This window comes from Helicobacter monodelphidis, from assembly GCF_003288845.1.
Classification (GTDB): Bacteria; Campylobacterota; Campylobacteria; order Campylobacterales; family Helicobacteraceae; genus NHYN01.
Map to the genome: position 1 here is coordinate 1 of NZ_NHYN01000011.1, position 57,671 is coordinate 57,671.

Here is a 57,671-nt window from a genome sequence, read left to right on the forward strand (position 1 = left end):
TGGAACGAAAAGACTTTTTGGATTGATGGATTTTTTGCTTGTAGTATAGGCGAAGCAAACCCTGAAACAATCAAGGCTTATATAGAGAATCAAGGATAGGTTACTCGCTTATGCTCGTTGGCATTCAGCCCAACCGCTAAAGCAGTTGGGATTTCTGCTAGAGATTGGTTAAAAGCCACATAGCGTGTAAAGATTAAATCTAAACCTCTTTATAAGTTAATGCAATACAGATTCTAACAATGTCGCAATACGTTTTGGGCTAGCAATATTCCCAATACGTTTTGCAACAATATTGATAATTTGATTCATATTCTCCTTTGAACTACTGCCAATCTCTAAAATAACTTCCAGAATAGCAGCTTGAATCTCTTCATCGCTTAATTCATGAGGAATATAAGAGAGAAGTATCCTCATTGCCTCTTCTTCTTTTTTGCATAAATCATCTAAACCAGCAGTTTTATATTGCTTTATAGATTCTTCTTTCTGATAGTAATTATTTTTTAAAATATTTATAATATCATCGTTATCTAATTCAGATTGTTTTTGGGCTTCAAGTTTCATAATTTCCTCATTTACAAGCGTTAAAAGATAAGATTTTAAAAAGTTTTCATTTTGTTCCGCAATTTTTATATCTTCAAGAATCTTTGCTTGAATTAGATTCATATCATCTCCTTAAAAAGGTTGTTTTTGATTATGGAATAGCCTTTGCTTAAAATTATAGCAAAACTCCAATAACAAAAGGATAGAAAAATGTGCAAAGGAAAGAATATGAGTTTTCAATTTGCTTCACCGATGGAAGGTGGCTCTCATAAAGTTTTAAGAAAAAAGTTGGTTAATTCAGCTTTGCTTACTTCTAGTCTTGCAATGATATTTTCTTTGAGTGGTTGTCTTGCAACAGCTGACCCTAATATGTCCTTTAAGCCACCACAATATGTTGAAGAAATTCCAGCAAGAGAAGTTGAAGAGAATTTTGGAAATGCTGGAAGTCTCTTTGGGCAGGGTGATAATCCTATCTTTGCGGACCGCAGAGCGATGAAACTCAATGATTTGGTTACAGTTGTTATCAATGAGAATGTTACAGCATCTAGCACAGGAAACAAGGCTATTACAGACAATTCTAACTTTACACTTTCTAGCCCATCCGTTGCTTATGGTGGAACAAGTGGTTCAATTGGTGGTTTAGTGAATAGCTTTAACAATATGACAAGCTTTGGTGTAACATCTGGAAATAACACTTCCACATTTAATGGAACAGGAAACCAAAATCGTCAAGATAGCTTTGTTACAACAATTTCGGCAAGAATCATTAAGGTAATGGAAAATGGTAATTACTTCATTGAGGGTGGACGTGAGATTATGGTAAATGGAGAGAAACAAATTATTCGCCTAACCGGAGTTATTCGCCCTTATGATATCGGTAGAAATAATACAATCAATTCACAATATATTGCTGATGCAAAAATTATGTACGATACAGAAGGCGAGATTCGTCGTAGTATGGAACGAGGTTGGGGAACAAAGCTCATCACAGCACTATGGCCATTTTAATTAATGATCAGTTTTTTAGATTCTAAGGATTAAAAATGCAAAATATCGCCCTGCTTCCCGCAAGAGGTGGAAGTAAAAGAATTCCTAAAAAGAATATAAAAAATTTTCTAGGAAAACCTATCATCCATTATCCCATTGCTATGCTACAATCAGCGAATATTTTTCATCAGATTGTTGTTAGCAGTGATGATGATGAGATTATAGAAATTGCAAAACAAGCTGGAGCAATTGCCCCTTTCAAGCGTCCTGATTCTATTAGTGATGATTATGCGACAACAAGAGATGTCATATCCCATGCTATTGAAGCCTTGCAACTAAAGATTGATGATTGTCTTTGCTGTATCTATCCCACTGCCGTCCTCATTCAGAAAGAATCAGTTATTCAAGGACGCAAAATGCTTAATAATGGGTTTAAATTTGCACTCAGCATTACAGAATTTGACTATTCAATATGGCGGGGATTCCGAGCTTTAAAAAACGGGGCATTAGAGATGCTTTACCCCCAATTTCTTAATACACGTTCTCAAGATTTAGACACAATCTACCATGACGCAGGGGGTTTTTATTGGGGGAGTGTTGAAGCATGGAAAAGCAATCAACCCTTATTTGGAGATCATTCCTATGGTGTCTTGCTACCCTCATCACAAACCCAAGATATTGATACCCCGCAAGATTGGGAATTAGCGGAATTAAAATATCATCTTCTGCATTCAACACATAAATAATCTAATGAATGCAGTCATTTTTACAGAAGCATCAGAATCCATCGGAATGGGACACTTGAGACGTTGTGAGGCATTAGCAGAAATCTTAAAAGAAAAGGGAGTTTGTGTTGAGATTTTACTAAACACTTCTCCTCATTCAAGGAATATTCAATCTGCAGATATTGTAGTCATTGACTCTTATCTCCTCCCTTTAGAATCTTATTGTTTTGTTGCAGATTCTGTATCAGAATCTTTATATTTTGACGATACAATGCGACTACAATACCCGCGTGGAATAATTTTAAATCCAGCACTAGGGGCACTCAAGCTTCCCTATAAAGAATCTAAAAATCATCGGCTGTTTATCGGCGTTCAATACGCCCTACTAAGAAAAGAATTTCGTTATCTTTTTAATACTCCCCCTATAAAAATATTCCGCAATGAAATTCAAAAAATTATCATTAGTGGTGGTGGTGGTAAAATAGGAGAAAAATATTCTCAAAAAATAAAAGCCTTAATCAATAAACATTTTTCACATATTCAAGTTGATTATTTAAACCCACAAAAAGGTCTAAATGCACAAGAGATTAAAGAACTTTTTTTAAATTCTGATTTAGCAATCTCAGCAGCAGGAGGAACATTAAATGAACTTGCAATTTGTGGAACTCCGAGTATTATTTTTTGTCTTGTTGAAAATCAAATTTATAATTTTAGGGCATGGACTGAAACAAATTATATGATACCTTTCGAAAGCGATTCACAATGTCTTGTAAACCAAAAAAATGATTTAATATGGGAACAGAATTTATTGCAGAATATAGAAAGAATGCAAAGCAAGAGTTTAAGAGAAGAATTAAGCCAAAACTTGAGGACAACAATGATGAGAAACTATTGGAATGCCCTCCCTTTCATTAAAGATATTCCAAAAAATGGAACTCTATTTGCTTAGTGTATAGATACACCTTGAGTGCAAGGTTTGCTAAGGAAATTGGGAGAAAAAAATGGTAAACACGAAAGAGATTGAAAGCAATCTAGGTAACTTAATGAGTCGTGATTCTTTGAGTAAAGAATTATTGTTAGAACATTTGGAGAATCTCAAAAACATAGAGAATCAAGCCGATAAAGCAACAACACACGGTGGATTAGATTCTATATTGAGTGAATCTTTAGCCAGTAATCAGCCTTTTTGGCTTCGATTTTCACGTTTTAATGAAGCAATCTTAGAGACAAGCCGGATTGTTCTAAAGTAATCCAATAGGTATTTCTGTGAAACAAAATTTAATTCTGGAGCAGAACTATAATGTTGAGAATCTTTTTTTGAAACATTTTACCGCCTTAAGCGAAGAAGAAAGTGAGGCGGTGAGAAGTTGGCGAAATCATCAAGAGGTTCGTGCATTTATGTATCAGCAACACATCACTTCCAAAGAAGAACACCAACGATTTGTTAAGGGTTTACACAATAATTTAGAAAAGGGTTATTGGGCTGTCTTCAAGGAAAATGAGGGCTTAGGTGTTATTTCTTTAACACGTATTAATATTTTTCATTCTTACGCGTTTTTAGGAATCTATGTTTCTCCACAATGGCACCATCAAGGCGTTGGCAAGCAGCTTTTGTCTGCATTGGAATTTTTAGCTTTTCAAAAAATTGGTTTGCATAGTTTGCGTTTGGAGGTTTTAGAGGAAAATCAAAAAGCTATCGCATTCTATGAACGAAACGGCTTCCTTAAAGAGGGATGCCTAAGAGATTTTGCTCTTATTCATGGGCAATTTAAAAATATTGTTTTGATGGGAAAAATTGATGAAAACTAAACCTTATCCACTGCTTATTGCTGAACTTTCAGCAAATCATAATCAAAATTTGGAATTAGCCTTAAAAAGTATTAAAGCAGCAAAAGAGGCGGGTGCTGATGGCATCAAGCTACAAACTTACACGGCTGATACACTCACCCTTGACTCTGATAAAGAGTATTTTAAAATAAAAAATGGAACTCTTTGGGATGGAGAAACATTGTATAGTCTTTATCAAAAAGCTTACACTCCATGGGAGTGGCATGCAGAACTTTTTAGTTATGCCCATTCTTTAGGACTTTTATGCTTTTCTACCCCATTTGACACAACTGCGGTAGATTTTTTAGAAGAATTGAAAAACCCGATTTACAAAATTGCTTCTTTTGAAATTAATGATATTCCCTTAATTCAATATGCAGCACAAACACAAAAACCGATAATTCTTTCCACAGGAATTGCAACTCTAGAAGAAATTGAAGAAGCCCTACAAGCTTGCTATAGTGTAGGGAACAGAGATGTGAGTATTCTTGTCTGTACCTCATCATACCCAACACCAATTCAAAACGCAAACCTTGCAAGAATCACAGATTTACAACAACGATTCAATGTTAAAGTTGGCTTGAGTGACCACACAATGGGTAGTACTGCAGCTATAGTGGCTTCCATTCTTGGTGCAAATCTCATCGAAAAACATTTTATTTTAGACAGAGGACTTGGGGGTGCAGACAGCGCCTTTAGTATGGAACCCCTAGAATTCCAAGAAATGAAAAACCAAATTCAAATTGCTTGCGATTCCATCGGCGAAAGTCATTATGAAATAACAAAAAACTTAGAATCATCAAGAATGTTTAAACGAAGTTTATTTGTATGCAAAGATATACAAGCAGGTGAACTATTCACTCCCGATAATATCCGTTCTATTCGTCCGGGATATGGACTTGAACCAAAACATTTATCAAAGATTCTTGGTCGACGCTCAAAATGCGATATTCAACGTGGAGAACCTTTAAAATGGGAAATGGTGGACTCATAATATAGATTTTAAACATTTTTCGTTAGAATGCGTGGAATAAAACGAATGAGGTTGACAGAATGTTAAAACAAACACGCGGTGAAAGATTAAGTAGCCCTAAAAGTCTAAGTTTTGAAGAGGCCATTTTGAACCCAACAGCAAGTTTTGGTGGGCTTTATGCTCCACAGGCACTTCCTCTGCTAGGAACAGAAGCAATTTTGAGGTTATCCTCTCTCTCTTATGTGCAACTTGCAAAAGAAATTTTTTCTCTCTTGGGAATTGAGATTGATGAAAAAATACTCAATGACTCTCTCTCCTTATATAAACATTTTGATAATCCAGATGACCCTGTCCCTTTAGTAAAAATTAATGATAGTCTGTATGTGCAAGAGCTTTACCACGGACCGACGCGAGCTTTTAAAGATATAGCACTACAACCTTTTGGACTTCTACTTTCAGAAATTGCACAAAAAAGAAATGAACATTACTTAATTCTTGCAGCCACAAGTGGTGATACAGGACCTGCAACTTTGCAATCTTTTGCAAATCGTAAAAATATCTCTGTTGTTTGTTTATACCCAAGTGGTGGAACAAGTGATGTGCAACGTTTGCAGATGACAACTGCTAATGCAAAAAATCTCAAGGTTATCGGCATTAAAGGCAACTTTGATGATGCACAAACAGCATTAAAAAACCTACTAAATGACCAAAATTTTAAAGAGGAATTGCAGAAAAAAAACATCTTACTTTCAGCTGCAAATTCTGTTAATTTTGGACGCATTGCATTCCAAATTGTTTATCACGTCTATAGTGCGTTAAAATTCTATAAAAGAGGTGTGGACATTATTGTTCCAAGCGGCAATTTTGGTAATGCCTTAGGGGCTTTTTATGCAAAAGTTATGGGCTTTCCGATTGGTAAAATTATTATTGCAAGTAATGTCAACAATATCCTCACAGAATGGATTACAAGCGGGGTTTATGACATTAAAGGGAGAAACTTAAAGAGGAGTGAATCTCCAGCAATGGATATTTTAAAAAGCTCCAATGTAGAGAGAATTTTATTCACACTTTATGGTGCAAGTCGCACAAAACAACTCTTAGAAGCACTCGAAAACAATGGTATTTATACACTCACGCTTAATGAACTGGAAAAATTAAAGGAGTATTTTAAAGCTTGTTATTGCAATGATGATGAGGGGAGACGTTTAATTTCCTATTACGCTAAGAATGGTTACTTATTTGATCCGCATACAGCAACCGCATTCAAAGCTTATGATCAGTTTAAATCAATCAGTACGCATGTGAAAATCGTTCTCTCAACAGCAGAATGGACAAAATTTGCACCCACTGTTGCCGCTGCACTAGGCAAAGAAAACCTAAGCGATGAAGAATCTTTGTGCTTTATTGCTGAAACTTTAAAAACACCCATTCATCAAAATATTCAAAGCTTATTCACAAAAAAAGAGGAACAAACTGATATTATCGAAAAAGACGATATTGCTCAAAAAATCTTGCAATGGATTCACACCTAACCTTTCTAACATCACCTCCATTCGCATATCTTGAAAGTTAATGGGTTTTTTAGATATAGTTTTAGTACTTAATCTGATAGGAGTCATATGACAAGATTATTGAATATTTATGGAGTGATGCCTTTCTTATGTGTTGCCTTCATCAATGCCTTTGTTGATTTGGGGCATAAAATTATTATGCAAAATAGCGTCTATAAGCTTTTTGAAGAAGCTGAACAACTGTACTATACTGCCATCATTAATGCATTAATGTTAGTTCCTTTTGTTTTACTTTTTACACCTTCAGGTTTTTTAGCCGATCATTTTTCTAAAAATATCGTTATGCGTGTATCAGCGTGGTTTTCTGTTGGAATTGCTTCTATCATCGCCATTTGTTACTATAGTGGATTTTTTTGGGTAGCTTTTTACCTCACATTTTTTATGGCTGTCCAATCAGCAATTTATTCTCCAGCAAAATTTGGCTACATTAAGGAACTGGTAGGAAATGAACGTTTAGCAGAAGGAAATGGAGCAATCCAAGCAGTAAGTATTATTGCTATGCTTGTCGGTATGACGCTTTTCTCATTTTTATTTGAATCATTTTATTCACCCACTGCAAGCAATACAACAGAAGTTATCACCTCTGTTGCACCCCTCTCTTTGATTCTTCTTGCATTTGCTATTTTAGAATTAATATTAGCTTATCGCTTACCTACACTGAATACAGGCGTGAAAAGCTGTTTCAGTCGCCAAGACTACCTAAAAGGTAAATATCTTAAAAATAATTTAAAAATATTAAGAAATGATAAAACTATTTGGCGTTCTATTCTTGGAATTACTTTATTTTGGGCAATTTCACAACTTTATATTATTTCTTTCCCAAACTACACAAAAATGAGTCTGGGTATTGATAATACATTCTTTGTTCAACTTGTCATCGCTTGTTCTGGAGTTGGTGTAATTGTTGGCTCTGTGATTGTTACAAAATTCTCTAAAAATTACTTGGAACTCGGATTAATACCTTTTGGTGCGATTGGAATCTGCCTCATTACCTTACTTGTTCCCGCCTTTTCCTCTTTGCTACCCTATGCAGTTTTATTTTTCATTTTTGGCATAAGTGGTGCAGTTTTTTCTATTCCACTTAATTCACTCGTACAATTTCGTGCAAAAGAAGGAGAGCTGGGAAAAATTCTAGCAGGAAATAATTTTATCCAAACTATTGGAATGCTATTTTCTGTTACCATTGCTTTATTTTTTGCAAACAGCGAATTATTGTTAGGATATTATGTTTCTCCTGTTTATTTATTTATTTTTATTGCTATCTTATCTTGTCTAGGAACATTCTATCTGATTCGACTTATGCCTTTTTTGCTTGTCCGTTTTTTAGCGACTATTGCTTTTTTTCAACGTTATCGTCTCATCGTTGAAGGCTTTAAAAATCTTCCTGAAAGAGGGGGTGTTCTACTTTTAGGAAATCATATTTCATTTATTGATTGGGCAATTGTGCAAATGGCAATTCCTCGCAAAATTTTCTTTGTGATTGAACGCAGCATCTATGCAAAATGGTATATTAAAATTTTTCTTGACCGCTTTGGTGTTATTCCTGTCTCAAGTAGTCATAGCAAAAATGCAATTGAACGCATCGAGGAATATCTAAGAAAGGGTGAAGTTGTGTGTCTTTTTCCAGAAGGAACACTCTCACGACATGGGCATTTAAACGAATTTAAAAGCGGTTTTGAATTAGCTTGCAGAAATCTCAGCGAGACAGATGCTATTATTCTCCCCTTCTACATTCGTGGACTCTGGGGAAGTAGTTTTTCGCGTAGCAATGAACAATTCCAAAGTCGCAACAGAACACTTAGTAAACGCAATATTGCCATTGCTTTTGGAGAACCATTACCCATACACGCAAATAAAGATGAAGTAAAAGCAAAAGTTTTTGAACTTTCTTTTAAAGCATGGGAATCCCAATGTGTTAGCCTTGAAACCATAGGGAGAGCATGGATTAGTGGTGCTAAAAAGCATCTTTCATCCATTGCAATGATTGACCCACTTGCAGGGGAGCTAAGTTACCGCAAAATGCTCGCACTTTCCATTCTGCTTTCCCTCAAATGGAAGCACAAAAAAACCTACTTTAAAGAAGGTGAATTTGCACCGGATTCTGAATGTATAGGTATTTTATTACCTGCCTCCTTTGCCTCAACGCTTTGTAACCTTTCCTTATTACTTGCTTCCAAAGTTGTGGTAAATTTGAATTTTACAGCGGGACAAAAGGCACTTCTAGCCGCCGTAAATGGAGCAAAAATTAAGCAAATTTTGACTTCGCGCGCATTTCTTGAGAAACTTGAAAACAAGGGAATTCATATTGCTTTTGATGATACTGAAATGATTTATATGGAAGATATTGTAGCTGAATTCAAAGAGAAAAAAAGTAAAATTGCTGCACTGATGGCACTTTGCACTCTCATGCCAACAAGTCTATTGCAAAATGCCTTTAGCAAAGCAAGAAACAATCAATCTGTTGCGGCAATTCTCTTTAGTAGCGGTAGTGAGGGGATACCCAAAGGCATTATGCTCAACCATCTAAATATTATGAGTAATATTGCGCAAATTTCTGATGTTTTATGTGTGCAAAATGACGATGTTATTCTCTCTTCTTTGCCTCCTTTTCACGCATTTGGTCTGACCGTAACTACATTTTTACCATTGATTGAGGGCATTCCATCTGTTAGCTTTGCTGACCCCACAGATGCCTTAGGAATTGCAAAAGTCATTGCAAAAAATAATGTAACAATTCTATGCGGAACTTCCACATTTTTAGGACTTTATGCACGAAACAAAAAACTTAACAAATTAATGTTTGAATCTTTACGGGTTGTTGTCTCTGGAGCTGAGAAACTCAAGCCTGAAGTGCGACAAGCCTTTGAACTAAAGTTCCATAAAAATATTTATGAAGGTTATGGGGCAACGGAAACAACACCTGTTGTAAGTGTGAATTTACCAAGTAAATTTGATGTAAAAAACTGGCAACTTCATACTGCAAGCAAAGAAGGAAGTGTAGGTATGCCCCTGCCTGGCACAACAATTAGAATCGTCGACCCTGATACGCTGGAAACATTGCCTTTAGGCGAAGATGGTTTAGTAATTGTAGGTGGACATCAAGTCATGGTAGGTTACTTAAATGATGCGACTAAAAGTGATGAAGTGATTATACGACTTGATGGTATTAGATGGTATAAAACCGGCGATAAAGGACATTTAGACAATGATGGATTCTTGTATATTGTCGACCGCTACTCGCGGTTTGCAAAAATTGGTGGAGAAATGATTAGCCTTGGTGGAATTGAAGAGGAGATTACAAAACTTTTTAAAGGTAACGCGTTAGAAGAAAACTTACGATTTGTTGCTGTTGCATTGGAAGACTCTAAAAAAGGTGAAAGTATCGCATTATTGCTTGAAGCAGAGGAAGAAAATTTTCAACAAATAATTAACCATATAAAAACAGCAGATATTCCACCCTTACTTAAGCCCACTCATTATTTTCGGGTAGAAAAAATACCAATGCTTGGCTCAGGAAAAGTTGACCTCAAAGGGGCAAAAGAGTTAGCAAAAAATTTGGCTTGATTCAACAAAACACCTGCTTTTAGGAGGATGCTAGCTTTAGCAGGTGTTGAGTGTAGGTGTGTTGAGGTCGTGCAAAAACCTGCTGTACACTACCGTACTCAAGCATCTCGCCGTGTTGCAACACGATAACTTTTTCACACAAAGATCGAATAACCTCTAAATCATGACTAATACAGATATAGCTCATTTTATTCTGCTTTTGAATCTCTTGCAATAAAGAAACAATGGATAAGCGTACAGAATAATCAAGGGCACTTGTTGGCTCATCTAAAATTAGCACTTTTGGACGTAAAATTAATGCCCTTGCCAATGCTACTCTTTGTCGCTCACCACCACTAAGCTCATTTGGATAACGACTTTTATAACGATGAAAGTCTAACTTCACTTGCTCCAAAACTTCCTGAATGCGTCTCTGCCTTTGAGATAATTCTTCGTGTGCAAAGTGTATTTCTAAACTTTCAGAAAGAATATTTTCCACGCTCAAACGCGGACTCAAAGAACCAAAAGGATCTTGAAAAACAATTTGCATAAACTGCCGGTATTGTTGCTTTAAGGTGGAATTTTTTTGAAGTCTTTGAATGGGGTAAGAGATATTTTGCAAGTAAAATATAATCTCACCATCTGAAGGAATTAATGACATTAAAGCTAAGGCTATAGAACTCTTTCCACTTCCTGATTCTCCAATAATTCCCAAACTTTCGGATTCTAAAAGCTGGAAGTCTATTGACTTTAAGGCTATTTTTTCAAGGACTACTTTGCCAAAAAAACTATACTTTAAAGGATAAGCAATCTTTAAATGATTCACTTGAATCAATGGAGATGACTGCATTTTTTCAACAAAGGGCTTAGGAGAAATGTGAGAATTTAACAATTCCTTTGTGTAGGGACTTTTTGCGGCCTGTAAATCACTAGTGAGTATATTTTCTTGGATTCTACCTTGCTTCATTACGATAATTCGCTCACAATAGTGCCTTACTAAAGGTAAATTATGGCTAATCAACAAGAGAGCACAACCCTCCTGCTCTCCTAACTCTTTGATAAGGTCTAAAATTTGCTTTTGCAGATGGACATCAAGTGCAGTTGTGGGTTCATCGGCTATCAAAAGACATGGAGAATTTGCTAAAGCAATAGCTATAAGAACTCTCTGTCGTTCACCACCGCTCAATTCATAAGGAAAAACATAATCATGGTTCTTAAATTGTTCTAAGCCAACCTTTTCAAGTAATTCCATATAACGATGATTTTTTTGCTTTGAATCAACATATTTTGAATGCAAATTCAAAGCCTCTAATATCTGTTTTTTGATTGTATGCAAAGGATTAAGGGCACTCAAGGGTTCTTGAGGAATATAGCCAACGATACGACCACGCAATGCCTGCAATTCTTTATCACACAAATGCAGCACATTCTTATCTAAAATAGATATTATGCCCCTTTGATATGGCGACCTCCTCAAAAGTTGCAAAATATGCAAAGCAAGTAAAGATTTTCCACTCCCTGACTCTCCAACGATAGCAAGGCTTTCTTTCTCTTGCAAAGCCAAAGAAATGTCGGTAAGTTTAAACTCTCCGATTTGTGCATGAAAATCCTGAATACTTAACAAAGCCAACTTTCTTCCTAAATTCCTACCCTTACAAATCTCTGCCTTAAATGGGCTAAAGCCCTCAATGCCCTAGAATGCTACTTAATGCGTATTTACACTTTTGCCTCTTCGCGTCTTTGGAGATATTCCCATCTAGCATCAACAACCTTTTGCCACTCATCAATTATATGCTCATTTTCCTTTTTAAAGAGATGCTTAAATCTACCTTGCACTGCGAGATAATCACGTACCGGAACTATTTTCTTAGGACGATATGTAATATTTAATTCCACACCATTTACAATCTCATAAAGAGGAAAAACCAAAGAATCAACAGCTAAATCGCTCACCTCTACAGTTGTATTTGAAGGGAATCTCCACTCTGTAGTACAAGCACTCATCGCATTAATGAAAGTAGGTCCTTCAGCTTCCATTGCTCGCTTGATTTTCTTTGCCATATCCTTCCATTGATTAGGTGCTACCTGAGCAACATAAGGAGCACCATGTGCCGCCATAATTGCTAAAATATCCTTCTTTTTATCTTTTTTTCCATAGCTTATGCGTCCTGATGGTGTTGTTGTTGTACTTGCACCAATTGGAGTTGAACCACTTCGCTGCCCTCCTGTATTCGCATACACTTCATTATCCAAACAAACATAAGTAAAGTTATGCCCTCTTTCAAAGCAACCACTAATAAACTGAAAACCAATATCATAAGTTGCACCATCACCGCCAATCGCCACAAACTTAGGCTTCTTATCGCTATATAATCTACCTTTTCTTTCCAATGCTTTATACATTGCTTCTGCACCAGCCACTGCCGTTGAACTATTTTCAAAACCGATATGAATCCAAGGGGTATCCCAAGAAGTATAAGGATAAACTGCCGTACTTACTTCCAAGCAACCTGTAGAGGCAGCAATAAAAACGGGATCTTCTGTTGCATTCAACACTTCGCGTACAATCATTCCATGTGCACAACCCGGACAAAGGAGATGTGCCCCCTCAAAACGTTCTGTTGCTCTTGAGTATTGTTTGAGATTTTTAATATCAGCCATTTGATCTCCTTAAAAAAATCCAAGTTTTGGACCACGAAGTCCAATAAATTGCTGTGTAGGAACAGATTTCTTACCTGTTTTAGCATCGTTATTAAGTGTTACATAAATTTCTGCCAAATCAGATTGCTTCAAATCTCGCCCTCCAAGCCCATAGATATAGTTTGTAACAATAGGCTTCCGACCACCCTCTACCTGATACAACGCTGAGACACATTCATTATAAAGCATTCCCATTGCCCCTGCAGGTAAACTTCTATCCAAAAATGCAACAGCCTTGCAATTTTTCAAAGCCTCACCAACAATATCATAAGGGAATGGACGCAACACACGCAAAGAAACAACACCAGCCTTAATGCCTTGTTTGCGTGCCTCCTTTGCCGCAATACGTGCAGATTCAACTGTTGTCCCTAAAGCAACAACAGCCACTTCTGCATCATCCATATCATATTTTTCAACGATGCTATACTTGCGTCCCGTTAAATCACCAAACTCCTTAAATACACGTTCAATAACCCCAAACGACTTCATTGTATCATGATGTTGTCTAGATTTATGCTCAAAATGCCAATCTTCCTCTGTTTGCGAACCGTAGGTAGCAGGGCGATTAAAATCTAACATAGGATTTTTCGCTTGATAATCACCGATAAATCGATACGCTTCATCATCCTGCAAAGGATGAACACTTTGTGCAGTATGAGAACAAATAAATCCATCTTGATGCACCATTACAGGTAAACGCACTGCCATATCTTCAGCAATTTTAAAAGCCATCAAGTTAAAATCATAGGCCTCTTGTGGACTGTAGGTACAAAGATTAATCCAGCCAGCATCTCGTCCTAAATACATATCAGAATGGTCACCATTCACATTTAAAGGAGAAGCTAAAGCACGATTGACAACATTAAGCACAATCGGCAAACGCATACCTGCCGCCTGATAAAGTACTTCAACCATTAGTGCAAAACCCTGAGAACTTGTTGCAGTTGCTACACGTCCACCTGCTGCAGCAGCACCCACACAACCACTCATTGCAGCATGTTCTGACTCAACCATAATAAATTCACCATCAATATAGCCATCAGCCAAAAAGCTTGCATAATTCTGTACAATCGGTGTAGAAGGTGTAATTGGATATGCAGCAACAACATCAATTTGTGCTTGACGCATAGCATGGGTTGCAGCCATATTCCCATCCCAAACTTCTATTTGATTTAATTCCATCTTTGTTGCCATTATGCCCCCTTTTTCTTAGTTTCTTTCGCAGGCCATTGTGCAAGTGCATCCTGTTCTTGAATATGGTCTGTAAACATCAGCAAAGACTTAGGATTTGTTGGGCAAACATCCACACAGACACCACAGCCCTTACAATGAACATAATCAACACCTTTGAGTTTATCATCTCTTGCTAAAATTGCTGAATCAGGACAATACAACCAGCAATTAAAGCAGTTAATACAGTGGTCATTGTTATAAACAGGCTTTTCTACGCGCCAATGTGCAACGCTCGCTGTATAAGAACTATCTTGACGATATTCTCGCTTGTCTGAATGCTTCTCGACATTCTGACTACCTTCATCACTAAAAGGAAATAGGAGTGTTCCTATTTCAAATTCATTCCAACCTTTCATTTCCATCTTTAACTCCTTATTTCACCTCATCGTAAGCACGTTTAATGGCTATCATATTTGCATCAATCACGGCTTGAGGAAGTTTTTTTCCTAATACTTTCTTAAACGCCTCTAAGAAAAAATCAATTTCCAATTCTTTAGAAACCTTGATAAGGGCACCCAACATTGGAGCATTCGGAACAGACTTACCGATTGTATCTAGCGAAATTTTAATACAATCAAGCACGTAGACATCCTTACCCTTAAGCTCCGGTTTTTTACTTAAAAGCTCCTCTTTGGATAAGTGTGTTGTGATGATATATTTTGTGCTAGGTTTTTCATTTGCACAAATATCCGTAATAAAAACTAAACCCGGATCAATCACAAGAACATAATCTGGATTCATAAATTTCTCATGATTTAATATGACTGAATCATCAACACGATTATAAGCTGTCATTGCAGCTCCCCTCTTTGCAGATCCATAGAATGCAAAAGCCTGTACTTCTTTACCTGTTTTGGCAAAAACATCTGCTAAGCCTTTTGCACCAGTTACCGCACCTTGCCCTGCACGACTGTGCCATCTGATTTCTAGCATTTTAGATTCTCCAAAATTGATTTCACATACAATAAATTCTAAAAAAGAACAACTTAAAATATCCTTGAAATTAATCAGTTAAACAAAATAAACTATAGAATCAGCTACTTTTTTACCCATTCTTGAATTTTTTTGACAGCAGATAAAGCATTTTGAGTAATATTTGGTGTTAATTTTTGTAAATCCTCCAAAGAAGAATAACCACTCAACACAGCAATGGATTCAATATTTGCATTTTTTGCAGCAAGAATATCATAAGGCGTATCCCCAATCATAAAAATGCGCCTATATTGACCACCACTCTCTTGAATCGCCTTTAATATTGGCTCTTTACTTGGTTTTGGTTCTTTTGTATCATCGCGCCCAACAACGCAACTAAAGCAATGCAAAACACCAAACCGTTGCAATAACCTTTCGGAAGAGGCATGAACTTTCGTTGTTACAACCGCCAAACGTGCAATTTTTGAAGCTTCCATAATCGCCTCATATGCCGTTGGAAGCAATGAAGTCTGTTCTAGAGAAATTTTCCTATAATGCATTTTGTAAGACTGAATATAACTTCCTATCTCTGATTGAGAAACACCATTTTTTAAAAACATCTCCTCCAATGTCCCACCAATCAGAGCAACAACCCTCTCCCGTTGTGGAAGTCTTTGTCCATGTTTCCTAAACGCAACACAAAAACCCTCATAAATAGCATTTGCTGAGTCAATTAATGTCCCATCCAAATCAAAAAAAATGCCTATATCAGATTCCAGCATAGATATAAACGACAGACACTAATACCATACCTAGCACAAAAAGCCCCAGTAAAAATAGGGTGCCGCCCCCCCCCTCTTTGATTTCTTTTTTCATCGTCATTTCCTTGTTTCTATCTTCTCAAACTTTATTTTATTGCTATTCTACTTCAAAAGAGTTTAAAAACTTGAGTGTGTTTTTATTTGTAAAGTAAATCCACCAAATCCCTTAAGCTTTCTTTTTTATCACATAATCCATACCCCATTTCATACTTTTTTACAGTAAAATTATATCTTCGTATAATTATCGTATTTATTATTGAGCCACTCCCAACTTTTGATATTCTCTGTAAGCCAATCACATTTCAAGAGATCATTACATTGAAAATCCCAAAAAAGTAGTATATGAATTACAGTCACAAAAATGGCTACTCGTGTGAGGGAGTAAAGATTGTTGCCTGAATTTCTTGAAAAAGTTTGCGGGCGATAAAGCGGTAACCGAGCGGTGTAAGATGTAAATCTTTCTTTGAAAGATTTTTTGCAATCCACATTCCTTTTCCTCCGCTATTTTCCATAAATTCGTGCGTATTAAATAATAAAATATTTTCTTTTTTTGCAAATTCTTCATAAGCTACTTGTGCCGAAAAAAAATTTTCAACAATATAAAATCTCCCTCTTGTCCTTGTTTTTGTTACACTAGGAGGCGTAATAAGCAAAATTGCTGCATTAGGTTGCACATCTTTCAAGGTACGAATAAGTTGCCGAATATTGCTTAGCATTTTTTCGTGTGGAAGCTCTCCTATCACATCATTTGCACCATAAGCAATAATAAATAAGTCGTATTGTATTTCGTATAATTCACGCTTAAAAACATCCTGATTCCAATGTTGCCATATATTAGAGCTTGCACCATTGATTCCTAATGTATCAATAATATTATCTTCTGGGGATTGTGTAATAAAATAGCCACCCAAAGCAACCTCTTTTTGTATGGCAGTAATTTTAATCGGGAATTCAAGATGATAGGTTGCAAAACTCCAAGAATTTGGGGTGGCAGAACGCAATATTCCACCATCATAATTTTTATCTTGTACAATAAAGGCAGGGGAAGCATTTGGAGAACGAAAAACAATCATCACTTCTTGTTTTTGCTTTAATTCCTGCTTAAGTTTTAGTTCTACCTTTGCTTGAGATTTCTCTGCTTTTGCGATAATACCGCCGAGCGGATAATCTTCTTTTCTGTAACGTAAAGAGTTAAGAATTTTAAAATGCGTTGAAGAGTAATCGACAAGCATATTTTGCTGATATTTAGGTTGCAATGGATAAATAAAACCGGGCGAATCGGCATCTTTAAAAATCAAGGAACGCAATTCATCGGAGAAAAAATCTCCAGCCATATGTGAATCTCCAAAAACTCTAATCTTGAAATTCTTTCTCTCCATTAATTTCTTGGCAATTTTATATAAATCTGCCTCATTATTATTTTTAAGAAATTGTCCACGATATAAAATACGATCTAGCGGTTCTTCATAGGTGCTGATTCTTGTTTGTTGTTCCTCTGTGAAATGGCATGAAGTAAAAAATAATATAAAAAATAAAAAATAAAATTTAGTAATTTTATTTTGTTTTTTCATTTATTTTTTCCTCTTTTATCGAAAGTTTTTGGATAAAAAGTTGGGAAAGCTTACGTGAACCTACTGCTGTAAAATGAATACCATCATTTGTGCGAACTTTTATCTTTTTGTCCTTATCTGTTATATAAGGACTAAAACTAGTTGAATCAGAAAGCACTTCATTGCTTCTTAAAAAAATACCGCCACCCTTTTTAACTTCATCAGCATACAATTGATTTAAATACACAACTCCATCATTCAATTTTTTCTTTTTCATATAAGGTACCTCGTACCAAAAAATAGGTATATGCTTTGTATTGGCAAGGTTAAGAATCTCCTGAATACGTTCTCGGTAAAGCTTTTCCCATTCTTCAGATTTGAATTTAATGAATTTAGAGCGATTATTTGGATCTATCATATCCCATGGGTCATTTGCACCAAAAAGAGCAACAATATATTTAATGTCTGAATTTTCATTTAATGCCTCTTGTAATGTTTTTTGCCAATTAAAATAAGTTTTGTAAGTTAATCCTGTACTTTGTTTACTTAAATTAATCACTTCCGCACCTTTTTTTTGCAAAGTACTTACAAGCGTCATACCCACACCTTGCATCAATGAATCCCCAATCAATAACACTTTATCTTTTTCTTGCAATGCGAATTCAAGTTTTTTGGGCTTTGGAAGAGTTGGTAAAATGGCAGGGGTCGGGTCTATCTTTATGGGAGGTAAATTTGCAAGAGTGGAATTAGTTTCTGGCAAATTTTTTTGGGGATTTTTTTCTAAATATTCTGGAGTATTTTTCGTTTGCGTGTAACGTTCAAAGGTTAATTCCTTTTTGAGACCATCAGCTACTTTCAAAAAAGAGTTATCGGGCAAAATAAGAAGAGAGAAAAAACTTAAAGCAGGATAATTTTCATCATAATGTTGTTGCATTAGATATTGCTTAAGAGGCTGATTCATCAAGATAATCGTAAGAATTAAAGTGCTAACAATAATAAAAAAGAAATTTTTAATACTCATTTTAAAACCTAGAATAAATAAAATTTGGTATTCCATCAGGCATACTTGCAAAAACAATCAATAAAATCAAAACAAGAATAATTGGTTTTGAAATAAAGGGCAGTAAAGAAAAAATATGCTCTAAATGGGTTTGCAGATTCTTCGTTAATGGATAAACTAAAACAAGGATAAAAATACCAAATATCCCCCACAAAGCAGAAGTCGACATGGGTAAAGAAAAATCCACCATGGCTAAGATAAAATCAATACTCTTATCAAAGCTTGGCATAAAAAAGAATATCCAGCAAAAAGAAACATAACAAAAAGTAATTAACATTGCAACAGGATAAGGTAGCCCTATATTAATTTGTTGATGTTTAAAAAAATGAATCACACACACGCCTATCCCGTGCAATGCACCCCAAACAACAAAATTCAAACTATTATCCATTGTCCCATCTTGCGTATTGACATGCCAAATTCCAGATAAAATAAAAGCAATAAGAATATTAAAATATGTTGCAAACACTCCATTTCGATTCCCACCCAAAGGAATATAAACAAAATCACGAATAAAATGCGAAAGTGTGATATGCCAACGATTCCAAAATTCTTGAATATTTCTCGCACTATAAGGTTTATTAAAATTTAACGGAATAGTAAACCCCATCATCAACCCAAACGCTATCACCAAATCCACATAGCCACTAAAATCACAATAAAGTTGCAAGGAATAACAGAAAACAGAGAGAATCAAGGAGGCAGTATCATACGCTGAAGGATTTTCAAAAACCTGATTTGTCCAAATTCCAAGATGATTAGCGATGAGAATTTTTTTTACAATCGCCGATAAAAGTAAAATAAAAATTAAATCTCCGTGCTCAAAAATCCGCTTTTTGCGTAATTGTTTAAAAAAGAACACACTACGCATAATTGGACCAGACACAATCGTTGGAAAAAATGAAAGATATATCGCCACTTCTTTAAAAGTTGCAAGTCGCCCACCGCGATAAACCTCAACAAGATAGGTAATACTTGCAAAAGTGTAAAAACTCAAACCCAAAGGAAAAATAAAATCAATGTCAATACTAAATCCAAAAAATACTAAAAATTCATCAAATTCACTCTTAATCATTGGAAAATACTTAAAAAAAGCAAGATTCAAAATAGCAAAAAAGATAACAGATAACAACATAAAACGCGTTTTGTGTTCAGCAATAAAGAAAGCCGCACAATAGATAAAAATTGAATACAAAAAAATAATTAATGCAAAATAAGGTTTATTGAAAAAACCTATTAAAATAAAATAATTAAAAAATAGAATAAGAAAATTTTGAATAAATATATTTCGCTTGAAATACCAATAAACTCCCAAAAAAATAAGGAGCAGAACACTAAATTCAAGCGAAAAAAAATTCATAAATTAAATAGCCCCGCCACCACTACCGTTTCCACCACCCGGAACATTATTACTAGGTGCAAACGTCTGTGTAGCTGCTGATTCCTGCGTCTTTGTTAAATCAACCGCATCAACAAAGGGTGGTCCTTTTTGCAAGATTCTCGTTAACTCTGCTGCCCTTGCCGGTGTCATTTTTGCTAAAACTTTACTCATCACCTTTGGTTCTAAATTAAAAAGAATTGTTGCAGCCTGTGAATTAGGAAGTCCCTCAAGAATAGGTGCAGCCTTTGAATCTTTCATATTTGTATAAGTTTCGGCAATTTTATTATCTTTAGCCTTTTTAATTGCTTTCAAAATTTCCTCATTTTCCGCAATGAGTTTCTTAATTTTTTCCTCCTTAAGATTTGTTGCCTCCATTGTTGCATTCACTTCCCTTTCCTGCTCATTCAAAGCCTGCTGCTTCTGGTCTAAAACAGCCTGTGTTGCTGATTGTAATGCCTGCAACGCTTGTTGTTGCTCATCAATTTTTTCGATTCCCTTTAAAATCTCTGCCTTTCTCTGTTCAAAGATAATTGTGCAATCCACTACGCCTTGCGGTGTTTCGTTTGCCGCAAAAACATAATGACAAGACAGAAAAAAAATTGCAAAATGTATTTTTCTTAAAAGTATCATGATTGTCCTCCCTCTGCTAAGCGCGTATTGTATAACATTACAGAAATTTCATCAAGCTCTTGGGCTTCCTTGCGTTTACGTGCTTCAAGAATCTTTGCCTTCTCTAAAGAATCAAGATGGCTCGCCTTTTCAAACTCTAAATTCAGGAGTCGCAATTCTTCTTGTGCAACTTTTTTTTCAAGCTTAAATGCCCCTAATGTTTCAACAATTCTATCAATTTCTGCTAAATATCCATCTTTAATACTTTGCACTTGTAAAAGCTCAAGATAACTTTCACCCGTCTTAGGCATACTGATCATTACAAATTCTTGCTGGACGCTGTCAAGATGACTTTGCGTTGCAGCAATCTTTTGATTAATTGCAATTAACTTGCGTTCACCCTCTTTCATTGCACTTTCACGCAATCGTACAAGGGGAGTAAATTTTGTTTTCATACATCACTCCTTTTAAATCCCTGAATTCCCTCAATAATGAATAATTATGATAAAATCATAATTGTATCCTCCCTATCTGGTCCGGTTGAAATAATTGAAATGGGTGTTTGGATTATCTTTTCTAAAGCTTGGATATAATCTCTCGCCTCTTTGGGTAATTCTTCCCACCGCCGACAACCACTACTTTTCTCCCACCCTTTAAAGCTCTCATAAATCGGCTCTACCTCCTGCAAATCATAGGGCATAGAATGCAAAATTTTCCCTTGATGGCGATAACCCACACAAACTTTTACCTCCGAAAAACCATCTAGCACATCAAGCTTCATCAAAGCAATTTCTGAACAACCATTTAGTCGACAAGCATAACGCAAAGCTATGGCATCAAGCCAACCACAACGTCTCGCTCTACCCGTTGTTACACCAAATTCTGCACCATTTTTGCGTAAAATCTCACCAATCTCTCCCTTTTCTTCACTGGGAAAAGGTCCATTACCCACACGTGTACAATACGCTTTAGCAATGCCAATAACACGTTTTAAATCACCTGGTGCAATTCCACTTCCACTACAAGCACCACTAGAAAGCGTTGTAGAACTTGTTACAAATGGATAAGTGCCATGGTCAATATCCAACATACTTCCTTGTGCACCCTCTAGCAAAATATCCTGTCCTTTATCAATTGCCTCCCAAATTAAGGTCGTTGTATCGCAAACAAAAGGAAGGAGAATTTGTTGTGCTTCTTTTAGTTCTTCCTTTACCTGTTCTAGCGAAGGAAAACTCAACTGATAATAATCAAATTCCTGCTGATAAAATTCAGAAAAAAGGAATTGATGTTCCTTTGCCCAATTTTCAAGTTTTACAAAAAGTCTCTGTAGATCCCCTAATTCTCCCATACGAATACCCAAACGACTCACTTTGTCACTATAAGCTGGTCCTATGCCTTTACCTGTCGTACCGATCGCCTTTGTCGCTTTTTTCTCTTTTAGTTGGTCTAAAACTTCATGATAAGGAAGAATTAAATGTGATTTATCGCTCACAAAAAATCGTGATGGTAATTCCTTAAAGGATTTCATCTCTTCAATCAATGCTTGAGGACGTACCACAACACCATTACCAATAATATTTTTACAGTGAGGGTAAAGAATGCCGGAAGGAATAAGATGTAACGCAATTTTTTTACCATCGACAACTATTGTATGCCCAGCATTATGCCCACCTTGATAACGGACAACAAACTCATAATCTTTAGCAAGTCTATCAACAATTTTGCCTTTACCTTCATCACCCCATTGAGCACCTACAATTAAATCTACCTGACTCATCTTATCTCCTTGTTTTTAAAATATTTACAATAATTTCATCTGTAAAAATTCCAAATCCTGAAGACTTATAACCATTCATCTCATACAAACCACCAGAAAGAAGTGTCCTATTATCCAAAAATGCTCTAAAAAAGAGATGGTGATAATAAGGAACAGAAGGATAATCAAGGGGTGCAATAATAATATTTGGCGATTCTATGCTTTCAGCAACATCTAAAAGTTTTTGTAATTCCTCAAGCAAAAAATGTGGGGATTTACTCATAAAATGCTTTAAATCATCAATAGAATGAATGTAAAGTAAGTCTTTTAAGTAAACATCACTTTCAATAATTCTAGGAATATCCTTTTTTGTAAAAAAATCAAGAGGAATGGAACTATACAAAGAACAAAGCTTCGGGATATTCATGTTAGAAAGTTGCCACAAAGGGTGGATATGGCATTGCGATAAAAACTCTTGTGCAAGTGAAATAATTGGCTGAATTTCTGCATTATCAATGCTTTCAATGCCAATTTGATAGACCTCCTCTGTAGGATAGATAAAAATAGGCTGAATATAAAACCATTTTTTATGGTGAGTTTGTCGCAAAAGTCTTTTTGTAAGAATCCGCATCACATCAAGTGTAGAATCGATACGCAAACTAATTGCCTGATTACTCTCATCGCTCAAACGCACAAGATTGCGACTTGTAAAATTTCTTTGATGCTCCAAATAAGAAAAAGTGGGGGTGAGAATTTCCAAAAAACCATATTGAGTAAAAAGCTCACTGGCACGGCATTCTATTTCACGCTTAATTTTTGCACTCTCCCCAAAATAGAGTTTGCCTCCGGGCGGAATCTCATGTTCTAATATCACTTCTATCCTTGTTGTTAAGATTCTGAATGCGGGATTATATCATAAAATAGATGTGCATTTGCTTGAATATATGTTGCTGCAGTCTCACTGCGCAAAATTAAATTCCCTCCACATATAAGCTGAATCTTTGCCTCTTTAGCAAATTGTTTTTCTTTAGGAGAAAATCCCCCTTCAGGACCAATTGCAATAGTAGCTGGAGACTTAGAGACAACAATATTCTCTAACCCTTTACCTTCAAAATCAAACAACATAAGTGTTGAATCTGCCTCAAAAACAGCTTGTAAATGCGGTAAAATCTCGAGTTGCACACAATCACTTCTTCCACATTGTTCTGATGAGGAATGCAAAATTCTTTGTAAACGTTTCTCGTCAATCCTAAAGTGTCTCTGGCTCAAATCTGCCCAAAATAAAATTAATTTTTCACAACCCATTTCATTCAAGAAAGGTAAAATTTTTTCAATATTTTTAGGTTCAATCATTGCTAATGCAATATTAAGCGGATATTTTGGTATATTTTTAAATTCGTGCTGACTTTCTAAAATCAATAAAGCCTGTTCCCTCTTGCATTCTTGGCAACGATAAGCATACAAAAAATCATCCCTTAAATTTCTAAGCCATAACTTAGATTCAGCACAACTACGTCTTGATTTATAAATGTGCCTAAATTTTTCGCCTTCCAAAAGAATCTGTGTCGCTCCTGCCTCTTGATGGTAGCAAAATTGCAATGGTATATCCTTTAATTTTTCCTGGTATTCTACCAAACACTTACTAACGATAACAAATGATATCCGCATCGCTATTACAAAAAAAGCTTTTTCGTATTATAATGCACCACTAAAAAAGGAAAAAATTGGATAAAATACTTATTTTTTTACTATGTCTCTCCTCATCTTTATGGAGCTCCTCACGTATTTTTGAGTATTATGGCGATGCAATGCAAATTCTACCTTTTGTTATGATGGGTTATAGCTACTCCATTAATGATATACAGGGGGTTAAGGAACAAGCATTAGGAGCCGGTTTAACACTCCTAAGTACTCACGCAATTAAGGCAAGTTTTGTTGGTATTTCAAGAAGCAATCCACATTCTGCAAATATCTCAAAACGTCCAACCTCCAATCAATACGATGGATTTCCTTCTGGACATACCTCCTTCGTTTTTTCTAGTGCTGGATTCGCACATAAACGTTATGGAACAAAGCTTTCAATCCCCCTTGTAGCGATAGGGACAAGCGTTGGTATTTCAAGAATTGTTGCTAAAAAACATACGGCAACGCAAGTTTTAAGCGGTGCAGCATTAGGTTTTGCAACATCATACCTAATCAGCACAAAATATATTCCGAGCAATCTATCCTTCTACCAAACAAAAGCATTTGACGACTCCCCTAATTACCACCTACAATGGCGTATGCAGTTTTAAGATACAAAACTAACCCACTAAAAACTAAATTTATGATAAAATAGCACAAATCGCGTCGCAAAGATAATCTTCGCTTGACCCAACATTAAAAATACACTCCTTACGAAATTGCTCAATCTCTTTATGTTTATCTAAATCACCATCAAGAATCTGCTTTAGATGACGAAAATTTTTTGCAGAATAGCCAATAGAATCAATATGATGGCTAATATTTCTTTCAGTACGCATAGGAGCAAAGAAAATTGACGGACGCAGTGTTGTTAAAGAGAAAGTGTAAGCTGTTGTTGAAAAATCTGTAATCAGATATTTTGTGTACTCATAAAAAGCACTTCCCTGCATTTCATCAAAACTCAGACGTTCTGAAGCAAAAAGCCGATTATGAATAATAGAACGGCTAGGAATATTGTTTAAATGTGCAGTTGGGTGCATACGATATGCAATTTTATCGGTTGTATTTTTAAGCAACCATTCAATCAGATTCACATCATAGCCACACATCATCGCATCTATATTTAAAGGGCGGTCGATAGGGCGAACTGTAGTGGCATAGGTAATCGTATCAGGCGAGGTAGAGAATGTTTGCCTTAAAGAAATATCCAACTTAGGGTAACCTGCTGAAATTAATTGCGTTTTTGATTTTGGAAAATGTTGCTTAAAATCCTCCTCAAAGATTGTAGAAGGAGCAGCAATATAATCTAGCCAATCCAAATTTGGACTTTGCAATAAAGAATGTGGCATATAAAGTCGTTTTGCTTTTTTACTTAAAAATTCCTTAGACAATATACAATTATTATCATAAGCAATGTCGCTACTTATAATCAAATCAATCTCATCAATATCTAAATTTAAGAAAATAACCCTACCCTCTGCCTCAACTGCACGTGGAATACAAAGACTTTTGCAACCTTCAAAAAGATTCAGTTCATTTGCATTAAGTGGCAACCATAAAACATTATGCTTTTCTGCAAGTTTTGTAGGGAGCGTTCCAAACTGTTTAATGTAAGTATCAAAAAAATTTAAAAAAACAATGTTTTTCTTAGTAGGAGAAAGCAAAGAACGCAATTTTTGCGTGTATTCACTTTCGATTTGTTTAATTTTTTGCTCAATAGTCATGCAATGAATCCCCCTTTAAGAAATTTTTCAATATCCGCATCATACCCACGACTAGTATACAAGCCTGAAATCATCTCGTGGAGCTTTTCCATACTAAACACAAAACGGCCAAAAACATGCAAAACTGCAAATTGATCGGAACGTGCGTCTATATGCAAAAAAGCAGGCAAAAAGAAAATAACAGGTTTTTTGTAAAAAAATGCAAAAGCATAGGAAACATTTGAATAATCTGTAACCATACAAAAACAATCTTTTGCTTCTTGTAAGGAATCAATCTTTTCTATCGGATAGCCATCTAAACCCAAAAGTGTTGCTTCAGTTTGTTCTTTAGGAGTTTGCTCTGGAACAAGAAACAAAGCTTTTCCGGGAATTCTCTGTTGTTCTAAAACCTCACAAATATTTTCCAAAACCTGCAAGTCATACCCTTGCATCACATTATCCGTAATAAAACCCTCTGCTAAACGATATGAGGGTGCATATAAAACATTCATTACTTTCTCCTTAATTTTGGATTTTTCTCCATTAAAACCATATCTTTTGCTTCATCAATCCACCAACTCCAAAAACCAATACCATACAATGGCGTAATTTTTGGATGTGAAAACCTATCCCAATATGCTACTCTAAAGCTACGATTATGAAAGTGTGGAATAACATAATAATTCCACAATAAAACGCGGTCAAGAGCACGTGTATAATCCACTAATTCTCCGCGGTCCTTTGCAAAAATCACTTTTTCTATTAAAGCATCAACAACCTCATTCTTAATCCCTGCATAATTTCGACTCCCCTGTTCATCAGCACTTTGTGATGAGAAGAAAAAACGTTGCTCATTACCCGGCGAAAGAGATTGTGGCACAACACCTACAACCATATCATAATCAAAACTACGCAAACGATTAATATATTGCGTTGTATCTATTGTCCTAATTTTCATATCAATACCCAAAATAGAAAGATTTTTCTTAAAAGGAATTGCTACGCGTTCCATAGCCGGACTAACCAAAATCAATTCAAAAGCAAGGGGTTTCCCATCTTTTTGCAATTTTCCTTTAACGCTCTTATAGCCTGCATCTGCTAAAAGCTTCTGTGCTTTTTTCAATAACCCTCTATCATTACTCACCTGTTTATGAATGGGCAGTACAAAAGGTTGCGTAAAAAGCTCTTGAGGAAGAGAGGAAGAGAAAGGTTTTAAAATAGCAGTTTCTTTCTCAAGCGGTACAGAAAAAGAGGCAAGAGGAGAATTATCAAAGTAGCTCTTTGTGCGCGTATATTGTGAGAAAAATAAATTTTTATTACTCCATTCAAAATTAAATGCATAGCCTAAAGCCTTACGGACACGAATGTCTTTAAATATTTCCTTACGCGTATTAAAAAAAAATCCCTGCATTCCACTTGGTAAAGAATGGCTTAATTCTTCTTTTTTAATATAGCCTTTTTTGAGTGCGTTTCCTGCATATGCTAATGCCCAATTTTTAGCACTATTTTCTTGACGATAATCATAAACGCCCGCCTTGAATGCCTCTAATGCAACAGTATCATCTTTATAATATTCATAAGTTACTTTTTTAAAATTAAATTGTCCGATACGCGTGGGGTGATCCTTTGCCCAATAATTTTCGGCAAGCTTATAGCTAATTTTTTTTCCAGCTTCAATACTTTCCACCATATAAGGTCCACCTCCTAAAGGAATCTCTAGGGGATTTTCACCAAATTTTCTACCCTCATAAAATTTCTTAGGAAAAATCTGAATCTGGCCCAAAATTAATGGAAGTTCTTTATTTTGATTATTTTTAAAATTAAAACGTACTGTCCATTTATCTACTACAACAACCTCAGCAACATCTTGGTAATAACGCGTGATAACAGGATTTTGAGATTCTAATATTGCCTTAAAACTAAACTCAACATCAAAAGCACTCACTGGACTTCCATCATGAAAAGTCGCCTTTTTATTTAAATGAAAAATGACAAATTGATTATTCACATCTCGCTGAATCCGTTCTGCAATTAAACCATACTCACTAAAAGGCTCATCTTCACTTCGCACAGTTAAAGTATCATACAATAATTCAAGTCCCGCCGCTGGAATACCTTTTAGAGCAATAGGATTTAAGGTATCATAGCTCCCTAATTCATATAATTTAATATTACCTGCTTTTGGTGCATTCGGATTAACATAATCAAAATGCTTTAATTCTTTATATTTAATCTCACCAAATAAAGAAAATCCTTTATCGCTAAAAGTTTCAGCTAAAACCCAATGCGATAATAAAATTCCACAAAGAATGATTCTAAACATCTTTTATTCTCCTTGCAATGGTTCTTTTTGGATTAGCTCCACAATCGCTTTAAATCGACAATCACTAATCATAAATCGCTCTCCCACACTCAAAAACTCAATCTCACCAACTGCTTGATTATGCCATATCTGCACAAAACCTTTTTTTTGTAAATATTCTGGATTTTTTGTTAAAAGATAATTATCTAATGTATTTACTTTTTGTTTTTTATTATGAATTATTTGTTTTTTAGTAGCTAAAAGTTGCTGTGTCAAAAATTCAAGTTGTTGCTTTAAATGTTTATGTTTCTCTTGAGAATGAACAGATTTTAGTCGGTAAGTAAGAGGTTTTAGCTTTTGGTGTGAATCGAGAATTTTATTTTGCATCAGTTGTTGCAAGTTTTGTTGCAAGAAAAAGAGATATTGAGATTTTTTGCGGTATTGGTTCTGAAAAGATTGATGTAAAAACTGATAAAAATATCGGATTTTTTCTTGATGATTTTGCAAAGAAGAATGTGAAACCATTAAAGATAAGTGTGTTCTAAGATTTTGCAATCTTTGTTTTTTAAAAGAAAAATATTTCTTTATCTGTGTGGATAATTGTGTGTCCCAAGAATCTAATCGCTGAAACCATTCATATTTGTCAGGTAAAATCATCTCCATTGCACCTGATGGCGTTGGAGCACGCAAATCGGCAATAAAATCACTCAAAGGTGTATCAGTATCATGCCCAATTGCTGAAACAATGGGTGTTTTTGCATTAAAAATTGCATCGGCAACAATACGTTCATTAAAAGCCCACAAATCTTCAACGCTACCGCCACCACGTGCAAGAATCAGCACATCAGCATTCAATTTATCAGCAAAAATAATTTTGTTCGCAATATCACAAGCTGCATTCTCCCCCTGCACAATCGTTGGCACTAATGTAATCTTAAGATTATTCCAACGTTTTTTTGCAATTCTTAACATATCGTGCAAAACAGCTCCGCTCGCTGAAGTAATCAATACAATATGTATCGGAAAAATAGGTATCGGCTTTTTATGCTCATGGCTAAAGTAGCCCTTTTGTTCTAATTCTTGCTTTAGTAACTCAAGATTATGATTCAACGCCCCTACACCCTCATAGGGCTTAACTATTTGGGCTTGAAGTTGAAACTCTCCCCTTGCCTCATATAAGGTTAACTTTCCGCTTGCAAGAAGCATATCTCCTTTATTGATTTTAAAATGTATTTTTTGAGCATATGTCCTCCATATAACACATTTAATTTCAGAATCTTTATCTTTGAGACAAAAATAAATATGCCCACTACCCTGATAGGTTACGCTACTCACTTCTCCAAAAACAGCAATTTGCGGAAAATGTCCCTCTAAAATCGCTTTAGATGATTTAATAATTTCACTAACAGCTAAAGGCTTTGGCATTAAGGATTGATGAAATCGTAATGCCATTCCTATCCAATCAGCATAATAGCAACATGATTTTGTGCTTGTGCACCTTCTCTGGCATAAATCTCTTTCACCTCTCCTGAAACAGATGCGACCACTTCGTGTTCCATCTTCATCGCCTCCACAACAGCAACAACATCACCCTCTTTCACAACATCACCAACTTGTACTTTAATTTTTGTTAAATTACCCGGCATAGGCGGAACAATATGGCCTGGTGCAATCGCTTGAGGCATAGAAGTATTTTTCTTGCCCGTTGTTGTTCTTAATGTTTGCAAATCCTCCTGTTCAGACTCAATAAAAACTTCTTTTAACTCACCATCAATTCGCACAAAAAATGGACGCACACCCTCCTCTTTTGCACCGCTCCCCTCAATTTTAACCTGATATTGCTCACCATGCAATGTTACAAAAAACTCTTTTGCTAAAGGCTCACTACCATAATCCTCAAAAGTAGCAATCGATTCTGGTTCTAACCTTCCCATTGCACGTTCATCAAAATATTTCTTTGCCACCGCTCCAAAAATTGCATAAGAAATTACATCTGTCGCACTTTTTGCAAAACCCTCGCTTTCCTGCTTAGCAGTGTTTAGTTCTGGAGGAATTGCATCCGCTGGACGCGAAGTGATGCATTCTTCTCCCATTGCTATAATTTTTGCTTTCAATTCTTCTGAAACAGGTGCTGGAGTCTGCCCATACAAACCCTTAATCAGATTCTTACTTTCTGTCGTAATTTGCTTATAACGTTCCTTTAATAAAACATTCAAAACAGCTTGTGTGCCAACAATTTGGCTAGATGGCGTTACAAGTGGCGGATAACCAAAATCTTTACGCACTCTAGGAATCTCTAAATAAACCTCATCAATGCGGTGCAAAGCATTCTGCTCCTTGAGTTGATTTGCCATATTCGAAATCATTCCACCCGGAATTTGGCTCAACAAAACCCTTGTATCAATTAAATTATATTCAGATTCAAACTTCTTATACTTACGTCGATTAACTTTTAATATTTCAGCAGCTTTTTCCATCAATTCAATATCTAAACCAGTATCAAACTCTGTACCTTTTAATGTCATCACCATCGATTGTGTGCAAGGATGGCTAGTTCCTTCCGCCAAAGCTGAATTAGCTAAATCAACAATATCCACCCCTGCTTCAATAGCCTTTAAATGGCTACCAAAGGCAAATCCAGCTGTTGAATGTGAATGGAGTGCGATAGGAACGGAAATATTTTCCTTTAAAGCTTTAATCAGCTCAAACGCCACCATAGGCGATAAAAGCCCAGCCATATCCTTCAAGGCGATAGAATCACAACCACGTTTCTCTAGCTCCTTTGCAAATTTGACGAAACCCTTCACAGAATGCACAGGTGAAGTTGTATAGCAAATTGTGCCCTGTGCGTGCTTGCCTTGCTTTTTTACTTCCTCAATCGAAACTTCAAGATTACGAATATCATTTAAAGCGTCAAATATTCTAAAAATATCCACACCATACATTGCACTCAATCGGATAAACTCACGCACAACATCATCGGCATAATGACGATAACCGATGAGATTCTGCCCCCTTAGAAGCATTTGAATTGGGGTTTTTTTAAAAATCTCCTTAAATGTCGCTAAACGTTCAAAAGGATCTTCTTTAAGATAACGCAAACAAGTGTCATAAGTCGCACCACCCCAAACTTCAACACTATGAAAACCTACTTGCTCAAAAAGCTTTGCTGCTTCTATCATATCTTCTATGCGCATTCTAGTCGCAAGAAGGGATTGCTGCCCATCCCTTAAGCTATTTTCTGTAACCTTAACCATTCACTCTCCTTCACTAATCACTTTGTAATAGAGAATTGTAACAATTTAAGCTTAAAATTCTAGCCAAAGACACCACAAATCACCGCAATATTAGAATGCAGAAAATTTCGTAAACATAGGGCAAAGGGGAGGATTAAACCCTTTGTAAAAAATTAAAAATGTAAACCAAGCATCAGTTGGATAGCATCCATTTTCACTTTGTTGTCGTTGCTTTTATATTGGGGCTTTTGGTATGTATATTGCAAAGAAGTCGCCAAAGGAATAAGGCTCGGCTTTAACTTTAAACCTACAGAATACATCTGTGTATCTTCAAAAGAGCGATTGAAAGAAGAATGTGCAATGCCAACATAAGGAGTTAAGCTCAAAATTGCTAAATCAATGCGTCCACCTAACTGCCCTCCAATATTCAAGTTGCGTAAAGCCGTCCTTGAGTTGTCATCTAGAAATTGATATTGCACAATCGGTGCAACGCTAATTCCTGCCACCCCTAACCAAACGCGCCCATATGCACCAAAATAACCTTGCTGATTTGGAGAACCTCTATCTTTCCAGTCATTCTCCATAACTCCAAACGATCCGCCAAATTCTGGGCTAAACTCAAAACCAGCAATCTCCACAGCATGAGAGAAAGCATTTAAACCAAAAAATAATATAATTAAAAAATAATTTTTCATTTATTAATCTTTAGAGTTGGAAGATTCTGCATTCTCTATTTTATTTTTACCTTTATAAGTTGCATAAACCTCTGTTTTTCCTTCGGGCAAAATCAACAAGACATCATATTGTTCTTCCCTTGAATCATAATCCATTCCATAGCTCCCCATCGGCATTCCAGCAACAGCAATACCCACTGCACTAGGTCTTTCCTGCAATAATCGTCGTACTTCTTGAGGTGGCACATGTCCTTCAACCGCATAATCTCCAATCACAGCAGTATGGCAACCCATCGCCTCTTGAGGAATATGGAATTTTTCCTTAACTTCATTCATCTGTGCCGTCTTTACCTGCTCTTTAACTTCAAAACCAGTCTGCTTCATATATGTTATCCAATCTTCACAACAACCGCATTGAGGGCTTTGATAAACAACCATTGTCGCATTTTCAGACTGTGCAGATGATACTTGAGAAGAACTCGAAGAATCACTACAAGCCACCAGCAAAAAAGCACATAAAATAGAAGAACAAACTATTCTAAACACGACAAAACTCCTTAAAATATTTTCAAGTTACAATCAATAATAAAGTGGAGATTTTAGCGTTGACTTCCTTAATTTTTCTGTTTAAAATCTAACACCATAGATATAACGCATTCAATTTAACGATATTTTGCTTTTTTTACTGCCATAAATATGCTAGAATTGGGGAGTTATTTTTGGAGTTTGCAATGTCATTGTATAAAGATTTTTTCAAACCTTTTTTAGACCGCTTTTGTGCTTTTGTGCTTTTGTGCTTATTTTCGCCCATTTTACTCATTTGTGCCATCCTAATTCGCTATAAATTAGGTAGTCCTGTTTTTTTCAGACAAGAACGACCAGGTTTAAATGGTAAAATTTTTAAAATTTATAAATTCCGTACAATGAGTGACGAAAGAGATGAAAATGGAGAATTACTACCTGATGAGCTACGTCTCAAAGGTTTAGGATTATTTATCCGTAAAACTTCACTTGATGAGCTTCCTCAACTTTTGAATGTACTAAAAGGAGAGATGAGTTTTATTGGACCACGTCCATTACTTGTGGAATACCTACCCCTTTATAGTCAAGAGGAAGCAAAAAGACATAATGTTTTACCCGGAATTACAGGGCTTGCACAAGTTAATGGACGCAATGCAATTAGCTGGAATCAAAAATTTTCTTTAGACTTAGAATATGTTGAAAAAATCTCATTTAGTTTAGATTTACAAATTTTCTTTTTAACCATTAAAAAAGTTCTTATTAGGGAAGGGATTACAGAGGAAGGAAAGGCAACAATGAGCAAATTCACAGGTAGCCCTAAGAGAGTCGCACTATATGGTGCTGGAGGACATGCAAAAGTCTTAAAAGAAATAGCAGAATTAACAGGTTTTGATATTTTATGTGTAATTGATAAGCAAAAAGGTAAGCAACTTGAAAAACTTGAATCTATCACTGAAGAGGAATTTTTAGACTATAGCAAACAGCATAATATTCAAAATATTATTCTTGCGATAGGGAACAACACCATTCGTGAACAAATTTATGAACGTTTAAATAAAAACTATCACTTTCCGATTCTAATTCACCCAAAGGCTATCATTTCATCCAGTGCACATATACAAGAGGGCGTCGTTGTTTGTGCTGGAGCAATCATCAACAGCGATGCGATAATCAAGAGAGGAGCAATCATCAACAGCGGTAGCATTATAGAGCATGATAATTGTATTGATGAATTTGTACACATCTCCCCTAATGCAACACTTGCAGGGAATGTTCATGTAGGAGCAAGAAGCCATATTGGTGCCGGAAGTGTTATTAGAGAAGGTTTAAGTATTGGAGAAAATTGCACGATTGGTGCTGGGGCAGTTGTAGTTAAATCTATTCTCGATAATAAAAAAGTTGTAGGGAATCCTGCAAACCGTGAGTTATAGAGATAAGGATAAAATTATGGAATACATCATAGAATGTCAAGAGGTAGGCAAGTATTATGGGCAACACAAGGTGCTTGATGGAATCTCTTTAAAAATTCAAAAAGGCGAAATATATGGACTTGTAGGGCATAGTGGTGCTGGAAAATCTACACTTTTGCGTACACTGAATGCGTTAGAGGACTTCAGCGAAGGAGATATTCTCATTGAGAATGAAAGCGTACAAGAACTTTCAAAAAAAAATCTCAGGAAATTGCGTAGAGATATGGGAATGATTTTTCAACATTTTTCTTTACTTGCAAGGAAAAATGTTTTTGATAATGTTGCCCTACCCCTCGTATGCTGGGGATATTCTAAACAAGAAATTCAAAAAAGAGTTTTAGAGCTTTTAGAAATCGTAGGCTTAAAAGACAAAAAAGAAAGCTATCCCCACTCACTTAGTGGAGGACAGAAACAACGTGTCGCCATCGCAAGATCGTTAGCTTTGAACCCAAAAATTTTGCTAAGCGATGAAGCAACTTCAGCCCTTGACCCTTCAACAACACTCTCTATCTTAAATCTTTTAGAGGAGATTAATAAAAATCTAAATGTGAGCATTATTGTAGTTACGCACGAAATGGAAGTTGTTAAGAAAATTTGTCATTCTGCTGCATTCTTAGAATTAGGAAAAATTGTGTGTTGCGGGAATGTAGAAGATATTTTTTTAAGCCCTAATCCAAAAATGCACGCATTCTTGGGCGAAAAAAACCCACCAACACAAAAAGGTATAGGTGTCCGTATTTATTTTCCTAAAGAAATTGCACAGGAAGCAATTATCACACAAATGGCAAGGCATCTACAAGTTGATTTTTCCATCATTGGAGGAAAATTGGAATATTTTGGCGACCATATTCTAGGTTCTTTGGTAATAGATGTCCCTCATGACTTCTTAGATTCCGTCTTAGCCTATCTAAAAGAACGCAAAACTCAATGGGAGATAATTTAATGTTTGAGTGGTTAGAATTCATTGAAAATAAAACAATAATAATTTTAATTCAAGCAACCCTTGAAACGCTTTATATGAGTTTCATTAGCACCTTTTTTGCAACAATTTTAGGTTTGATTTTGGCAATTTTGCTGATTCTTTTTGCGAAAGATTCACTCTATCCGATGCCTATTGTGCATAAATGTTTAGATATTTTAATCAACACATGTCGATCGTTTCCGTTTTTAGTTTTAATTATTTTACTTTTTCCACTGACGGCATGGATTGTTGGAAAAAGCACAGGTTCGACCGCCATGATTGTACCTTTAAGTATTGGTATCGCACCTTTTATTGCAAGAATCATTGAAAATGCAATGAAAGAAGTGGATAAGGGCGTGATTGAAGCGGCAAAAAGCTTTGGTGCAAGTGATATGCAAATTATCTTTAAAGTAATGATTGTGGAAGCATTACCTTCAATTTTTTCTGGTGTTATTCTAGCATTAATTATGGCAATTGGTTTTTCAGCAATGGCTGGAACAGTCGGTGGGGGTGGGCTTGGGGCAGTTGCTGTTAACTACGGCGTCTATCGCTTTAATGTAGAGATTCTCACTTATACTGCCGTCATTTTAGTCATTATGGTGCAAGTAATCCAAAGTATTGGTGACTTTATTTATAATCATCTAAAAAAATGATATTAAAGCAATATCTACAAAAGAATCTAAATCAATGGGTCAAGGAAGGCTTGATTGATTCAGAATCTGCAGATAAAATCAGACAAAAACATTTGCAACATCGCTGGAATATAAATTCTTTATTTGCTATACTTGCATTTTTGTTTTTTGGATTAGCCCTTATTGTTTTTGTAGGAGCAAATTGGGAGGAAATTCCACGCATCTGGCGTCTTGTCCTTTTATTGGCCATCTTATTTATAAATTTGGTTTATATTGGGGTTACAAAAAATGAATCGCTAAGGGAATCTTTAGGTATTCTTGCTAATTTTTCATTTAGTGCAAATTTATTTTTAATTTCTCAAATGTATCATTTGGGCGATAATATCGTAAATGCTTTACTTATTATTTTAATCGCGTCTTTAAGTATGTCATGGTGCCTACGTTCTTATGTTGTTTTCTTGCAAAGTTATGCGGTCTCATTCTTGTGGTTCTCCAGTGCCTTAAAGTATGATGTTTTAGAATGGGGTTTTTTACTTTTAATTTTATTAGGATTTTTTATTGTCTACCGGTATCATTCCTTAGCAAAAAATACGGCTGTTCTCTCTTTTGTTAATTTTGTTGCATTACTTTATTTTTTCATTTGTATGTTTATTGTTTATGACTATGATGAAAAATTTATTATTGAATTCTTTGTTTTATCTGTTATTCTCTCACTTATCGCTAAAACTTCAATTTTTATACCCAATTCTTGGAAAATCTGTGCATTTCTTATACTTCTTATTATTCTTTTTTGTTTACAACTCATCATCTTTACTCCAAGCACATTTTTTCATATATGTTTAAGCATTTTAGGGGTTTTAAGTTATTTTTATAATCGTAATATTTTATTCCTGATTCTTGCTTATGGTATATGTTTTGGAACAGGTCTCATTATTAAATACTTTGATATACTTTCATTTAGTGGAATTACATTCTATCTCAAAATAACTTATTCCTTAATTCTAGTGGGCATAGGCATTGTTTTTATTAAGAGAGCAAATTCTGCATGGCAATATCGTTTTGGTGTAGGGTTAATTCTATCTGTTGCCTGCACACGTTATATTGAATTCTCTGATGAATATTTATGGGTTGCACTATTTTTCAGTATATTTGCAATCATTTTTCTTATTTTTTCAAAATTAAAAATAAGGTTTTCAGAATGATTCAAAACCTAAAAATACGTTTATTACTCGTTGGAATTCTATTTTGCACTCTTTTGGCTACTTCCTTTGTAAATGCTTATATTCCTTATCTCTTAGGAAAAAAATATGAGATTTGGGTAGAGGGATTTGACCCCAGAGACTTAGCGTTAGGTAATTATGTTTACTTAAACTATAATTTTAAGGAGGAAGGCAAAATATTAGACTGCAAAAAAATTTACATTCCCCTAAGGCCTGATGGGGAATACTTTTCCTTTGGAAGCCCGCAATGCGAAAAACCAGATATTTCACCCTACATCACTTCCCCGAATAATCGCAACTATTTTTCAGGCATTAACCGCTACTATACTTCCGCCACTCAAGCAAAAGACCTTGAAAATCAATTAAATATGCAAACAAAAGGTATCGCATCAGTATGGATTTATGGCGATTTTGCAAGATTAGAAACATTGATAATTCCTTAAATATCTCTACTTTAAATTTCAAATATCCATACCATTTTTTACCTCTATTGAATCAATTATAAAAGGCACAAATGCTTCTTGTACAGATAGTTGCAATGTACCAATGTGGCATTCACAAGAGGCAACAAAACTATTTGTGAAATCGACTGCTGATTGTCCAACACTCATCACATCTTTTATATGCCCTCTAATACTATCTGCATGCCATTTTGGTAATTGACTTAATGCACTTTCTAATATTGCTTTATCAAAATCAAGCGAAACTGCAAAAGTCTGCTCATCAATACATGTATTTAAGCAGATAGTAAAATCTGTTGGCGATAATATGTTTATTCCATAAAAAATCATATCATAAAAATAATACTTTCCAACAGTCAGATTCGATACTAGCTTATTTTCCAACACATATAATCCATAATCTGGATTCATTATTGCTCCTTTTGATTAGTTTTTTCTTATTAGCCATCGCTATATTTTATCATTGTAATTATCTACAATCAATAATCATTCTTTATAGTCTATCAGGTTTATTCTATAATATTACTTACTCTAATACATTAAAGGTAAATTTTTACATAAACCCTATTCCTTATTTTTCAGTAAAGATTCTCTTTTTTCTTCCAACGTAATATACAAGTCTAGTTTTTCCTCTTCCTCTTTATTCAAATGTTCATATTCTTGAGAAAGAAGGATTAATTCTTCATTGCTTGGCGGATTGTATAATAATGGCTCAATTTCTTTGCGACGCTTTTGAATTTCTTCAATCTCTCGTGGTAGAGATTCAAGTAAACGATTTTCCTTGTAAGATAGTTTTGTAATATTTTTTTGACTCCTTTGCGTTTTTGAATCATTTTGTGTTTTCTCCAATTCTTCATAATAAAAAATTTCTTTTTCTCTCTCCAAAAACTCACTAAAGCAGTGTGAAGTTTGGATAACATCACCATATCCGTCAAAAACAAGGAGTTTTTTAGCTATTTTGTCCACAAAATAACGATCATGGCTAACAATTAACAATGCTCCCTGAAAGCTTTGTAAATACTCTTCTAAAATATTGATTGTCTGAATGTCTAAATCATTTGTTGGTTCGTCTAAAATTAAACAATCATATTCTTTTGTAAAGAGTAATGCAAGAGCAATACGGCTTTTTTCTCCACCACTTAACACCCCAATTTTTTTATCCAAAAATTCTTTTGGGAATAGAAAATTTTTCAAATAGCCATACACATGCATATTCTTACCTCGCACAAATACGCGATCACCACCAAAGGGACAAAAAGTCTCTATAAGGCTTTTAGAATCATCAAGCCCTTGTTTTTGCTGGTCAAAATAACCAATTCTTAAATCTAGACCTCTTTGAAGTACTCCTTGAGTAGCTGATATTTCCCCTAAAAGCATTTTTAAGAAACTACTTTTACCGCTTCCATTCCTGCCCACAACAGCAATCCTATCTTTTTGTAAAATGCGTAAATTTAAATCTTTGATAAGATTTTTTTCGTTTATTTTTAAACTAATACATTCTAGCTCGAAAAGCATTTTTTGCCGATTTACCCCTTCTGATTGATTAAAATGTTTTTGTTCTCTTTCTAACTCTAAACGCATCTTGCGAATTAAGCTTGGATTTTTCTTTGCCTCCTCTCTTAACTCCAACAATCTTTGTTTCCTACCCTCATTTCGTTTTCTTCTTGCTTGCACACCACGCCTTAACCACTCTTCCTCTTCTTTTAAATGCTTTAATAATACTTCATATTCTTTACTCATACTGCTTAAAAGTGCTTCTTTTGCACCCAGATATTTTTGGTATCCACCCTCAAAAGAACGCAAAGTTCCGCTATCAATTTCCACGCAACGCGTCGCAAGAGAATCAATAAAATAGCGGTCATGGGAAATAAAAAGAAGTGTATATTTTTCTTTCAATATCAATTCCTCTAAGAATTCAACCATTTGCACATCAAGATGATTAGTGGGTTCATCAAGCAATAAAATATCGGGTTTTTGGAGAAGAATTGCCGCTAATGCTACACGTTTTTGTTCTCCGCCACTCAAAAGACAAACTTGCTCATTTTCATAATGTTTTAACTTAAATGCTTGCAGAATTTGGTCCAACTGATTATCCAAGTCCCAAGCATTATGATCATCTAAGAATTGGATAATCTCTTGCTGACGTTTCCAAATTTCAGTATTTTCCTTCCCTTTTGCAATCTGTTCATTTAAAAGTTCAAATTCTTCTTTTAGTTTCTTGAAAATATGCAACCGCGATTCAATCGCCTCTCTCACACTCAAGCCATTTTCAAAATCTGGTTTTTGTGGAAGCGACTGGATATCTAGCGGGGCAACACTAACCTGCCCACTATCACAAGTAATCTCACCTGTAATAATTTTCAACAAAGTGCTTTTACCGCTCCCATTGCATCCGATAATAGCAATGCGCTCACCCGCATTCACATGCAATGAAATATCAGTAAGAATTGGGGAATAATCATACTGCTTAGAAATTTGTTGTAAAGAAATTATCGCCATCAATTAGTCCTATTATTTTTGTATCATTATAACATCACTCTACATTCTAAATATTTAACTTGCAATAAGATATAATTTCACCCAAAAATTAAGGAGAAAATATGCGTTCTTATCAATTATATCAACAAGCTTTTGGAGATTACCAAACAAATTGTTATATTTTACAAAAAAAGGAAGGGGAAATTATCATTGACCCAGGTATAGGGGCAAGTGAATGGGTGAATGCTATTTGCAAGAATCCCTTAGCAATTTTGAATACACATGGGCATTTTGACCATATTTGGAGCAATGCAACACTTAAACAACAATATCCGCATATTCCCATTGTTATTCATACAGAAGATTCCTTTATGTTACAGCAGGATTGTTTTTCCTTAGGGCAACCAATATGCTCCCCAACATTAGAAATTACACAAGAAGAAAAAAGGCTAGAATTTGATGGATTCTCACTACAATACATTCACTTTCCTGGACATACGCCGGGTTGTTGCGTGATTGTTTGTGAAGATTCGATGTTTAGCGGTGACTTTATTTTTTATCGCTCTATTGGACGATATGATTTTCCCTATTCATCGGCTAAACAAATGCAAGAATCTTTACAAAAATTTAAGCAAATTGCCGAAGATAAAATCCTATATCCAGGTCATGGCCAAAAAAGTAGTATTTTTGCCGAACAGAAAAATATTGATTTATGGATTCGATGCTTCTAAAGGTATTGCTTAAGAATCTCTAGTGTAGCTAAAGCATTTTTTTGAATACTAAATTCTAGTGATCGTTGGTAATTATTTTCTTTTATTTTATTTAATATTTCTTTATTTAATAATAAATCATCGATTTTTGTAACAACGGAATAATCTTTGGGTGATTGCATTAAGAATGTGGGGTCTAAAATTTCGCCACCGCCACATTGCTTGGTTGTAATGACAGCACATTTTGCATTCATTGCCTCCAAAATAACATTCCCAAAAGGCTCATAATGAGTTGGAAAAATAAAAATGTCCGCATAGGCATAAAATCGATCTATATCGCGTCTAGCACCAGTAAAAATTACGCGTGAAGTAATATTAAGTTTTTTTGCATACTGAACATAATGCTTTAAATGTTTTTCTTTTCCTACAATGAAGAGTTTTGCTGATGGATGCTGAATGTGTGTAAACAATTCTAAAAGCTCCCAAACACCTTTGCGTTTATATCCACTCCCCACATAAAGTAAGATTGGCTCATCTGATAACTGAAATTCCTGCTTAAAATCAACCAATTCTTCTTTTTTAGGGAATTCTTTAGGAGAAATACCGTTATAAATAACGCTAATTTTTTCACTAGGTATTTGATATTGTTCCATAATATTTTGCTTAACCATATTTGAAATCGCGATTAAATGTTTTGCATTTTCAAAGCCACGTTTTTCAATCATACAATATACAAGATTGAGTGGAAGAAAATTAAAAGATTGTTTAATGGTCATATAATGTCGATGAACACCATCTCCAACACGTAATACATCTGCACAGCTGATTCTATCCAGAGAAAAATAGAATCGGTTGCGTTTTGTGTAACACATTTGCAAGTTAAACAAAAAAGCACGGATACTTGAGGCTAACCATTTTGGAATGCAAGAATGTATAATTTCATAGGATACGCCAAGTTCACCTAATTCTTGACAAAGCCTCTCCATATAAATTTCTGCACCACCAAATTCCTTTTTATTTGCACGAACGATGCAAAATTCTTTATTTTTCATCAGGTTCTTCTTTAAAAATTAATTCTCCTTTTTGATAATAACAACCATAAAAACGATTTTCCTTGAGAAGTGAAAATAAGTCTTTTAATTGAGAAATGACTTTTGCTTCAGAATACTTCTGGCTTACCATCTCAAAGCTTTGATGGACGATTTTTTCACGCATTTGATGGTCATTTAATAACCATTGTAATTGTTCACCCAAATGTTCTTCATCACACACAATATAGTGTTGATTTTCAATAAAGCCATAATCATCCATTCTTGCAAGTGGATGACACAATAACAAGGCATAGCTAGATGGAATTTCTAAATATTTACGAATAAACATATCGAGTTCACTCCCATCAGTATAGCTAATTATTGAATGTCTTAGAGCTTGATTAAAAAAATAATTAAGAAGAGAATTACTCCAATAATAACGTTTATGGTAACGATTAAGCATTTTTCTTAAACGATGCAAAAACCAAATACGATACATTCTAATGGGTAATGTTTTTGCCTTTTGATAAATTCTTTTGCGCCTAGCATAAAAAACACCAAGCACAGAAAAATCATATTTTTTTGGAATTCTTTTGGTAGAAATTTCCTCATCGCTGAGCAAATGGCGAATAGGAATAATTTGGTTATCACTGAAATATTGATTGCCTAAGGTAATATTAATTTCCATATCATTAAAGAAAAATTCCTGTTGCGGATTCTCATTCAGATAACCCCTTTGAATTCCTCCTAATAAATACCAATTTTTAGGAATTAACTCCCAAAAATTCTCCGTCTCTGAATACCAATCACTACGCAAATTTAAGCAACAAACAGGCTTTTGTATATCGCTTAAAATTTCAATAATACGCATTCCTTGTAGGATTAATTGGCGATAATTTTCGCTGTAATACTCATAATGCCCACATTTTTTGCTATTTGAAGCCACCCTTAAACTAAATAAATGTGGAAGTAGAATGTCATTTTCTTGGATAAATTCTTGACAATATTTTTGGTCATATAAATAGCGACTATCAAATATCTGACATTCAAATTGTTCTTTTAGAATATCAATAAAAATAAGTTCTGTAGGTAATCTATCATGAATTTTTTCAAAAAATAATCCTAATTTAATGTGAGACATTTAAAATCCTTCGCTTAGAAATAAGAATAGCTATCAATAAAAAAAGAGGTAATCCTGTATATAAGCCAAGTGGTACTTCTGTTAAAGAAGTGAGAAAATGACTAATAAATAAAAGCCAAAATGAATGTTTAAGAAAAGATGGGTTTTCTTTTTGTTGCTTCAAAGCATAAATAATAATTAAAGCCCATAAACAAAGATAGAAAAAAAGCCCAAAAATACCGTTTTCAATCAATAAATGCAAGAGGAGGTTATGGGCATTATACACTACAGCAAGCCTCTCGCCAAAATAAGGTAAAAAATCGATATTCCTAAACTGATCCACCCCAATACCAAAAAAATAATTCCCATGTTCTATGAAAGTCTTTAAGCCAACATGATAAATAATCCCTCTAGGTTCTTCACTATATAAAAGTTTAACCATAATATTTTCATAGTTCAACACAATAAAATAGGCCGCGAGACAAATAATTCCTCCGATAATTGATAACTTGACATATGTTGTAAAGTTCCGAATAAATAAACCATACAAGCCACACACAATCAACGCTACCCCTATGCCCATTTTACTTCCCAAATAAAGAATCATCAACAATAAAATCCCAACACCCACATAGGCAAAGCTCTGGATAAGGCGAGATGGATAGGTAATAAACGGCAAAATAAACGCTAAACATAAATTCGCGTAGATAGCTGTTGAATTTGGATTCATAAAGATATGAAAACGAGGCACCTTTGCACCACTACTATCAATCAGAAAAAAAAGTTCACTAGGAGATAGAAAATAAAATTTATATAATCCAATCAACAATAAAATAAACATTGAAACAACAAGAGGAATAACAACAAAGTGAGCAATTTCATATGAATTAAGCGGAATAAGCCGTAAAAGCAAAAAAATTGCAAAAATGCGGACTAAGGCAAAAGAACTTTTATAAGAAAAAAAATCCGTATCATTCAAAACACCACTTACAGCGACACATACCATAAAAATAATCACAACAATGCTCAATGAATCAATCTGCCAATTTTTTTGTATAGAGATATGTATAACAGCTAGAGTAAGCAGTAAGGCATAAGAAATATTCACTAATGCAGGGGCAACACTAAATGGAAATACAGCGATAAATATTGCTAAAACATATAGCAAGCAAGAATGTATATACACATTTAATTTCACTACTAAGCCTTAATAACAGTCTATTTCAATAATAGCATTTAGGGATTCTTGCTCAATATTGTCAATGGTATGTTGAATATGAATGCTCTCTCCTGATTTTAATGGTGTATCAATCAATTTTTGATTCTTAATCAAAGGCTTCAACAATCCCTGTAGTCGCTCCTTAATGTTTTTTGGAGGTACTTGAAGTGTCGTTGTAAGAATGCATGATTTTGTTTGTAATTTTCCTATATTTGTGATATTGGCATCAATAAAATAAGTAGGTGTGTATTGTAGCTTTTTTGAAGCCACCTCAATGCTGATGGGATAAAATATCTTCTTAGAGACAAGTTCTAATAAAAAAGGTGAGGCAAGAGGAATGAGGACAGCAACAAGGATAATGATCGTTCCTAGTCGCCCATTCTTGCGTAGCATAATGCCGAGTATAAAAATACAAATAAAAAGTAATAATAAGAATGCCAAAAAAAGCATTGATGGAAGATTTAATCTCCCTATATAAGGGCTAAACATGGCAAGACCATTGTGTATAATTTCCATTGTCCTTATTCCTTTTGCTTACGATTTGCTTTCTCTACCAATCCACTCACACCCATTCTTCTTTGCAATTCTGCAAAAACTCTATCTGGAGAAATACCGCCTTGCACTAATCCTACAAGCGTATGATAAAATAAATCAGCACATTCATAAATTATTTCAGACTCTTTATTATCCTTCAGTGCAAATGTGAACTCTGCAGCTTCTTCAATAATTTTTTTACCGATTTCATTATCCCCCTTTTTTAAAAGTTGTGCAGTATAGGATTCTTGAATGGGGGCAGATTTTTTTTCTAAAAGCTGATGATAGAGTGTATCTAAGACTCCATAAGTCGCAATTTGAAGTTCGAGTAAAGATTTTTCAGATTCTGGCATATCTAATGAACGAAAAAAACAGCTTCTGTGCATTGTGTGACACGCTACACCTTTTTGATGCACCTGTAATAATATTGTATCATTATCACAGTCTAGCCATATTCTCTCCACTTTTTGTGTATGGCCACTACTTTCACCCTTTCTCCAAATACGTTGTTTGGAACGCGAAAAATAATGTGCCTCTCCTGTCTGTAATGTTAAATCCAATGCTTCTTGATTCATATAAGCAAGCAACAAAACCTCTTTAGATTCAATATCTTGGGCTATTGCTGGGATGAGGGGTGTTTTTACCCAATCAATGGAATCATTATTCTCCATCACCTCTTCCTTTTATGTCTCATTGTGCCATCACAGAATTACGTTGCTTATCAACAGAATCCACCCAAATATTTGGAACTGCTCCACCGGGTGTCAAGAAAATTTTTGCATCTTTATTCATCTTGAGTGCTTCATTAAACTGCCCTTGCACTTCTATTTGGCGGAGTTGCAACAATTCTCGGCTTAGACTTTCTCTTACTGCCTGATTCGCCTTTGCCTTTGCTTCTGCCTCAATCATAATTGCATCTGCAAGTCCCTGTGCATTCAACCTTTTTGCTTCCGCTTCACCACGTGCTTGTGCCGCTACCTTTTCCGCTTCATTCTTCACTTTCTGAATCTCATTTTTCACACGATCAGCCTCTTGCTTAGCCACCTGTGCTTTTTGTATGCTTTCTTGCACACTTGGGGGAAGCAAAACAGCTTTTAAGTCAGCGGCAACAAATTGTACAGGTTGATTCTTAAGATTCTGAAAATGTTGTTGCATTAGTTGATTAATTTTGAGGCTAATCTCATCTCTTTTTCCTGGAATCTCTTCTGCCGTATAACGCCCCACAGCATTCCTTACAATTCCTAAAGTAGGTTCAATCACCAAACGTCTATCCCAGTCGGCAGTATAAAGTGAAATTGTCTCTGGCACTCTTTCTGGTGCTAAAGAGTATTGCACACTTAAATCAATAAAAACTGGCAACCCTTTTGCATCAAATGTATTAACTGCCGGACGCGAAATTGTAGCTTGGTTGCTACCCCTTGCCCCACCCTCATCACTATCTGAAAAGCTAAGAATCTTAACGCGCGTATCGACTTTATCAATGCGCTGATAACCCGGTATATAGAAATGTAAGCCCGGATATAATGGCTTCTCAAAGTCAAATTCTCCTGTTGTAACTTTAATACCCACAAAACCTTCATCAATCACTGCATAAGGGCGAACAAGTACAAAGAATAGCACAATACCAATAAAAATGTAAAGAAGGCTAAATCTTTTATCAAATACACCACTAATATCAAAAGACCCTCCCCCTCTATTTTGGTTTGGGCGACGCGGTGGTGTTGGATTTTTAGGTTCTTCATCTAAAGGTGATTTATTTGAAGAGTTTTGTTTTTTATTTTTAAGATGTTCATTTAAGTCGATAGGCATTTTATGCTCCTTAAGAAATATAGGTTAAATAATGTGCAAATTCTGAATTTTTACCCATTACAACATCAAAATAAGCATCCTGTAAGCGTTGTGTTACTTCTCCCCTACCCCCAGAACCAATAACTCTAAAATCCAATTCACGAATCGGTGTAACTTCTGCTGCTGTACCAGTAAAAAAACATTCATCAGAAATATAAATCTCGTCTCGACTAATACGTCTTTGACAAACTGTAATACCCATCTTTTTTGCAATTTCAATCACTGTTGCTTGCGTAATAGACTCTAGTGAATTATCATTTGGAGGAGTAATAAGCTCCCCATTCCTAACAATAAAAATACATTCTCCGCTACCTTCTGCTACAAAACCATTATCATCAAGCATTAAAGCCTCTTCAAAACCACACGAAACAGCCTCATATTTTGCCATCTGTGAATTAAAATAATTTGCAACAGCTTTCGCCTTACCAAAAAGTGACTTCACCGGGTTTCTAACAAACGATGAAGTTTTAACACGAATACCCTTCTTAAGCCCTTCTTCTCCTAAATAAGCACCCCACTCCCATGCCGCAATAGCAACATTGACAGGAGAGTTTTTATGATAAACGCCCATTGCACCATAACCCAAATAAATTAGAGGACGCAAGTAAACATTACCTTCAAAGTGATTTTTACATAACAATTCAATTTGAGCATTCTGTAACTCTTCTTGCGTATAAGGCACATCAATCGCGGCAATTTTTGCTGAATTAAGCAACCTTTTTGTGTGATCTTGTAACCTAAAGATGGCCAAACCATTAGGAGTTTGGTATGCTCTAGTTCCCTCAAAAACTCCATTGCCGTAATGGAGTGTATGCGTAAGAACATGAACTTTTGCATCTCTCCAAGCAACAAACTCTTTATCCATCCAAATATACTGTGATTCTTTCATAGCCAGAAACTCCTTTAAATATAGCATCCACAGGTGGGACACAAACATAAAAATATCGAGATTTTTTAGATTCACCAAAGATTAAAATTTAATAATTCTTAAAGTCCCTTATAAACCATGTTATTTTAACATGTGTTAGAAATATTTTCAAGTAGGCAAAATATGTTACATTTAGCCAATATGTTGACCTTAATAAAACTTAAATGTTTATCTGTATAGTATGAAATAATTTGGCTTACGGGTGTCTATTTTACATTCTAAGCTTCTTAGTGCTATAATGCTTGACATCAACAAAGGAGATAAAGATGATTGAAGATTTCAATAAATTTGTTACGCAGTTTCAGAGTAACCCACACTACAAAAAGCCTCTTGGTTTTGGAATTGCACGGGTAGAAATAGGGATAAAGAGCCAAAAAACACTTATTTCAACATATCCGATACTTAACTGGATAGACGAAAATTTGGGTAGTTTTGCGGTGTTAAAAACCGCTGCCACAAAAGCTAAAGAAGTTTTTAAAAGTGAAAATGAAGAGATTTTTGAGGTCAATGAAGTATTTGTTAATGAGGCACTCAATCTCTATGCACCATTCTTAAATGAAGCATTAAACAACAAAAACCAACATAAAAATATTCAGGTTTTATTGCAACTACAATCCCTGCTTGATACACCCAATGTCCATGGCAAAAGAGTAGCATTTCACTTTTGTGTCTTATATGCAGATAAACCATGCGAAAGTGTGGAGACGAGCTATATGAAGCTTTTAGCTTTGTCTCTAGGTAAAGCACCGCTAAGAAGTTTATGTCTTGATGGTATTTTTGGGCTTTTAAGCAATGTGGCTTGGAGTGGTAATACACCCTATGAATTAGAATGGTTGCGCGAAAATGAAATTGCATTAAAACTAAAGGGTGAATTTCCTGCGATTGATTTTGTGGATAAGTTTCCGCGTTATCTTATGCAAGTTATTCCACAATACGACAATATCCGACTACTTGATACTGCAAAAACGCGTTTTGGTGCATATCTTGGAAATGGTGGCTATACACAAATGCCTGGTGCAAGTTATGTTAATTTTAATGCTGGTGCTATGGGTGCATGTATGAATGAGGGACGAATTAGCTCTAGCGTGGTCGTGGGCGAAGGTAGTGATGTTGGTGGTGGTGCAAGCATTCTTGGCGTATTGAGTGGTGGAAATTCTGACCCAATTAGTATTGGTAAAAATTGTTTACTTGGTGTCAACAGCTCTACTGGAATTTCTTTGGGTGATGGTTGCATTGTTGATGGCGGAATTGCTGTTCTAGCAGGAACAATTTTTAAAATTTCACAAGAAGAAGCACAGAAATTAGCAGAAATTAATCCAAATTTTGAAATTAAAGAAAATGGGATTTATAAGGGGCGCGAACTTTCTGCTAAAAACGGAATTCATTTTAGACAGAATTCAAAAACAGGCGAGATGATTGCTTTTCGCTCAAATCGTAAGATTGAACTGAATGCAGCATTGCATTAATTTACATGGGCTTTATGGCATTAGCGATGAAACCTTAAGCCCTTATGAACATCTCCCAAAAATGCTTCAAGAAGCTATTTTAGGTGGACTTAGGATTTTTCAATTACGCGATAAATGTCATAGCGACCAAGAGATTCAACCCATTGCCTTAGAATTAATGCATATTTGCAAGAAGTCTGGTGTTCAATTTATTTTAAATGATCGCTATGCTTTAGCGAAGGAACTTGGTTGTGGTGTGCATTTAGGAAAAGAAGAATGGGAAAACTGGAAACTAGATTCCAAAAAACGAAGCAAAGAATTGAGATTCTTAGAATGCGTAGGCATTTCTTGCTATGACTCTTTGGAGTACGCAAAAGAAGCTAAAGCGTTAGGAGCAGATTATGTTGCTTTTGGTAGTTGTTTTGAATCTCCAACTAAACCACTAGCAAGATGCTTGAATTTAGATATTTTTCTTGAAGCAAGGAATTTGGAAATTCCTGTTTGTGCGATTGGCGGAATTACTCCTTTGAACGCCCATCAACTAAAAAATATTGAGATGATTGCTGTCATTTCATCACTATGGAACAATAATTTAACTAGAATGAATGCACAAAATCTTTTAAAGGCGTGGAATGGAACAACTTAACTATTATCCTGTTCGTGTCTATTATGAGGATACAGATTGTGGTGGCATTGTTTATCATGCTAACTATTTGAAGTTTTGTGAGCGAGCAAGAAGTGAAGCTTTTTTTCAAAAGGGAAGACTCCCCGAAAGTGATGAGTATAGTTTTGTTGTAAAAAAAATTGAGGCAGAGTATTTTACCCCTGCAAAACTTGGAGACTCTTTGCAAGTTTTTACACAAACGCTTGAAGTAAAGGGTGCTTCCCTATCTTTAAAGCAAGAAATATGGCGACAAGATACTCAAAGCAAAAAAGAAGAAAAAATTTTTACTCTCACTGCACTCATCGTTTGCATTAAAAATGGACACGCAGTGAAAATTCCAACAACAATGAAATCTCAGTTAATATGGAGCTAAAATGCAAAAATTGCAGTTAGAATATCCATGCAAATGGAGTTATAAAATTATTGGTAGCGATAAACAGAAAATGGAAGAAGCTGTCTTTGAAATTTTAGAAAGCAATTATGAACTTATCCCTTCAAGAGCAAGTCTTACAGGCAAATATTATAGCATAGAAATCAACACGGAAGTAAAAAGTGAAGAAGAGCGATATCGCATTTTTTTTAAACTTAAGGATTGTGAACACATCCGTTTTGTATTGTAAAAAATATCTTATTTTATGCTATAATTCCACCATTAATGACAAGGAGATATAATGAAAAGAATATTACCTATCTTATCTGTTGCAGGGCTTGCAATAGCTGGTTGTGCAGGGAATGCACTAGATACTTATCGTCAAGATTTAAACAAACGATGGACACTCTCCTCTCTGACTCAATCAGGGAAGGAAATTACACTTAACAATGAAATTAAGCAAAAGGCATTTGTTCAATTTGAAGCTACGGGTGTTCGCTTTAATGGGAATGCGGGTTGTAATAATTTCTTTGGTGGTTATGAAATCTCTAAAGAAAATGAAGTTTCTTTCGGAAATGCTGGTATGACACGTATGATGTGTGATCCTGCAAGTATGAAGGTCGAAGATACCTTGATTAAAATTTTGAATGACGGAGTCAGCCAAGCGATTATTAAAGGTGGCCAACTCACCATTAGCAGAGGTGACATTACTGCAACTTTTACCCAAGCTAAATAATGCTTACTGCCTAAGAATATGGACTCTTTGAATAAATATAGCCTAGCTTAGATAACGTATTCAATTGGGTTGTTGAATCGGTGAATCTCCAAATACTTAGCAATTTCTTTTTTTAATTTTAGGAATTCTAAACTTAAGCGGTCGCTTTTGTCGATTCTTGTGTCAAGCTGGGCGACTATTTTTGATGGTGCCATAATGATTACTTTTGTTCCTAAAAATATGGCCTCCTCAATATCATGTGTAACGAAGATAAAAGTGCTATTTGAATTCTTGCAAATTTCTAAAAGTTCATTTTGCAGAGTGAGTTTTGTAAAATTATCCAAAGCACTAAAGGGCTCATCTAAAAGTAGTATTTGAGGTTGAATACTTAATGCTCGTGCTAAAGCTACCCTTTGTCTTTGTCCACCACTCAATTCTTTAATAAAACGATGCTCAAAGCCATTTAAGTGAGTTAACTTAATATATTCTAATGCCTTTTTTCTTGCCTCTTTCTTACTAAAACCTTTAATTAAAAGAGAGAAGGAAACATTATCTAATACATTCTTCCATGGGATTAGTGCATAATCTTGAAAAACTTTAACACACTGTGTAATATCAACTTGATGTGTATAAACTTGCCCATTAATGCAAACTTCCCCTGCATCAAATTCCAAAAATCCACCCAAAATATCCAAAAGTGTTGTTTTTCCACAACCTGAAGCCCCCAAAAGAACAATAAATTCTCCTTTTTGAATCTCTAAATTTAAATTATGAAGTACCTTTATATTCTTGAATTGTTTAGAGAGATTATAAATTTTTATCATTATAAACCACCTAATTTTTTTAAAATCAATTTTTCAAAATAAGAAAATAGTAAATAAATAGCATATCCCAAAAATCCAATACTAATAATTGCAACAATGACAATATCTGTCCTCAAAATATTACGCCCGTCAAGAATCAAATATCCTAAACCACTTTGAATTCCTAACATTTCAGCCGCAACCAAATGTATCCAAGCAATTGAAGCCGCGAGCTTTAGCCCTGTTGCAATATGCAAAAAAGCGCCCGGTATGATAATATCTTTAAAAATAAAATAGGGCTTAGCACCCAGATTTTTTGCCATCATTAAAAGCGTTGGGTTAATATGGCGAACACCTGATATACAAAGTGTAAGCATGGGAAAAAATACCGCTATGGAAATTACAAAAATTGCACCAAATTCACCTATCCCAAATAAAAGCACAACCAAAGGAAGCCAAGCAATGGGCGAAATGGGACGCAAAAACTGAATAAATGGCTCAAACAAAAGTTCTATTTTTGTAAAATATCCCAAAATTAATCCGATAAGGATTGCAAAAAATACCCCTATGCCCAACCCTATAAAAAATCTACATAAAGAATTTAAAATTGCTTGAGGTAAAACATCATTTTTAACTAATTCAATGAATGTGCTAAATACTTCGCTAGCGGTGGGTATATTCAGAGAATTTTTGGAAGAAACCTCCCAGAAAAAAATAAAAATCATTAATAAAACTAAAGAGATAAAGCGTATATTCATCGTACATCTCTTATAAAACTATTATCAACAAATTCGTCATAAGAAATAGAAATATCTGCAATATTATTTTCTTTCATTGATTGAATTGTATATTGAATATCATTAGGCGATAAAGCCAAATCTTGATAAATCACTCTTTGATTTTGAGATAATAAATTACTAATTAAATGACTTTTGTATCCTAAAAATTGACTTGATATTTTTGATGCCTCTTCGGGATTCTTATGGATAAAATAGGCACTTTTAATAAAATTTTGTGTTAGTAACTCTATTTCTATTCTCCTATTTTTTATAATATCATTATGAACACAAAAGATACAACAAGAATGGTAAGGAATTATATCCTTTGAAAGCACAAAGACATCAACCAATTTTTTCTGTTCTGCTAGCAGGCTGAAAGGTTCAGCAACAATAAAACCATCAATACTTTGACTTGCTACGGCAAAAATCATTTCAGGAGGCGACATATCAACAAGCTGAACATCATTTAAATTTAAACCTTTTTGCTTTAAAAATGTTGCCAATAAAAGATAATGCGTAGAAAATCTACTCGGTATAGCAATGCTCAAGCTCTTTAGAGTGTTAATATCTTTCTTTGTGTTTATTAAGCCTTTTTTAACCACAAGTGCTGACCCATTACGATGGGCTGCAAAAAGTGCCTTGATATCTAATCCCTTTTGCTTCAACACTAATGCTAAAGGAGTTAAAATGAAAGCACCATCAATATGTTTTGCACGAAAAACCTCACTTAAGTCTGCCCAAGACTGAAGTTTCAAGGGTATAAAAGCAGATTTTTGTAATTCTTTAGCAATAATAAGCAAATGGTCACTAATGGGTAAATAGCCAATTTTTGGACTCCAAGAACTCTCTGTTGCACACCCCCCCAGCCCCAAAGATGCTAGTAAGATTGAATTAAAAAATAGAAAGTCTCGCCTTGTCATTCTTTATAAATCCAGACTTAAAAGTTTCTTAATATGTCTTAATGAAGGGGTAACAATCGCCACAAAATAACTTTCCAACAGTAGCTTATGAGCAACTGAATCTTTAAAGTAACCTTTAGAGCCTTCACAAAGCATTACAAGTTCGGCAAATCTTAAACATAATTTACCTAATTCTAACTTAACTTTTAAAACTTCCTTAAAGGTATCTTGATGATTAACAATAGGATTTTCTAATATTGCACTAATCCTGCATTCAAGTTTTTCTTTCTTAGAATTTAGGTGCGGCAAATCCTCCAGCATAAAATCATTCTGCACATTCTTAATCTTTGCAATGACAGATTGAGATTTTTCTATCAATCCTAACGCAATACCAGTCTGCATTGCCACAAAGCCGGGTAAAACATGAGGTAAAAAATCACTTAAGTTTGTACTAAGAATAAACTTTTTCTCCAAAAAATAATCTTTAAAACACACACTCCTTGTCGCTGACCCTTCCAGTGCAATAAATCTTGTATCGTCCTTTAAAGAAAGCGTCTCATCACATTGAATCAAACCCATCACAAAGTGTTCATCATCTTCTTTTGCAATCGCAGCAAAATAATGGTTGGAAGCAATATTAGAAACCCAAGGTAAGACTCCATTAATAAGGTATCCACCCTGAATTTTCTTTGCCTTTAGTTTATTATTCTCAAAACCAGCAAAACTTTTCATTGGATTAGAAAGCCCTGTCCCACCCAAAATCTCCCCTTGAGAAATTTTGTGTGCAATATTTTGCAAAAAATCCTGCTTGTCTTTATCAAATTGATTATGTGTCATTGCACAGAACAAATACCACAAAAGGGCATTTTGACACCATACACAAAAACCTGTATTCCCGCACACTTTAGAGACAATCTTAATTTTTTCTATCACTCCTAAAAGTTCCCTCGCATCACTAAAATGATGATAAAAGCCATATTGGGCTAACTCTTGCAAGCAAGCCTTAGGATATTTTCCTTTATCAATTTCAAGTCGTTGCGATTGGAGGGTATTCAAAATTGTTTGCATTAATTAACCTTTAGATTAACCGCCCTTAAAAGCGTATTTGCCACCGGTGAATATTTTGTGGCATGGCTGATGATAGCATTTTGAGTTTTCTCATCAGCATTACTTTGTAAATCCACCTTCACTCTCACATCTGTAAAACCAAGAGGCTTATCTTCTGATAAATCCCCTGTACCCCATACAGCAGTAATGTTTAAATCACCCTCAAGTTCTAATTCAAGTTTTGTAATAACAACATTTTGGGCAATAGCATTTGCGTGAATTCCTACCGCTAAACAACTCCCTAATGCTGCCAACAAGGCTTCGCTAGGGTTTGGGGCAGTATCATCTCCTAAAAGCGTTGGAGGTTCATCGACAATATATGCAGGTAAATTTCTGATATAGTTTTCGTGACGAAACTTACCCTTTGCGACCGTTTTACACTTAAGAGTTTTGATAACTTCTGGATTCTCCTTCCCTGCTTTAATGAGAGCTTCTAACCCTGCCTTATCAATAGGGTCTAATCTTGTACAAGCTGTAACTGCTACTTTGTTTTCTGACATTTTTTATCCTTTTTATTTATCTTTTAAAATATTTAGTTAACTTACTTTTCTATTGCCTGCTTCAAGTCTTCGATTAAGTCTTGTGCACATTCTAGCCCAATGCTTAAGCGAACTGTTGATGGAGTAATTCCCGCATCTTTTAGCTCATCTGCATTCAGTTGTGAATGTGTCGTGCTGGCTGGGTGAATGATGAGAGATTTAGAATCCCCCAAATTAGCCACAATTTTAAAAATTTCTACATGATTGCAAATGGATTGTGCGTGCTCATAATCTTTTGCCTCAAAGCTTAAAAGCCCACTTGCATAGGAATTTTTAAAATATTTCTTCAAAAGAGGGTAATAGGGATTCTTACTTAAGCCCGGATAACTCACCTCACCAATATTTGAATGTTGTTCTAAGAATTCCGCAACTTTTAGTGCATTTTGACTATGTTGTGTGATTCTTAAATTTAATGTTTCCAATCCTTGCAGAATTAGCCACGCATTTTGTGGAGAAAGCGTTGCACCAATATTTCTCAACCATTCTATCAATACACGAATGGAAAAAATGGGCAAATCTAAATCAGCATAAACAAGTCCGTGATAACTTGCATCAGGAGTATTGAATGCACCATATCGTGCATTTCCTTTAATGAATGCATTCAAGCCATCTCGTTCAATAATAATACCTCCCAATGCATTTCCCTGCCCATTAACATATTTACTTAAACTGTGTGTAACCACATCAACACCAAATTCAAAAGGGTGATGCAAAAATGGAGTAGCAACAGTATTATCACAAATACTAATAATTTGATGCTTTTTAGCAATTTGTGTAATTTTTTCTACATCAGCGATTGAAATTTGTGGATTAGACAAACTTTCAAAAAAGATAGCCTTTGTATTTGAATCAATCACCTTTGGTAAGGAGTTTTCAATATCATCAATGTCAAATACTCTTGCCTCAATTCCAAAACGTTTTAAGGTATGACAAAAAAGCGTTTGTGAGCCTCCATAAATTTTATTAGAATAGATAACATTATCACCATTTTGTGCACAATTTACAAGTGCATAAAATAGAGCTGCTGAACCACTTGATGTACAAACTGCAAATGCTCCTCCCTCAACACTTGCAAGCCTTCTTTGCAAAATATCAACCGTTGGGTTAGTCAGCCTTGAATAAATATTTCCAAGCTCCTCTAAACCAAACCTAGCCTTTGCTTGTTGCAAATTTTCAAAGCTATAAGCGGTGTTTTGATAGATAGGCACACTGATTGTTCTTTGTGTGTCAAACTCATACCCTGCATGTAAAGCTAACGTGCTTTGTGAATATGTTTTTTTCATCGTCATTCCTTTCTTATTTTTAAAACTATACCTAATTAATAATTAAACTAATATTAATCTGTTAATTATTGTATATATATTCGTTAAATATGTAATTATTGATTAATATAATTATATACTAAATTAGTAATATTATTAGTAATTTAATATATAAGGATCAGATTAGTCAACAATGATTTGGTAAAATTTACAATAAATACCTTGAATTCAACTATTGGAATATTGCATAAAAGTGAGATTAATTATAAAAGTAGTAAAAACAAATGACATATATTAAGATTTGAGATTGTGTGGCGACCCCTAGAAGATTTGAACTTCTGTTCCCACAGCGAAAATGTGGTATCCTTGACCGCTAGATGAAGGGGTCAGTTTAGATTGTAACATAAAATTCTTAAAAATCATATTTTTTGGTTGAATATATTAGGATAGAGAATTTTATATTTATTCTAAGAATATATATTGAAACATATCTTGTTTTTAGTATTTTGTTGATACAATCTTGAAAAAATAAAGGAGTGTTGTGCATGAATTTCAAGGAAGGTTGCTTTAGTCTTTGGTGTGATTTTATTGAAAGAAGTTTTTTAATAAAAGGCTTTTCGCAATTATTACAAAAAGAAAGCATAAAGGGAGCAACAAGTAATCCAGCAATTTTTCAGAAGGCTTTTTCTTCTCCCGCATATAAGGAAGATATGAAAAAATTATTTCTACAGGATTTGAGCACCAAAAATATTTATGAATCCTTAGCGGTCGAGGATATCAAGAATGCAGCAACAATCTTGGAACCATTATTCATAGCTAATCCACAAGATGGCTGGGTAAGCATTGAAGTTGACCCTTACTTATGTGATGATGCGGAAGCAACATACGCAGAAGCTAGACGATTACACCAAGCAATTAATAAGCCAAATGTAATGATTAAAGTCCCAGCAACGAAGGCAGGATTTATCGCAATGGAAGAGTTGTTTGCTACCAATATTTCTGTTAATGCAACTCTAATTTTTAATGAAAACCAGGCTAAACAATGCGTAGAAGCTTTTGAACGTGGCTTTAAACGCAGTATGCAAAAAAAAGATTTACAAGCGGTCGTGAGTATTTTCGTCTCGCGTTTTGACCGCAAATGCGACTCAAAATTACCAGACGCATTAAAAGCAAAAATAGGCATTATGAATGCAACAAAAATTTATCATACTATAGAATCCTATTCTCTCCCTTATGTACGTTCCCTTTTTGCTAGCACAGGAGTGAAAGATTCTAGCCTACCCGCAAGTTATTATGTTGATTCTTTGCTTTACCCTAATAGCATCAATACAGCACCGCTAGAAACAATAGCAGCATTTTGTGCAACAGGCAAAAATCAAGTCAATAATGCACCTAAAGTAGCAGATTCTTTCTGGCAAGAAGTGGCAAGAGCAGAAATTGATATGACACTAGTCAGTGAAGAATTACTTCAAGAAGGCTTAGATGCATTCAAGGAATCTTTCAAAGCTATTTTAGAAGGTTTGGAATCTGAATTCTAGAATTTATAACCTCAAAAAATATTCTAATGCTTAGGGATTCAAAATGCTTAATTACAGATTAATTGATAAGTGTGTAAAATATGGTGATTGAAAACAATCACTACCAAAAATCAAGGAGTTAAGATGTCTTATGTCAATGAAGTTCTAGCACGACTACAGAAAAAGTTTCCTCATCAGCCAGAGTTTTTACAAGCTGTAACTGAGGTATTTGAGAGCCTTGAACCTCTCTTTAAAAAAGAAAAAAAATACCAAAAGTATAATATTCTTAGTCGCATCGTAATTCCTGAAAGACAAGTGAATTTTCGCGTCACATGGATTAATGACAAGGGCGAAATTCAAGTGAATCAAGGATACAGAATCCAATATAATTCAGCAATCGGTCCTTATAAAGGTGGCTTGAGATTCCACCCTAGCGTAAGTGAGGGAACAATCAAATTCTTAGGTTTTGAACAAATATTCAAAAATTCTCTAACCGGGCTTGCTATGGGTGGCGGAAAGGGAGGAAGTGATTTTGATCCTAAAGGAAAAACTGAAACAGAGATTATGCACTTTTGTCAAGCTTTTATGACAGAATTAAGTCGTCATATCGGAGCAAGAACCGATGTTCCCGCCGGTGATATTGGTGTAGGCG

General features: G+C 35.0%; 59 protein-coding genes, 1 tRNA gene and 2 pseudogenes (1 of these 62 running past the window's edge). 24 read left to right on the forward strand and 38 right to left on the reverse strand.

The window, feature by feature from the left end:
* The coding region (locus tag CCZ01_RS05740; protein ID WP_181566317.1) for a transposase at positions 1 to 99 on the forward strand (99 nt) is incomplete at its 5' end.
* 117 nt (positions 100 to 216) lie between these two features.
* On the opposite strand, the gene CCZ01_RS05745 is transcribed toward CCZ01_RS05740, so the two are convergent.
* Entirely contained in the window at positions 217 to 663 is a 447-nt protein-coding gene (locus CCZ01_RS05745) for a GatB/YqeY domain-containing protein (protein ID WP_112052275.1), read from the reverse strand.
* Positions 664 to 768: 105 nt separating this feature from the next.
* On the opposite strand from CCZ01_RS05745, the gene flgH reads away from it, so the two are divergent.
* The 8 genes from flgH to CCZ01_RS05785 all read left to right on the forward strand — a co-directional run bounded on the left by flgH (position 769) and on the right by CCZ01_RS05785 (position 10,187).
* On the forward strand, positions 769 to 1,548 hold the full coding sequence (gene flgH / locus CCZ01_RS05750; RefSeq protein WP_258436828.1) for a flagellar basal body L-ring protein FlgH: 780 nt from the start codon (positions 769 to 771) through the stop codon (positions 1,546 to 1,548).
* A gap of 35 nt (positions 1,549 to 1,583) precedes the next feature.
* The gene (gene pseF, locus CCZ01_RS05755; RefSeq protein WP_112052276.1) at positions 1,584 to 2,273 is read left to right on the forward strand and encodes a pseudaminic acid cytidylyltransferase; all 690 of its coding nucleotides are present in this window, start codon (positions 1,584 to 1,586) and stop codon (positions 2,271 to 2,273) included.
* Positions 2,274 to 2,277: 4 nt separating this feature from the next.
* The gene (locus CCZ01_RS05760; RefSeq protein ID WP_146745220.1) at positions 2,278 to 3,201 is read left to right on the forward strand and encodes a hypothetical protein; all 924 of its coding nucleotides are present in this window, start codon (positions 2,278 to 2,280) and stop codon (positions 3,199 to 3,201) included.
* Positions 3,202 to 3,253: 52 nt separating this feature from the next.
* Positions 3,254 to 3,502, forward strand: a complete 249-nt coding sequence (locus CCZ01_RS05765; RefSeq protein ID WP_112052278.1) for a hypothetical protein — start codon at positions 3,254 to 3,256, stop codon at positions 3,500 to 3,502.
* A gap of 16 nt (positions 3,503 to 3,518) precedes the next feature.
* Positions 3,519 to 4,061: a UDP-4-amino-4,6-dideoxy-N-acetyl-beta-L-altrosamine N-acetyltransferase gene (gene pseH / locus CCZ01_RS05770; RefSeq protein ID WP_181566333.1), complete on the forward strand. Its 543-nt coding sequence runs from the start codon at positions 3,519 to 3,521 to the stop codon at positions 4,059 to 4,061.
* Positions 4,051 to 5,073, forward strand: coding sequence for a pseudaminic acid synthase (gene pseI, locus CCZ01_RS05775; protein WP_112052280.1), 1,023 nt, complete (start codon positions 4,051 to 4,053; stop codon positions 5,071 to 5,073). Before pseH ends, pseI begins: the two co-directional genes overlap by 11 nt.
* A 59-nt stretch (positions 5,074 to 5,132) precedes the next feature.
* Positions 5,133 to 6,584, forward strand: coding sequence for a threonine synthase (thrC, locus tag CCZ01_RS05780; RefSeq protein WP_112052281.1), 1,452 nt, complete (start codon positions 5,133 to 5,135; stop codon positions 6,582 to 6,584).
* Positions 6,585 to 6,671: 87 nt separating this feature from the next.
* The gene (locus CCZ01_RS05785; protein WP_112052282.1) at positions 6,672 to 10,187 is read left to right on the forward strand and encodes an acyl-[ACP]--phospholipid O-acyltransferase; all 3,516 of its coding nucleotides are present in this window, start codon (positions 6,672 to 6,674) and stop codon (positions 10,185 to 10,187) included.
* 19 nt (positions 10,188 to 10,206) lie between these two features.
* Here CCZ01_RS05785 and CCZ01_RS05790 read toward each other — a convergent pair whose 3' ends face one another.
* The 14 genes from CCZ01_RS05790 to CCZ01_RS05855 form a co-directional block, all read right to left on the reverse strand.
* The gene (locus CCZ01_RS05790; RefSeq protein WP_112052283.1) at positions 10,207 to 11,796 is read right to left on the reverse strand and encodes an ATP-binding cassette domain-containing protein; all 1,590 of its coding nucleotides are present in this window, start codon (positions 11,794 to 11,796) and stop codon (positions 10,207 to 10,209) included.
* Between the two features lie 86 nt (positions 11,797 to 11,882).
* Positions 11,883 to 12,827: a thiamine pyrophosphate-dependent enzyme gene (locus tag CCZ01_RS05795; RefSeq protein WP_112052284.1), complete on the reverse strand. Its 945-nt coding sequence runs from the start codon at positions 12,825 to 12,827 to the stop codon at positions 11,883 to 11,885.
* Between the two features lie 9 nt (positions 12,828 to 12,836).
* A complete protein-coding gene (locus CCZ01_RS05800) occupies positions 12,837 to 14,060 on the reverse strand; it encodes a 2-oxoacid:ferredoxin oxidoreductase subunit alpha (RefSeq protein ID WP_112052285.1) in 1,224 nt (407 codons plus the stop codon).
* The gene (locus CCZ01_RS05805) at positions 14,060 to 14,455 is read right to left on the reverse strand and encodes a 4Fe-4S dicluster domain-containing protein (RefSeq protein ID WP_181566337.1); all 396 of its coding nucleotides are present in this window, start codon (positions 14,453 to 14,455) and stop codon (positions 14,060 to 14,062) included. Before CCZ01_RS05805 ends, CCZ01_RS05800 begins: the two co-directional genes overlap by 1 nt.
* Positions 14,456 to 14,471: 16 nt before the next feature.
* Positions 14,472 to 15,032 (reverse strand): pyruvate flavodoxin oxidoreductase subunit gamma, encoded by a 561-nt coding sequence (locus CCZ01_RS05810; RefSeq protein WP_112052287.1) that lies wholly within the window; start codon positions 15,030 to 15,032, stop codon positions 14,472 to 14,474.
* Between the two features lie 104 nt (positions 15,033 to 15,136).
* Entirely contained in the window at positions 15,137 to 15,760 is a 624-nt protein-coding gene (locus CCZ01_RS05815) for an HAD family hydrolase (protein WP_258436836.1), read from the reverse strand.
* A 437-nt stretch (positions 15,761 to 16,197) separates the two neighbouring features.
* On the reverse strand, positions 16,198 to 17,403 hold the full coding sequence (locus CCZ01_RS05820; RefSeq protein WP_112052289.1) for a GDSL-type esterase/lipase family protein: 1,206 nt from the start codon (positions 17,401 to 17,403) through the stop codon (positions 16,198 to 16,200).
* Complete coding sequence (locus CCZ01_RS05825; RefSeq protein ID WP_181566334.1) at positions 17,387 to 18,403, reverse strand: SGNH/GDSL hydrolase family protein; 1,017 nt, start codon at positions 18,401 to 18,403, stop codon at positions 17,387 to 17,389. Before CCZ01_RS05825 ends, CCZ01_RS05820 begins: the two co-directional genes overlap by 17 nt.
* A 1-nt stretch (position 18,404) precedes the next feature.
* A complete protein-coding gene (locus CCZ01_RS05830; RefSeq protein WP_112052291.1) occupies positions 18,405 to 19,802 on the reverse strand; it encodes an MBOAT family O-acyltransferase in 1,398 nt (465 codons plus the stop codon).
* Positions 19,803 to 19,805: 3 nt separating this feature from the next.
* Positions 19,806 to 20,453, reverse strand: a complete 648-nt coding sequence (locus CCZ01_RS05835) for a MotE family protein (RefSeq protein WP_112052292.1) — start codon at positions 20,451 to 20,453, stop codon at positions 19,806 to 19,808.
* Positions 20,450 to 20,887, reverse strand: coding sequence for a flagellar export protein FliJ (locus CCZ01_RS05840; protein WP_112052293.1), 438 nt, complete (start codon positions 20,885 to 20,887; stop codon positions 20,450 to 20,452). The genes CCZ01_RS05835 and CCZ01_RS05840 overlap by 4 nt, the downstream gene beginning before the upstream one ends.
* Positions 20,888 to 20,931: 44 nt before the next feature.
* The gene (locus CCZ01_RS05845) at positions 20,932 to 22,209 is read right to left on the reverse strand and encodes an adenylosuccinate synthase (RefSeq protein ID WP_112052294.1); all 1,278 of its coding nucleotides are present in this window, start codon (positions 22,207 to 22,209) and stop codon (positions 20,932 to 20,934) included.
* Position 22,210: 1 nt separating this feature from the next.
* A complete protein-coding gene (locus CCZ01_RS05850) occupies positions 22,211 to 23,062 on the reverse strand; it encodes an ATP phosphoribosyltransferase regulatory subunit (RefSeq protein WP_258436842.1) in 852 nt (283 codons plus the stop codon).
* A gap of 14 nt (positions 23,063 to 23,076) precedes the next feature.
* On the reverse strand, positions 23,077 to 23,787 hold the full coding sequence (locus CCZ01_RS05855) for a 16S rRNA (uracil(1498)-N(3))-methyltransferase (protein WP_181566335.1): 711 nt from the start codon (positions 23,785 to 23,787) through the stop codon (positions 23,077 to 23,079).
* Positions 23,788 to 23,912: 125 nt separating this feature from the next.
* Between CCZ01_RS05855 and CCZ01_RS05860 the strand changes: the two genes are divergently transcribed.
* Positions 23,913 to 24,482, forward strand: a complete 570-nt coding sequence (locus tag CCZ01_RS05860) for a phosphatase PAP2 family protein (RefSeq protein ID WP_112052297.1) — start codon at positions 23,913 to 23,915, stop codon at positions 24,480 to 24,482.
* Between the two features lie 30 nt (positions 24,483 to 24,512).
* Here the strand turns inward: CCZ01_RS05860 and CCZ01_RS05865 are convergent, their stop codons facing one another.
* From CCZ01_RS05865 to CCZ01_RS05895, 7 genes are all read right to left on the reverse strand, one after another.
* Positions 24,513 to 25,595 (reverse strand): CDP-glycerol glycerophosphotransferase family protein, encoded by a 1,083-nt coding sequence (locus CCZ01_RS05865; RefSeq protein WP_112052298.1) that lies wholly within the window; start codon positions 25,593 to 25,595, stop codon positions 24,513 to 24,515.
* Complete coding sequence (locus CCZ01_RS05870; RefSeq protein WP_112052299.1) at positions 25,592 to 26,086, reverse strand: CDP-glycerol glycerophosphotransferase family protein; 495 nt, start codon at positions 26,084 to 26,086, stop codon at positions 25,592 to 25,594. Before CCZ01_RS05870 ends, CCZ01_RS05865 begins: the two co-directional genes overlap by 4 nt.
* Entirely contained in the window at positions 26,086 to 27,897 is a 1,812-nt protein-coding gene (locus CCZ01_RS05875) for an extracellular solute-binding protein (RefSeq protein ID WP_112052300.1), read from the reverse strand. Before CCZ01_RS05875 ends, CCZ01_RS05870 begins: the two co-directional genes overlap by 1 nt.
* A 3-nt stretch (positions 27,898 to 27,900) precedes the next feature.
* Positions 27,901 to 29,328: an exodeoxyribonuclease VII large subunit gene (xseA, locus tag CCZ01_RS05880; protein ID WP_112052301.1), complete on the reverse strand. Its 1,428-nt coding sequence runs from the start codon at positions 29,326 to 29,328 to the stop codon at positions 27,901 to 27,903.
* A gap of 2 nt (positions 29,329 to 29,330) precedes the next feature.
* Positions 29,331 to 31,133 (reverse strand): pyruvate/oxaloacetate carboxyltransferase, encoded by a 1,803-nt coding sequence (locus tag CCZ01_RS05885; RefSeq protein WP_112052302.1) that lies wholly within the window; start codon positions 31,131 to 31,133, stop codon positions 29,331 to 29,333.
* A gap of 152 nt (positions 31,134 to 31,285) precedes the next feature.
* Positions 31,286 to 31,807: a hypothetical protein gene (locus CCZ01_RS05890; RefSeq protein WP_112052303.1), complete on the reverse strand. Its 522-nt coding sequence runs from the start codon at positions 31,805 to 31,807 to the stop codon at positions 31,286 to 31,288.
* Between the two features lie 3 nt (positions 31,808 to 31,810).
* Positions 31,811 to 32,332: a DUF411 domain-containing protein gene (locus tag CCZ01_RS05895; RefSeq protein ID WP_258436847.1), complete on the reverse strand. Its 522-nt coding sequence runs from the start codon at positions 32,330 to 32,332 to the stop codon at positions 31,811 to 31,813.
* Between the two features lie 191 nt (positions 32,333 to 32,523).
* On the opposite strand from CCZ01_RS05895, the pseudogene CCZ01_RS10825 reads away from it, so the two are divergent.
* From CCZ01_RS10825 to CCZ01_RS05920, 6 genes and pseudogenes are all read left to right on the forward strand, one after another.
* Positions 32,524 to 33,120: pseudogene (locus CCZ01_RS10825) on the forward strand (sugar transferase); the annotation flags it as partial.
* A gap of 21 nt (positions 33,121 to 33,141) precedes the next feature.
* A pseudogene (locus CCZ01_RS10830) lies at positions 33,142 to 33,738 on the forward strand (acetyltransferase); the annotation flags it as partial.
* Between the two features lie 25 nt (positions 33,739 to 33,763).
* Entirely contained in the window at positions 33,764 to 34,720 is a 957-nt protein-coding gene (locus CCZ01_RS05905) for a methionine ABC transporter ATP-binding protein (protein ID WP_181566338.1), read from the forward strand.
* Complete coding sequence (locus CCZ01_RS05910) at positions 34,720 to 35,391, forward strand: methionine ABC transporter permease (protein WP_112052305.1); 672 nt, start codon at positions 34,720 to 34,722, stop codon at positions 35,389 to 35,391. The genes CCZ01_RS05905 and CCZ01_RS05910 overlap by 1 nt, the downstream gene beginning before the upstream one ends.
* On the forward strand, positions 35,388 to 36,572 hold the full coding sequence (locus CCZ01_RS05915; RefSeq protein WP_112052306.1) for a DUF2157 domain-containing protein: 1,185 nt from the start codon (positions 35,388 to 35,390) through the stop codon (positions 36,570 to 36,572). The genes CCZ01_RS05910 and CCZ01_RS05915 overlap by 4 nt, the downstream gene beginning before the upstream one ends.
* On the forward strand, positions 36,569 to 37,033 hold the full coding sequence (locus CCZ01_RS05920; RefSeq protein WP_181566336.1) for a GDYXXLXY domain-containing protein: 465 nt from the start codon (positions 36,569 to 36,571) through the stop codon (positions 37,031 to 37,033). The genes CCZ01_RS05915 and CCZ01_RS05920 overlap by 4 nt, the downstream gene beginning before the upstream one ends.
* 18 nt (positions 37,034 to 37,051) lie before the next feature.
* Here the strand turns inward: CCZ01_RS05920 and CCZ01_RS05925 are convergent, their stop codons facing one another.
* Together CCZ01_RS05925 and abc-f are read right to left on the reverse strand one after the other, a co-directional pair.
* The gene (locus CCZ01_RS05925; RefSeq protein WP_112052307.1) at positions 37,052 to 37,462 is read right to left on the reverse strand and encodes a hypothetical protein; all 411 of its coding nucleotides are present in this window, start codon (positions 37,460 to 37,462) and stop codon (positions 37,052 to 37,054) included.
* Positions 37,463 to 37,615: 153 nt separating this feature from the next.
* The gene (gene abc-f / locus CCZ01_RS05930; protein WP_112052308.1) at positions 37,616 to 39,550 is read right to left on the reverse strand and encodes a ribosomal protection-like ABC-F family protein; all 1,935 of its coding nucleotides are present in this window, start codon (positions 39,548 to 39,550) and stop codon (positions 37,616 to 37,618) included.
* A gap of 101 nt (positions 39,551 to 39,651) precedes the next feature.
* On the opposite strand from abc-f, the gene CCZ01_RS05935 reads away from it, so the two are divergent.
* Positions 39,652 to 40,260, forward strand: coding sequence for an MBL fold metallo-hydrolase (locus CCZ01_RS05935; protein ID WP_112052309.1), 609 nt, complete (start codon positions 39,652 to 39,654; stop codon positions 40,258 to 40,260).
* On the opposite strand, the gene CCZ01_RS05940 is transcribed toward CCZ01_RS05935, so the two are convergent.
* From CCZ01_RS05940 to CCZ01_RS05970, 7 genes are read right to left on the reverse strand one after another with little or no spacing between them, the layout of a single operon-like run.
* Positions 40,257 to 41,291 carry a glycosyltransferase family 4 protein gene (locus CCZ01_RS05940; protein WP_112052310.1) on the reverse strand — a complete coding sequence of 345 codons (1,035 nt, stop codon included), beginning with the start codon at positions 41,289 to 41,291 and terminating at the stop codon, positions 40,257 to 40,259. The two genes, CCZ01_RS05935 and CCZ01_RS05940, sit on opposite strands and share 4 nt — an antisense overlap.
* The gene (locus tag CCZ01_RS05945; RefSeq protein WP_112052311.1) at positions 41,281 to 42,411 is read right to left on the reverse strand and encodes a glycosyltransferase family 1 protein; all 1,131 of its coding nucleotides are present in this window, start codon (positions 42,409 to 42,411) and stop codon (positions 41,281 to 41,283) included. The genes CCZ01_RS05940 and CCZ01_RS05945 overlap by 11 nt, the downstream gene beginning before the upstream one ends.
* Complete coding sequence (locus CCZ01_RS05950; protein WP_112052312.1) at positions 42,398 to 43,588, reverse strand: O-antigen ligase family protein; 1,191 nt, start codon at positions 43,586 to 43,588, stop codon at positions 42,398 to 42,400. Before CCZ01_RS05950 ends, CCZ01_RS05945 begins: the two co-directional genes overlap by 14 nt.
* 9 nt (positions 43,589 to 43,597) lie before the next feature.
* Positions 43,598 to 44,125: a DUF2393 family protein gene (locus tag CCZ01_RS05955; protein ID WP_112052313.1), complete on the reverse strand. Its 528-nt coding sequence runs from the start codon at positions 44,123 to 44,125 to the stop codon at positions 43,598 to 43,600.
* Positions 44,126 to 44,130: 5 nt separating this feature from the next.
* Positions 44,131 to 44,814: a bifunctional phosphoribosyl-AMP cyclohydrolase/phosphoribosyl-ATP diphosphatase HisIE gene (hisIE, locus tag CCZ01_RS05960; protein ID WP_112052314.1), complete on the reverse strand. Its 684-nt coding sequence runs from the start codon at positions 44,812 to 44,814 to the stop codon at positions 44,131 to 44,133.
* Positions 44,815 to 44,833: 19 nt separating this feature from the next.
* Positions 44,834 to 45,952 (reverse strand): prohibitin family protein, encoded by a 1,119-nt coding sequence (locus CCZ01_RS05965; RefSeq protein WP_112052315.1) that lies wholly within the window; start codon positions 45,950 to 45,952, stop codon positions 44,834 to 44,836.
* A 10-nt stretch (positions 45,953 to 45,962) separates the two neighbouring features.
* The gene (locus tag CCZ01_RS05970; RefSeq protein WP_112052316.1) at positions 45,963 to 46,880 is read right to left on the reverse strand and encodes a branched-chain amino acid transaminase; all 918 of its coding nucleotides are present in this window, start codon (positions 46,878 to 46,880) and stop codon (positions 45,963 to 45,965) included.
* Positions 46,881 to 47,185: 305 nt separating this feature from the next.
* Between CCZ01_RS05970 and CCZ01_RS05975 the strand changes: the two genes are divergently transcribed.
* From CCZ01_RS05975 to CCZ01_RS05995, 5 genes are read left to right on the forward strand one after another with little or no spacing between them, the layout of a single operon-like run.
* Positions 47,186 to 48,385 (forward strand): tetrahydrodipicolinate N-succinyltransferase N-terminal domain-containing protein, encoded by a 1,200-nt coding sequence (locus CCZ01_RS05975; RefSeq protein ID WP_112052317.1) that lies wholly within the window; start codon positions 47,186 to 47,188, stop codon positions 48,383 to 48,385.
* The gene (locus tag CCZ01_RS05980) at positions 48,369 to 49,010 is read left to right on the forward strand and encodes a thiamine phosphate synthase (RefSeq protein ID WP_112052318.1); all 642 of its coding nucleotides are present in this window, start codon (positions 48,369 to 48,371) and stop codon (positions 49,008 to 49,010) included. The genes CCZ01_RS05975 and CCZ01_RS05980 overlap by 17 nt, the downstream gene beginning before the upstream one ends.
* Positions 48,997 to 49,401, forward strand: coding sequence for a YbgC/FadM family acyl-CoA thioesterase (locus tag CCZ01_RS05985; RefSeq protein ID WP_112052319.1), 405 nt, complete (start codon positions 48,997 to 48,999; stop codon positions 49,399 to 49,401). The genes CCZ01_RS05980 and CCZ01_RS05985 overlap by 14 nt, the downstream gene beginning before the upstream one ends.
* 1 nt (position 49,402) lies before the next feature.
* Positions 49,403 to 49,648 (forward strand): HP0495 family protein, encoded by a 246-nt coding sequence (locus CCZ01_RS05990; protein ID WP_112052320.1) that lies wholly within the window; start codon positions 49,403 to 49,405, stop codon positions 49,646 to 49,648.
* A 51-nt stretch (positions 49,649 to 49,699) separates the two neighbouring features.
* Entirely contained in the window at positions 49,700 to 50,134 is a 435-nt protein-coding gene (locus CCZ01_RS05995; protein WP_112052321.1) for an META domain-containing protein, read from the forward strand.
* Positions 50,135 to 50,181: 47 nt separating this feature from the next.
* Here the strand turns inward: CCZ01_RS05995 and CCZ01_RS06000 are convergent, their stop codons facing one another.
* The 7 genes from CCZ01_RS06000 to CCZ01_RS06030 form a co-directional block, all read right to left on the reverse strand.
* Positions 50,182 to 50,937: an ABC transporter ATP-binding protein gene (locus CCZ01_RS06000; RefSeq protein WP_112052322.1), complete on the reverse strand. Its 756-nt coding sequence runs from the start codon at positions 50,935 to 50,937 to the stop codon at positions 50,182 to 50,184.
* Positions 50,937 to 51,674, reverse strand: coding sequence for an ABC transporter permease (locus CCZ01_RS06005; protein WP_112052323.1), 738 nt, complete (start codon positions 51,672 to 51,674; stop codon positions 50,937 to 50,939). Before CCZ01_RS06005 ends, CCZ01_RS06000 begins: the two co-directional genes overlap by 1 nt.
* Positions 51,671 to 52,615 carry an ABC transporter substrate-binding protein gene (locus CCZ01_RS06010; RefSeq protein WP_112052324.1) on the reverse strand — a complete coding sequence of 315 codons (945 nt, stop codon included), beginning with the start codon at positions 52,613 to 52,615 and terminating at the stop codon, positions 51,671 to 51,673. The genes CCZ01_RS06005 and CCZ01_RS06010 overlap by 4 nt, the downstream gene beginning before the upstream one ends.
* A 3-nt stretch (positions 52,616 to 52,618) precedes the next feature.
* Positions 52,619 to 53,662, reverse strand: a complete 1,044-nt coding sequence (locus CCZ01_RS06015) for an acyl-CoA dehydrogenase family protein (RefSeq protein ID WP_112052325.1) — start codon at positions 53,660 to 53,662, stop codon at positions 52,619 to 52,621.
* Entirely contained in the window at positions 53,662 to 54,201 is a 540-nt protein-coding gene (locus CCZ01_RS06020; protein WP_112052326.1) for an OsmC family protein, read from the reverse strand. The genes CCZ01_RS06015 and CCZ01_RS06020 overlap by 1 nt, the downstream gene beginning before the upstream one ends.
* A gap of 41 nt (positions 54,202 to 54,242) precedes the next feature.
* Positions 54,243 to 55,523: an O-acetylhomoserine aminocarboxypropyltransferase/cysteine synthase family protein gene (locus CCZ01_RS06025; protein WP_458692859.1), complete on the reverse strand. Its 1,281-nt coding sequence runs from the start codon at positions 55,521 to 55,523 to the stop codon at positions 54,243 to 54,245.
* 291 nt (positions 55,524 to 55,814) lie between these two features.
* Positions 55,815 to 55,890 (reverse strand) — tRNA-Glu (locus CCZ01_RS06030).
* Positions 55,891 to 56,047: 157 nt separating this feature from the next.
* Between CCZ01_RS06030 and CCZ01_RS06035 the strand changes: the two genes are divergently transcribed.
* Together CCZ01_RS06035 and gdhA are read left to right on the forward strand one after the other, a co-directional pair.
* Positions 56,048 to 57,040 (forward strand): transaldolase, encoded by a 993-nt coding sequence (locus CCZ01_RS06035; RefSeq protein WP_112052328.1) that lies wholly within the window; start codon positions 56,048 to 56,050, stop codon positions 57,038 to 57,040.
* Between the two features lie 123 nt (positions 57,041 to 57,163).
* Positions 57,164 to 57,671 carry the 5' end (the start) of an NADP-specific glutamate dehydrogenase gene (gene gdhA / locus CCZ01_RS06040; protein WP_112052329.1) on the forward strand. 842 nt of this gene lie beyond the right edge of the window, so 508 of the gene's 1,350 nt are visible here — the first part of the coding sequence; it begins with the start codon at positions 57,164 to 57,166; the stop codon falls past the right edge of the window.

Excerpts from the sequence above, each read along its gene's own strand:
- CCZ01_RS05875 (WP_112052300.1), bottom strand. The coding sequence starts at position 27,897 with ATGTTTAGAATCATTCTTTGTGGAATTTTATTATCGCATTGGGTTTTA.
- CCZ01_RS06010 (WP_112052324.1), bottom strand. The coding sequence starts at position 52,615 with ATGACAAGGCGAGACTTTCTATTTTTTAATTCAATCTTACTAGCATCT.
- CCZ01_RS05915 (WP_112052306.1), top strand. The coding sequence starts at position 35,388 with ATGATATTAAAGCAATATCTACAAAAGAATCTAAATCAATGGGTCAAG.
- CCZ01_RS05805 (WP_181566337.1), bottom strand. The coding sequence starts at position 14,455 with ATGAAAGGTTGGAATGAATTTGAAATAGGAACACTCCTATTTCCTTTT.
- CCZ01_RS05990 (WP_112052320.1), top strand. The coding sequence starts at position 49,403 with ATGCAAAAATTGCAGTTAGAATATCCATGCAAATGGAGTTATAAAATT.
- CCZ01_RS05970 (WP_112052316.1), bottom strand. The coding sequence starts at position 46,880 with ATGAAAGAATCACAGTATATTTGGATGGATAAAGAGTTTGTTGCTTGG.
- CCZ01_RS05995 (WP_112052321.1), top strand. The coding sequence starts at position 49,700 with ATGAAAAGAATATTACCTATCTTATCTGTTGCAGGGCTTGCAATAGCT.
- CCZ01_RS05925 (WP_112052307.1), bottom strand. The coding sequence starts at position 37,462 with ATGAATCCAGATTATGGATTATATGTGTTGGAAAATAAGCTAGTATCG.
- CCZ01_RS05810 (WP_112052287.1), bottom strand. The coding sequence starts at position 15,032 with ATGCTAGAAATCAGATGGCACAGTCGTGCAGGGCAAGGTGCGGTAACT.
- CCZ01_RS06020 (WP_112052326.1), bottom strand. The coding sequence starts at position 54,201 with ATGTCAGAAAACAAAGTAGCAGTTACAGCTTGTACAAGATTAGACCCT.
- CCZ01_RS05765 (WP_112052278.1), top strand. The coding sequence starts at position 3,254 with ATGGTAAACACGAAAGAGATTGAAAGCAATCTAGGTAACTTAATGAGT.
- CCZ01_RS05865 (WP_112052298.1), bottom strand. The coding sequence starts at position 25,595 with ATGACTATTGAGCAAAAAATTAAACAAATCGAAAGTGAATACACGCAA.
- CCZ01_RS05830 (WP_112052291.1), bottom strand. The coding sequence starts at position 19,802 with ATGAATTTTTTTTCGCTTGAATTTAGTGTTCTGCTCCTTATTTTTTTG.
- CCZ01_RS05785 (WP_112052282.1), top strand. The coding sequence starts at position 6,672 with ATGACAAGATTATTGAATATTTATGGAGTGATGCCTTTCTTATGTGTT.
- CCZ01_RS06035 (WP_112052328.1), top strand. The coding sequence starts at position 56,048 with ATGAATTTCAAGGAAGGTTGCTTTAGTCTTTGGTGTGATTTTATTGAA.
- CCZ01_RS05945 (WP_112052311.1), bottom strand. The coding sequence starts at position 42,411 with ATGTCTCACATTAAATTAGGATTATTTTTTGAAAAAATTCATGATAGA.
- CCZ01_RS06015 (WP_112052325.1), bottom strand. The coding sequence starts at position 53,662 with ATGCAAACAATTTTGAATACCCTCCAATCGCAACGACTTGAAATTGAT.
- CCZ01_RS06025 (WP_458692859.1), bottom strand. The coding sequence starts at position 55,523 with ATGAAAAAAACATATTCACAAAGCACGTTAGCTTTACATGCAGGGTAT.
- CCZ01_RS05980 (WP_112052318.1), top strand. The coding sequence starts at position 48,369 with ATGCAGCATTGCATTAATTTACATGGGCTTTATGGCATTAGCGATGAA.
- CCZ01_RS05885 (WP_112052302.1), bottom strand. The coding sequence starts at position 31,133 with ATGGTTAAGGTTACAGAAAATAGCTTAAGGGATGGGCAGCAATCCCTT.
- CCZ01_RS05800 (WP_112052285.1), bottom strand. The coding sequence starts at position 14,060 with ATGGCAACAAAGATGGAATTAAATCAAATAGAAGTTTGGGATGGGAAT.
- CCZ01_RS06000 (WP_112052322.1), bottom strand. The coding sequence starts at position 50,937 with ATGATAAAAATTTATAATCTCTCTAAACAATTCAAGAATATAAAGGTA.
- CCZ01_RS05845 (WP_112052294.1), bottom strand. The coding sequence starts at position 22,209 with ATGAGTCAGGTAGATTTAATTGTAGGTGCTCAATGGGGTGATGAAGGT.
- CCZ01_RS05935 (WP_112052309.1), top strand. The coding sequence starts at position 39,652 with ATGCGTTCTTATCAATTATATCAACAAGCTTTTGGAGATTACCAAACA.
- CCZ01_RS05985 (WP_112052319.1), top strand. The coding sequence starts at position 48,997 with ATGGAACAACTTAACTATTATCCTGTTCGTGTCTATTATGAGGATACA.
- CCZ01_RS05890 (WP_112052303.1), bottom strand. The coding sequence starts at position 31,807 with ATGAAAAATTATTTTTTAATTATATTATTTTTTGGTTTAAATGCTTTC.
- CCZ01_RS05955 (WP_112052313.1), bottom strand. The coding sequence starts at position 44,125 with ATGGAAATTATACACAATGGTCTTGCCATGTTTAGCCCTTATATAGGG.
- CCZ01_RS05920 (WP_181566336.1), top strand. The coding sequence starts at position 36,569 with ATGATTCAAAACCTAAAAATACGTTTATTACTCGTTGGAATTCTATTT.
- hisIE (WP_112052314.1), bottom strand. The coding sequence starts at position 44,814 with ATGGAGAATAATGATTCCATTGATTGGGTAAAAACACCCCTCATCCCA.
- flgH (WP_258436828.1), top strand. The coding sequence starts at position 769 with ATGAGTTTTCAATTTGCTTCACCGATGGAAGGTGGCTCTCATAAAGTT.
- pseF (WP_112052276.1), top strand. The coding sequence starts at position 1,584 with ATGCAAAATATCGCCCTGCTTCCCGCAAGAGGTGGAAGTAAAAGAATT.
- CCZ01_RS05975 (WP_112052317.1), top strand. The coding sequence starts at position 47,186 with ATGATTGAAGATTTCAATAAATTTGTTACGCAGTTTCAGAGTAACCCA.
- CCZ01_RS05835 (WP_112052292.1), bottom strand. The coding sequence starts at position 20,453 with ATGATACTTTTAAGAAAAATACATTTTGCAATTTTTTTTCTGTCTTGT.
- CCZ01_RS06005 (WP_112052323.1), bottom strand. The coding sequence starts at position 51,674 with ATGAATATACGCTTTATCTCTTTAGTTTTATTAATGATTTTTATTTTT.
- CCZ01_RS05910 (WP_112052305.1), top strand. The coding sequence starts at position 34,720 with ATGTTTGAGTGGTTAGAATTCATTGAAAATAAAACAATAATAATTTTA.
- CCZ01_RS05870 (WP_112052299.1), bottom strand. The coding sequence starts at position 26,086 with ATGAATGTTTTATATGCACCCTCATATCGTTTAGCAGAGGGTTTTATT.
- CCZ01_RS05840 (WP_112052293.1), bottom strand. The coding sequence starts at position 20,887 with ATGAAAACAAAATTTACTCCCCTTGTACGATTGCGTGAAAGTGCAATG.
- CCZ01_RS05825 (WP_181566334.1), bottom strand. The coding sequence starts at position 18,403 with ATGAGTATTAAAAATTTCTTTTTTATTATTGTTAGCACTTTAATTCTT.
- xseA (WP_112052301.1), bottom strand. The coding sequence starts at position 29,328 with ATGGCATTACGATTTCATCAATCCTTAATGCCAAAGCCTTTAGCTGTT.
- CCZ01_RS05745 (WP_112052275.1), bottom strand. The coding sequence starts at position 663 with ATGAATCTAATTCAAGCAAAGATTCTTGAAGATATAAAAATTGCGGAA.
- pseI (WP_112052280.1), top strand. The coding sequence starts at position 4,051 with ATGAAAACTAAACCTTATCCACTGCTTATTGCTGAACTTTCAGCAAAT.
- CCZ01_RS05760 (WP_146745220.1), top strand. The coding sequence starts at position 2,278 with ATGAATGCAGTCATTTTTACAGAAGCATCAGAATCCATCGGAATGGGA.
- abc-f (WP_112052308.1), bottom strand. The coding sequence starts at position 39,550 with ATGGCGATAATTTCTTTACAACAAATTTCTAAGCAGTATGATTATTCC.
- CCZ01_RS05795 (WP_112052284.1), bottom strand. The coding sequence starts at position 12,827 with ATGGCTGATATTAAAAATCTCAAACAATACTCAAGAGCAACAGAACGT.
- thrC (WP_112052281.1), top strand. The coding sequence starts at position 5,133 with ATGTTAAAACAAACACGCGGTGAAAGATTAAGTAGCCCTAAAAGTCTA.
- CCZ01_RS05965 (WP_112052315.1), bottom strand. The coding sequence starts at position 45,952 with ATGCCTATCGACTTAAATGAACATCTTAAAAATAAAAAACAAAACTCT.
- CCZ01_RS05820 (WP_112052289.1), bottom strand. The coding sequence starts at position 17,403 with ATGAAAAAACAAAATAAAATTACTAAATTTTATTTTTTATTTTTTATA.
- CCZ01_RS05940 (WP_112052310.1), bottom strand. The coding sequence starts at position 41,291 with ATGAAAAATAAAGAATTTTGCATCGTTCGTGCAAATAAAAAGGAATTT.